Raw genomic sequence first — 57,344 nt, forward strand, 5'->3', positions numbered from 1 at the left:
GCCACCGGATCAAACGACGCGATCGCCACCGACGTCTTCGTGCCCGAGCACCGCCTGGTCAAGGTCACCGACATCTATGCCGGCACCGCTCCAGGCGCAAGACTCCACGACAGCGCCACCTACCGCTGGCCGATGGTGCCGGCTCTGGCGCTACTGGCGGCCATGCCCGCCCTGGGTAGCGCCGAGCGGGTCACCGAGATCTATGCGGGGCGGCTGGCCGAGCGGGTGCTGCCGTATGAGGGCGTCATGCAGAAGGACAAGCCCATTGCCCAGGCACACTTGGCCGGAGCGCAGGTGCGCTTGCGATCTCTACGCGGCCTGCTGGCCGACACGGTCGGTGAGATCGAGGAGATCGTCGTCGCCGGCGATTCCGTGGACAAGCCCGTCCGCGCGCAGGCTCGACTGGCGGCCGCACACATCGTCGCCGAATCGCGCGCGGTGATCGGCGATCTCATGGGCGCCGCCGGGGCCAGCATCCACTTCTTGTCCAGCCCGATGCAGCGGTTCAAGCGCGATGTCGACGTGCTGGCCGGACACGTCGTGTTCGACTACGACACCAGCCGCGAGCTGGCCGGAGCACTCGCACTCGGGATGAAGATTCCGCGGACGTCGATGGTCTGAGGGTCGGCCTGAATTCACCCTTGCCTGCCAACCTAACCAAAAGTAATGTCACTTTTAGTTTTGCTGCGTGAGCCACGAGGAGCCCAGCATGGAATCGTTCGTCCACCTGCGAAAAGGCCGGACCCCGAAGCGGGTGCACGCCGACCTGGACGGCCTCAAGGACGATGAACTCGGGCGCGGCGGATTCGTCGGTCGCACCGCCAACATGTACCGGCGCAACGACCCGACGGCATATCGCACCGTCGGGCCGCTGCGCCCCACCGACGTGCTGTCGTCCGAGCTGAAGCCGTCGGACGCGACGGACCCTCAGGGCACTCCCCTGTTGATGTTCTCCAACGCCGACTGCCAGGTCCTGCTGAGCCGCCGGAGTGCCGAGATGCCGTTCTTCGTCCGATACGTCGACGGCGATCTACTGCTTTTCGTCCACAAGGGTTCTGGGCTGCTGGAGACCGAGTTCGGCCCACTGCGCTATCGCGAGGGTGACTGGGTCTACCTCCCCAAAGCGTGCACGTTCCGGCAGGTGCCGGACAGTGAGAGCACGTGGCTCATGATCCAGGCCACCGACGACTTCCGGGTGCCGCCCGCGGGCATCCTGGGACGGCACTTCCCATTCGATCCCGCGCAGGTCACCATTCCCGAGCCGGTCCCCATCGACGATGACGGCAGGGACGAATACGAGGTCCGGCTGATCCACGAGGGCGGGCCCACTTCGCTTTTCTACCAACATAATCCGCTCGACGTGGAAGGTTGGCGGGGCGACAACTTCCCCTTCACCTTCAACATCGAGGACTACACCGTCATCACGTCCGAGAGCGTGCACCTACCGCCGACGGTGCACCTGTTCATGCAGGCGACGGGCGTCTACGTGATGAACTTCCTGCCCAAGCCCGCCGAGAGCGTGCCGGGCACCGAGCGCACCCCGTGGTACCACCGCAACGTCGATTACGACGAGATCGCGTTCTTCCACGCCGGGTCGCTGTACGGCATCCCGATGCCGCCGGGCCTGGTTTCCCATGCGCCGCAAGGTGTGCACCACGGCGCACCGGAAGCCGCGCGCGAGCGTGCCCGTCGCAAGTTCGACCAATACGACCGCGTCGACTGGTCGGTGATCGCCATCGACACCCGCCGGCGTCTCACACCATCCGCCGAAATCCTCGCCAACGATTTGGGGCAGCACTAGTGATGAGCGCTTGCGCGAAGAACAAAGGACAGCGATGACAACGATCGATTCACCCGTGAAGCACGACTATGACCGCATCCCGTATCTGGTTGCGTACCAGAACAACTCGGCGGTCCGCGATGTGTACGGCGGCGTCGCCGAACTCGTGGTGCTGGAGAGCTATCTGCTCAAGCCCAAGAACAAGACGTCGGACACCGTCCTGGTGTTCATGCATCCCATCGGCGGCGGCGCATACCTGCCGATGATCAACGCGCTGGCCCGCGCCGGCCACCACGTCATCTACTGCAACAGCCGGTTCCGCGGCACCGACTCCGCGTTGCTGATGGAGAAGGTCGTCGAGGACCTCGGCGAGTGCATCAAGGACGCCAAGAACCGGCTGGGTTACTCGAAGGTGGTGCTCGCCGGGTGGAGCGGCGGCGGCTCGCTGTCCGTCTTCTACCAGCAGCAGGCGCAGCACCCGACGGTGACGTCGAGCCCGTCTGGCGACGGGCCCGACCTGACGAAGCTGGGCCTGATCCCGGCGGACGGCCTCATGCTGCTGGCCGCTCACATCAGCCGGCACGGAACAATGACCGAGTGGATGGACGCCTCCATCCTCGACGAGAACGACCCGTCGAAGCGTGACCCGGAACTGGACCTCTACAACCCCGACAACCCGAACCAGCCGCCCTACACCCCCGAGTTCCTGCAGCGGTACCACGCCGCACAGGTCGCCCGGAATCGGCGAATCACCAAGTGGGTCAAGGACAAACTCGCCGAGATAAAAGCGAGCGGACGACCCGGCGCTGACGTCGAAGAGTTCGCGTTCGTCGTCCACGGCACCATGGCCGACCCACGCTGGCTCGACCCCACGGTCGATCCCAACGAACGCACCCCGGGGCAGTGCTATCTGGGGGACCCTCAAGTGGTGAACATGAGCCCGGTGGGCCTCGCCCGGTTCTGTACGTTGCGCAGCTGGCTGTCACAGTGGAGCTATGACGATGCCAACGGTGACGCCGTGAAGGCCGGCCCGGATATCGCGGTGCCGACCCTGGTGATCGGCAACCTCGCCGATGACGCCTGCACCCCGAGCCACACGCGGCGGTTGTACGAGGCCATCGGCCATCCCGATAAGGAAATGCACGAGATCCCGGGCGCCAACCACTACTACTCCGGCCCGGACCAGCGCGGCACGCTGCGCCAGGCCGTCGGGATCTGCACGGATTGGCTGCACCGGCAAGGGTTCTCCAGATGACCGCTACCGGCGCGCTCGACGGCATCAGGGTCATCGAACTCGGCACCCTGATCTCGGGCCCCTTCGCGGGCCGGCTGCTCGGCGACATGGGCGCAGAGGTGCTCAAGATCGAGTTGCCGACCTCCCCCGATCCGCTGCGGACCTGGGGCCAGGCCGAACTCGACGGGCACCGCTTCTTCTGGACGGTCCACGCGCGCAACAAGAAGGCAGTGACCCTGGACCTGCGCACCGAACGCGGCCGGGAGCTGTTCCTCGAGCTGGTCAAGCAGTCCGATGTCATCGTGGAGAACTTCCGGCCGGGCACCCTGGAGAAGTGGAACCTGGGCTACGACGTTCTGCGCGAACACAATCGCGGCATCATCCTGGTGCGGGTATCGGGCTACGGGCAGACCGGTCCCGATGCCGGCAAGGCCGGGTACGCGTCGGTCGCCGAGGCGGCCAGCGGGCTGCGGCACATGAACGGCTTTCCCGGCGGCCCTCCCCCGCGGTTGGCGCTGTCGCTGGGCGACAGCCTCGCCGGCATGTTCGCCGCACAGGGAGCGCTTGCCGCGCTCTATCGGCGCAGTGTCACCGGCGAGGGGCAGGTCGTAGATACGGCACTCACCGAAAGTTGTTTGGCCATTCAGGAATCCACGATCCCCGATTACGACATCGGTGGCGTGGTGCGCGGGCCCTCGGGCACTCGCCTCGAAGGCATCGCACCGTCCAACATCTACCAGAGCGCGAACGGCAGCTGGGTCGTGATCGCGGCCAATCAGGACACCGTGTTCCGGCGGCTGTGCCAGGCGATGGGGCGGCCGGAATTGGCCACCGACGAGCGGTTCGTCGACCATCTGGCACGCGGCCGCAACCAGGACGAACTCGACAAGCTCATCGGCGACTGGGCTGCCGAGCGTCAGCCGCAGGACATCATCGCCACGTTGTCGGCGGCCGGGGTGATCAGCGGGCCGATCAACACCGTCGCCGAGGTGGTGCAAGACCCACAGCTGCAGGCACGCAACATGATTGCCGACCACTGGGATGAACGTGTGCAGCGCAACGTGAAGGGACCTGGCGTCGTACCGGTGCTGTCGGGCACTCCCGGAACCATCCGCAACGGTGGATCGGCGCGACCGGGGCAGGACAACGACGAGGTGTACGGCCGGCTGCTCGGTCTCGACGCCGCGCAGTTGGCGGCGCTGCGTGAGGAGGGCGTGTTGTGACGGACCTGCCGTCCTACGTCACCATCCGCGAAGTCTGCCTGCGTGACGGGCTTCAACTCGAGGACCCGATTCCGTTGTCCGCCAAGCTCGAACTGCTCGAGGCCATCGTCGCCACCGGCGTGCAAGAGATCGAGGCCACCGCATTCGTGTCACCGTCCAAGGTGCCCGCGCTGGCCGATGCCCCCGAGGTGGCCGCGGCGCTGGCGGCATTTCCCGGCGTCGAGTTCTCCGCACTGGTGGCCGGCCCCGGCGGCGCGGGCCGCGCGCTCGCCGCGGGCATGCGGTCCCTGGAATACGTGGTGTCCGCCGCAGACAGCCACAGCCAGGCGAACGTCGGGCGGTCGACGACCGAATCCACGGCGCTGATCGCCGACATCGTGACCCTGGCCCATGACAGCGGTGCGAGTGCCGAGGTCATCATCGCCACGGCCTGGGACTGCCCCTTCGACGGCCCGACCGATCCGAGCCGAGTCGTCGAGATCGCCACAGCTGCATCGGAATTCGGCGCGGATCGAGTGGCCATCGCGGACACCATCGGGACCACCACCCCGCGACGGGTCACCGACCTGATCACCCGGGTCCGCCCGGTCATCGGCGCCCTGCCACTCGGCGCGCATTTCCACAACACCCGCGGTGCCGGTCTCGCCAGCGCCTACGCCGCCGTGCAGGCCGGCGTGACCCGGCTCGACGCGTCGGTGGGTGGATTGGGCGGCTGCCCGTTCGCCCCCGGCGCGACGGGGAACATCGCGACCGAGGATCTGGTCTATCTATTGCGGGACAGCGACATCGGCACCGGCATCAACGTGGACTTGGCGATCGATGCGGCCATGGTGGCACAGCGGATTGTCGGCCATGAGCTACCGAGCGCCCTGCTGCGCGCCGGCGACCGGCTGCTGGGCTGAGCATGCCGGCCGACACTCTCACCGCCAAGGGCCGCCAGACCCGCGAGGCCATCGAACTCGCGGCGCGGAAGCTGTTCGCCGAGCGGGGCTTTCACGGCACGACACTCGCCGACATCACATCGGCGGCAGGTAAGTCATCAGCAGTGTTCTACCGCTACTTCGATGACAAGGAAGACCTGCTTGCGGAGCTGGCCGAGTCATTTCTCCACGACATCGTCACACCCTCGGGGATGAGCGTGCCACTGCCGGAGTCCCCCGAAACCACCGACTACTTCACCACGGTGGTCACGGGGTACTGGAACCTCTTCAAGCAGAACATCGGCATCATGATCGCAGTCGCCCAGCTGGGTGCCACCCAACCACGATTTGCCAAGGTGCAGCATGAGTTCCGCCGCTTCGGCATGGACATGGTCGGCGACTCGGTGCGCCATGCCGCCGAGCAGGGTTATGCGCAGGGCCTCAACCCCGAACACATCGCCGCTGCCATTGCGCTGCTTTTCGAGAATTTCACCGTGGTGGTGGTCGGCAACCCGGGATCCGAACTGCAGATCAGCGACGAGGACGCCATCTCCACACTGTCGACCATCTGGAAGAAAACCCTGTACGGCTTCTGACCGAAAGAGGAATCACCGTGGATTTCGCTCTACCGGAACACCTTCCGCGCCTGTTGGCCGAGATGGACGCGTTCATCGAGGCCGAGATCAAGCCGCTCGAACGCGAGAACATGCAGTTCTTCGACCGGCGGCGCGAATTCGCCCGTACCGACCTGGAGAACGGTGGCGTACCGACCCGGGAATGGGAGGACCTGCTCGACGAGATGCGCCGCCGCGCCGACGCCGCCGGCTGGCTGCGATACGGGCTGCCCCGTGAGTTCGGCGGCCGCGGCGGCACCAACCTGGACATGGCCGTCATCCGGGAACACCTGGCGCACAAGGGACTCGGCCTACACAACGATCTGCAGGACGAATCGTCGATCGTCGGGAATTTCCCGCAGCTCATCATGATGAGCCGGTTCGGCACCCCGGCACAGCAAGCCGAATGGGTCGAGGCGATGATCACGGGCGAACGGTCCATGGCGTTCGGCCTCACCGAACCCGACCACGGCAGCGACGCCACCTGGCTGGAGACCACCGCGGTCCGCGACGGTGACGGCTGGATCATCAACGGCCGCAAGCGCTGGAACACCGGCGTACATCGGGCCACCCACGATCTCATCTTCGCCCGCACGTCAGGTGAACCCGGACAGGCGGTCGGCATCACCGCGTTCCTTGTCCCCACCGACACGCCCGGCTTCACCGTGCCGTACTACTGGTGGACGTTCAACATGCCCAGCGACCATGGCGAGGTCGAACTGAATGACGTTCGCGTGCCTGATGATGCGGTGCTCGGCGAGGTGGACCATGGCCTGGAGGTCGGCCAGACGTTCCTGCACGAGAACCGGATTCGGCAGGCCGCCAGCAGCCTGGGTGCGGCCCAGTACTGCATTGACCGCGCCGCACAGTATGCCGGCGAACGCGTCGTGTTCGGTAAGCCGCTGTCGGTCAACCAAGCCGTGCAGTGGCCACTGGCTGAGCTGCAGACCGAGGCCCAGATGGTCCGGCTCCTGGTCTATTACGCCGCCTGGCATCTGGACCGCGATCACCACATGGAGGTCTCCGACAAGGTGTCGATGGCGAACTACCGCGCCAACCGACTGGTGTGCGAGGCCGCCGACCGGGCCATGCAGATCCACGGCGGCATCGGCTACAGCCGGCACGAGCCGTTCGAGCACATCTACCGGCATCACCGCCGCTATCGGATCACCGAAGGCGCCGAGGAGATTCAGATTCGCCGGGTGGCGCAGCGGATGTTGAAGTTCGGACGCAAGTGATCGACCCGGCGGCACTGGCCGCGGTACTCAGACCCGCACTGGGCGAGGTCACCATCGAGAATCTGCGCGTACTCACCGGTGGTGCGAGCCGAGCCACGTGGGGGTTCTCCGCGGCCACAGTCAACGATGTCCGCCCATTGATCCTCCGCGTCGGCTCGCCCGACGAGGTCCACGCCGGCATGGAACTGGAAGCCGCGGCGCTGTCCCGGGCTGCGGCCACGGGCGCACCGGTGCCGCGGGTGCTGGCAGCGAGCAATTCGCCGGAGGCTCTGGGCGATCCATTTCTGGTGTGCGACTTCGTGTCCGGCGAGACCATCGTGCGCAAAATCCAGCGGGCCCTCGATGACGAAGGCCGGGCCGCTCTGCTCGCACAATGCGCCGAAGCCCTGGCATCCATCCACTGTGCCGACCCCGCCGGCATCGGGTTGTCGCGTGCAGACGAGCTGAGTTCATGGCGGCGCGAGCTCGATGAGATCGGCGACACGACAGCGACTTTCGAGTGGGCATTCCGATGGCTGGAGCGCAATCAGCCCGCGGACATCGGCGATCCGGTGCTGGTGCACGGCGACTTTCGGATGGGCAACCTGATAGTCGATGGCAGCCGCCTTGCGGCGGTGCTGGATTGGGAGCTCACGCACCAGGGCTCGCGCGCAGAGGACCTGGCCTGGTTCTGCATCAGGGCCTGGCGATTCGGCGCGCCGCGTGCGCTGGACGCCGGCGGCCTGGGCAGTATCGAGGACTTCCTCACCGCGTACGAACGATCCAGCGCAAACACTCTGGATCGCAAGACCTTTCACTGGTGGCTAGTGTCGGCCACCTTGCGTTGGGGCATCATCTGCCGGTACCAGGCGCAGCGTCACCTCTCGGGGCAAACCAGATCGGTGGAGTTGGCCGCCATCGGCCGCCGGGTGTGCGAGACCGAGTGGGACCTGCTGGGCCTCTTGGAGGCCCGATGAACCACTACCGGCCCACCGCCGCCGAGCTGGTCGCCGCGGTGGCCGAGTTCCTGGAGACAGAGGTGCGGGAGGCCACCGGACCCAATGGTCGGCTCGCCGACGTGGGCGCGGTGAACTTCCACGCCCGCGTCGCGGCGAACGCGCTGCGGATCGTCGAACGCGAGCTCGGCCAGGTCGGTCAGGAACCCGGGCTGCTCGGCTACCAAGACGAGCAAGCGCTGGCGGAAGCCATCCGCCACGGCGACTTCGATGATCGCCAGGACGAACTCCTCCCCACCCTGCGCGCACTGGTGCGTCATCGGCTCGACGTGGCCCACCCGGGCTACGAGGATGAGTAGGCCAAACCCGGCCTACCTGTTGACCGGACTGTCGTAGCCTGGGCAGGTGGCCGACCCTGCCCTCAAGATCCTGGTGTACAGCGACAATCCAAACACCCGTGATCAGGTGCGCACTGCCCTGGGGCGGCGCATTCATCCGGATCTGCCCGACCTGACGTATCTCGAGGTGGCAACGGCACCGGTCGTGGTGAGTTCTGTCGACGCCGGCGACATCGACCTGGTCATCCTCGACGGCGAGGCCACGCCCGCCGGCGGGATGGGGCTGGCCAAACAGCTCAAGGACGAGGTGGCGAACTGCCCGCCGATCGTGGTGCTCACCGGCCGCCCGGACGACGCCTGGCTGGCGTCCTGGTCTCGCGCAGAGGCTGCGGTACCCCACCCGATCGACCCGATCCGGCTCGGCGAGGCAGTGGCGGCGGTGTTGTCGCCGCAGCGGTGAAACACTGCGGTAACCAGCACGAAATGGCCTGTGGCCGTTCACTCTTCGCGCCAGCAGCGGCGGGGCGCGGGAACGTCAGGAACTGATCATGATCCTAGCCAAAATGCGGCGGCCGTTCCGTTAACCGAGCTAAGCTGTGGGCCAGCTCACATCGACAGCTCGACGAGGGAGCCTCACAGGGCATGACGAACGTATGAACGTCTACATCCCCATCTTGGTACTCGGCGCGATCGCGGCTGCGTTCGCGGTGGGTTCGGTCGGAATCGCACTGGTCATCGGCCCTCGCCGGTACAACCGGGCCAAGCTGGAGGCCTACGAATGCGGCATCGAACCGATGGCGCCGGGCTCTCCTGGACATGAGACCACCGGTCAGCGTTTCCCGGTCAAGTACTACCTGACCGCCATGTTGTTCATCGTCTTCGACATCGAGATCGTCTTCCTGTACCCCTGGGCTGTTTCCTTCGAATCGCTGGGGGTGTTCGCGGTGGTGGAGATGCTGCTGTTCATGCTGACGGTGTTCGTCGCCTATGCGTACATCTGGCGGCGCGGCGGACTGAGCTGGGACTGAGGACCGGACCGATGGGACTCGAAGAACGTCTGCCCGGCGGCATCCTGCTGTCCACTGTCGAGACCGTCGCAGGGTACGTGCGCAAAGGGTCGCTCTGGCCCGCCACCTTCGGCCTGGCCTGCTGCGCCATCGAGATGATGGCCACCGCCGGCCCGCGCTTCGACATCGCCCGCTTCGGCATGGAACGGTTCTCCGCGACGCCGCGTCAGGCAGATCTGATGATCGTCGCGGGCCGCGTCAGCCAGAAGATGGCCCCGGTGCTGCGCCAGGTGTACGACCAGATGGCCGAGCCCAAGTGGGTGCTGGCCATGGGCGTGTGTGCGTCCTCCGGTGGCATGTTCAACAACTACGCCGTCGTGCAGGGCGTCGACCACATCGTGCCCGTCGACATCTACCTGCCGGGCTGTCCGCCACGGCCCGAGATGCTGCTCAACGCAATCCTCAAGCTGCACGCCAAGATTCAGGAGATGCCCTTGGGCGTCAATCGAGCCGAAGCCATCGCCGCGGCCGAGGAAGCTGCCTTGCAGGCACGGCCCACCATCGAGCTGAAGGGACTGCTGCGGTCATGACCGACACACCCAACGGCGGGGAGGCGACGGGTTCGGAAATCATCGGGACACGTCGCGGCATGTTCGGTGTGCACGGCAGCGGTGACACGTCGGGTTACGGCCGGTTGGTGCGGGAGGTGGCGCTGCCCGGCAACTCGCCACGGCCGTACGGCGGCTACTTCGACGACGTCGTCGACACGTTGGCCGCCGCACTAGGCGACGACCAGTTCGCCGCCGCCGTCGAACGCGTCGTGGTGTTCCGCGACGAGCTGACCATCGAGGTACGCCGCGCGCACCTGGTGGCGGTGGCCCAGGCGCTGCGCGACGAGCTGAGATTCGAGCTGTGTCTGGGAGTTTCCGGGGTGCATTACCCGGACGAGCCCGACCGCGAGTTGCACGCCGTGTACCCGCTGATGTCCATCACGCACAACCGCCGTATTCGGGTCGAGGTGTGCGCCCCGGATGCCCATCCGCATGTCCCGTCGCTGTACTCGGTGTACCCGACCACCGACTGGCACGAGCGGGAGACCTACGACTTCTTCGGCATCATCTTCGACGGCCACCCGGCGCTGACGCGCATCGAAATGCCCGACGACTGGGTGGGACATCCGCAGCGCAAGGACTACCCGCTCGGCGGCATACCCGTCGAGTACCACGGCGCGAAGATTCCGCCCCCGGACGAACGGCGGGCCTACAGCTGATGACTGTGGACAACGAACCCGATGGCCGCGAACGTGTGGTCACCGTCGGCGGTCAAGACTGGGCCGACGTCGTCGCCGCGGCCCGCGAGAGCGCTGTCGCCGGCGAACGCATCGTGGTCAACATGGGGCCGCAGCATCCCTCCACCCACGGCGTGCTGCGGCTGATCCTGGAGATCGACGGCGAGACCATCACCGAGGCCAGGTGTGGAATCGGCTACCTGCACACCGGGATCGAGAAGAACCTCGAATACCGCACGTGGACGCAGGGCGTCACTTTCGTGACGCGGATGGATTACCTGTCCCCCTTCTTCAACGAAACCGCGTACTGCCTGGGCGTCGAGAAGCTGCTCGGCGTCACCGACGATATTCCGGAGCGCGCCAACGTCATCCGAGTCATGCTCATGGAGCTCAACCGGATCTCGTCGCACCTCGTCGCACTCGCGACCGGCGGCATGGAACTGGGCTCCATGTCGGCGATGTTCTTCGGGTTCCGGGAACGCGAACTGGTGTTGTCGATCTTCGAGACCATCACGGGACTCCGGATGAACCACGCGTACATCCGCCCGGGCGGGCTGGCCGCCGACCTACCCGACGACGCGCTGCCGCGGCTGCGGGAACTACTGCAGTTGCTGCCGAAACGGTTGCGCGACATGGAAAACCTGCTCAACGAGAACTACATCTGGAAGGCACGCACCCAGGGGGTCGGATACCTGGACCTGACAGGCTGCATGGCGCTGGGCATCACCGGACCGGTATTGCGGTCGACGGGGCTTCCGCATGACCTGCGCAAGTCGCAGCCGTACTGCGGCTACGAGTCGTACGACTTCGACGTCATCACCGATGACCAGTGTGACGCCTACGGTCGCTACCTGATTCGGGTCCGCGAGATGCACGAGTCCATCAAGATCATCGAGCAGTGTGTGGATCGATTGGGCAAGACGGGCCCCGGGCCCGTGATGATCACCGACAAGAAGCTGGCCTGGCCGGCGGACCTGAAAGTCGGCCCCGACGGCCTGGGTAACTCCAATGAGCACATCGCCAAGATCATGGGCTCATCCATGGAGGCCCTGATCCACCATTTCAAGCTGGTCACCGAGGGCATCCGCGTGCCCGCCGGGCAGGTGTACATCGCGGTCGAATCCCCCCGCGGCGAGCTGGGCGTACACATGGTCTCCGACGGCGGCACCCGTCCGTACCGAGTGCACTACCGCGATCCGTCGTTCACCAATCTGCAGGCGGTGTCGGTGATGTGCGAGGGGTCCATGGTCGCCGACGCCATCGCCGCGGTGGCGTCGATCGATCCGGTCATGGGAGGCGTCGACAGATGACCGCTATCGAACTCCGTCTCGGGCCACGTCCGGACGAGCCCGGCCCGCCCATCGGCCAAGGGCCGCAGTCCTACTCGACCGAGGTGAGCGCGACGCTGGCGGCCGATGCGGCCACGATCATCGCCCGGTATCCCAGTGCGCGCTCCGCATTGTTGCCGCTGCTGCACCTCGTCCAGTCGCAGGACGGTTATCTGACGCCAGCCGGAATCTCCTTCTGTGCCGGGCAATTGGACCTCAGCGCCGCAGAAGTCACCGCCGTCGCCACCTTCTACTCGATGTACCGGCGCACCCCCGCCGGCGAGTATCTCGTCGGAGTCTGCACCAACACGTTGTGCGCCATCATGGGCGGCGACGCCATTCTGGAGACACTCGAGGATCACCTCGGCCTCGGCGCCGGCGAGACCACCGCCGACGGCCGGGTCACGCTGGAACACATCGAATGCAACGCCGCCTGCGACTACGCCCCCGTCGTCATGGTCAACTGGGAGTTCTTCGACGACCAAACCCCCGGTTCCGCACGCGAACTCGTGGACGCGCTGCGGGCCGGGGAACCGGTGACCCCGACGCGCGGCGCGACTCTCTGCACCTTCAAGGAAACGGCGCGCATGCTGGCCGGCTTCCCCGACGAGCGCCCGGGAAGCAACGACTCCGAACCGGGCGCCGCGACCCTGGCCGGGTTGCGGATCGCCGAGGAGCGCGGGATGGAGGCGCCCCAATGACCTCGACAGGACTGACGCCGGTACTGAGCAGACATTGGGATCAGCCGCAGTCATGGACGCTGCAGAGCTACGTTCGGCACGGCGGCTACCAGGCCCTACGCGCGGTGTTGCGGAAGCAACCCGCCGAAGTCATTGCACTGGTCAAGGATTCGGGACTCCGTGGCCGCGGCGGCGCGGGCTTCCCGACAGGGACGAAGTGGTCGTTCATCTCCCCCGACGACGGCCGGCCCCATTATCTGGTGGTCAACGCCGACGAATCCGAACCGGGGACGTGCAAGGACATCCCGCTGATGCTGGCGACGCCGCACGCATTGGTGGAAGGCGCCATCATCGCGTCCTACGCCATCGGCGCCCGGCACGCCTTCATCTATCTGCGCGGTGAGGTGGTTCCGGTCCTGCGCCGGCTGCAGGGCGCCGTGGCCGAGGCCTACGCCAACGGATATCTCGGCACCAACATCGCCGGTACCGGTTTCGACCTGGACCTGGTGGTCCACGCCGGCGCGGGCGCCTACATCTGCGGCGAGGAGACCGCACTGCTCGACTCACTGGAGGGACGGCGCGGCCAACCCCGTTTGCGCCCACCGTTTCCCGCGGTCGCCGGGCTGTACGCCTGCCCGACCGTGGTCAACAACGTCGAGTCGATCGCCAGCGTCCCATCCGTGATCCGCCACGGCGTCGACTGGTTCCGGTCGATGGGGTCGGAGAAGTCCCCCGGCTTCACGCTGTACTCGCTGTCCGGCCATGTCACGAGACCAGGACAATACGAAGCGCCCCTGGGAATTTCGCTGCGTGAGCTCCTGGAGTGCGCGGGCGGGGTCCGTGCCGGACACCAATTGAAGTTCTGGACCCCGGGCGGATCGTCGACACCGATGTTGACACCCGAACATCTGGACACCCCGTTGGACTATGAAGGCATGGCAGGGGTCGGCTCGATGCTGGGCACCAAGGCACTGCAGATTTTCGACGAGACCACCTGCGTGGTGCGCGCGGTGCGGCGGTGGACCCAGTTCTACGCGCACGAATCCTGTGGCAAGTGCACACCCTGCCGGGAAGGCACGTACTGGCTGGCCCAGATCTACGCCCGGCTGGAGAGCGGGCAGGCCGAGGCCGCCGATCTGGACAAGCTGCTCGACATCTCCGATGCCATCCTGGGTAAGTCGTTCTGTGCACTGGGCGACGGAGCCGCCAGCCCGATCATGTCCTCGCTCAAGTACTTCCGCGACGAGTACGTCGCCCACCTGAACGGCGGCTGTCCCTTCGATCCGCACGCCGCCACGGTCTTCGCCACGGAAGGAGCGGGCGCGTGACGGTAACCGAGCCGGCCAAGGGCGCGACTGCGGTCGAGATGGTCTCACTGACCATCGACGACCAGCAGATCAGTGTGCCCAAGGGCACGTTGGTGATTCGCGCCGCCGAGCTCATCGGGATCCAGATTCCCCGATTCTGTGACCACCCCCTCCTCGACCCGGTGGGTGCCTGTCGGCAATGCCTGGTCGAGGTCGAAGGTCAGCGGAAACCGTTGGCGTCATGCACCACCACGGTCACCCCGGACATGATCGTGCGCACCCAGCTGACGTCGGAAGCCGCCGACAAGGCACAGCACGGCGTGATGGAACTGCTGCTGATCAACCATCCGCTGGACTGCCCGGTATGTGACAAGGGCGGTGAATGCCCGCTGCAGAACCAGGCGATGTCCAACGGCCGCGCCGATTCTCGCTTCGAGGATGTCAAGCGCACCTACCCGAAACCCATCAACCTGTCCGCGCAGGTCTTGCTCGACCGGGAACGCTGTGTGCTGTGCGCGCGCTGCACCCGGTTCTCGAATCAGATTGCCGGCGACCCGTTCATCGAACTGCTGGAACGCGGGGCGCTGCAACAAGTCGGCGTCGGCGCAGGACCCGACGGTGGCGACCCGTTCGACTCGTACTTCTCCGGTAACACCGTGCAGATCTGCCCCGTCGGCGCGCTGACGGGCACCGCGTACCGGTTCCGGGCCCGGCCTTTCGATCTGGTCTCCTCCCCCAGCGTGTGCGAACATTGCGCCTCGGGTTGCGCGCAACGCACCGACCACCGGCGCGGAACAGTGTTGCGCCGCCTGGCCGGTGACGACCCGGAGGTCAACGAGGAATGGAACTGCGACAAAGGTCGCTGGGCCTTCACCTACGCGACGCAGGGTGACCGCATCACCACGCCGCTGATCCGGGACGCCGACGGCAGCCAGCGCCCGGCCTCGTGGCCCGAAGCCGTCGCCGTCGCCGTGCGCGGGCTGTCGGCCGCCGGTGCCCGAACCGGCGTGCTCGTCGGCGGACGACTCACCGCCGAAGACGCCTACGCCTACGCCAAGTACGCGCGGATCGTGCTGGGCACCAATGACATCGACTTCCGCAACCGGGTGCACAGCGACGAGGAAGCCGAGTTCCTGGCTGCTCACGTCGCCGGTCAGCCGATGCAGGTGACGTACACCGATCTGGACAAGGCGCCCGTCGTGCTGCTCGTCGCGTTCGAGCCGGAAGAAGAATCGCCGATCGTCTACCTGCGGCTGCGCAAGTCATTCCGCAAGCACGGCCTGAAAGTGGTTGCGGTAGCGCCATTCAGCACGCGCGGCCTGGAGAAGATGGGCGGCACCCTGATCTCCGCCGCACCCGGCCGCGAACCCCGCGCTCTCGACGCCATCGAGGTGTTGCCGCCCGGCTCGGTCATCCTGACCGGCGAGCGGCTGGCCGGTGTCCCCGGAGGGTTTTCCGCCGTGGCCCGGCTGGCCGAACGCACGGGCGCGGGCGTCGGCTGGGTGCCGCGGCGGGCCGGCGAGCGCGGTGCGCTGGAAGCCGGTGCAGCGCCGAATCTGTTGCCCGGCGGACGCTTGGTCACCGATCTGCCGTCCCGGACCGAGGTGGCCGTCGCCTGGCATGTGGACGAACTCCCCGACGCACCGGGCCGCGACACCGCCGCGATCCTGGCCGCCGCCGCCGATGGCGACCTGGAGGCCGTCCTGGTCGCCGGCGTCGAACTGGCCGACCTGCCCGACCCGGAACAGGCTCAGCGGTCACTCACCGCTGCGAAGTTCGTGGTGAGCATGGAGGTACGGCGCAGCGCCGTCACCGACCTCGCGCACGTCGTGTTCCCGGTGGCGCCGGTGGTCGAGAAAGCCGGCAGCTTCGTGAACTGGGAAGGGCGCGGCCGGTCGTTCGGCGCGGCCCTGCCGCCGGCCACCCGTGCGGACATGGGGGTGCTGGCCGCGCTGGCCGACGAGCACTGCATCGATCTGGGGTTGCGCGATGTCGCCACGGTCCGCAACGAGATGAACCGACTCGGGTGCTGGACCGGACCACGCCCCGCCGCACCGGAATTCACCGCTCCGCCGAACCCGGTACCAGGACCCGGCCAGGCCGTCCTCGCGGGCTGGCGGATGCTGTTGGACGCCGGGAGGATGCAGGACGGCGAACCGAACCTGGCTGCCACCGCGCGTCCGGCGGTCGCCCGACTGTCGCCTGACACCGCCACGAGCGTCGGAGCCGAGGACACGCTCACAGTGAGTACGGCGCACGGCAGCGTCACCCTGCCGCTCGAGATCACCGATATGCCGACCGGTGTGGTGTGGCTGCCGGTGAACTCGCCCGGATCGACTGTGCACGCGACGCTACGCGTCGCCCCGGGCGCACTCGTCTCGATCAGTGCGGCCAGTGACGGGACCAGGCCATGAACTATCCCGACCTCTCCTCCTTCGGCCTCGACCCATGGTGGCTGGTCCTCGCCAAAGCGCTTGGCATTTTTGTGTTCCTGTTGCTCACGGTGCTCGTCGCCATCTTGCTCGAACGCCGGGTACTGAGCTGGATGCAGATGCGCATCGGACCCAACCGGGTGGGCCCGTTCGGGTTGCTCCAGAGCCTGGCCGACGGCATCAAGCTCGCCCTGAAGGAAGGGCTGGTCCCGGCCGGGGTGGACAAACCGATTTACCTGCTGGCGCCGATCATCTCGGTGATCCCGGCGATCATGGCATTCGCCGTCATCCCGATGGGGCCACTGGTCCGCGTCTTCGGACATGAGACCCCGTTGCAATTGACCGACCTGCCGGTCGCGGTGTTGTACGTCCTCGCGGTCACGTCGATCGGGGTCTACGGAATCGTGTTGGCGGGCTGGGCCTCTGGCTCCACCTATCCCCTGCTCGGCGGGCTGCGGTCCAGCGCGCAGGTGATCTCGTACGAGATCGCGATGGCGCTGTCGTTCGCCGCGGTGTTCCTGTACGCCGGCACCATGTCGACATCGCAGATCGTCGCCGCGCAGCAGGGCCGCTGGTACGTCTTCCTGCTGCTGCCGTCGTTCCTGATCTACGTGGTCGCCATGGTCGGCGAAACCAACCGGGCGCCTTTCGATCTGCCCGAAGCCGAGGGCGAGTTGGTCGGCGGTTTCCACACCGAGTACTCGTCGCTGAAGTTCGCGATGTTCATGCTCGCCGAGTACGTCAACATGACGACGGTGTCGGCACTGGCCACCACCCTGTTCCTCGGTGGTTGGCAGGCCCCGTGGCCGCTGAGCCTCATCCCCGGTGCCAACACCGGATGGTGGCCGCTGCTGTGGTTCATCGGGAAGGTGTGGGCCTTCCTGTTCCTGTTCATGTGGCTGCGGGCCACGCTCCCCCGATTGCGGTACGACCAGTTCATGGCGCTGGGCTGGAAGGTGCTCATCCCGATCTCACTGGCCTGGATCATGATCGTCAGCGTCGTGCGGACGCTGCGACTGCACGGCTACGACAGCTGGCCCGTCGTGCTGGCGTTCGCCGCCGCCATCGCCGTGGTGGCGATCGCCGGCGCACTGTGGAACACCGTACGGCGCAAGTCAGCTCACACCCCGGTCCCGGCCGCCGAACCCCAGCCCGGCGCGTTCCCGGTGCCGCCCATCCCGGCCAAGGAGGTAGACCATGCCCGGTAGGCCCAAGTTCATCAGGCCCAAATTTGTCGACGCCCTCGCCGGCTTCGGCGTCACCTTCGGAACCATGTTTAAAAAGTCGGTCACCGAACAGTATCCCGAGGAACCCGGCCCGGTAGCGCCTCGCTATCACGGCCGGCATCAGCTCAACCGCTACGACGACGGCTTGGAAAAGTGCATCGGCTGCGAACTGTGCGCGTGGGCCTGCCCGGCGGACGCCATCTTCGTCGAAGGCGCGGACAATACTGCGGAAGAACGGTTTTCACCCGGCGAACGGTATGGCCGGGTGTACCAGATCAACTATCTGCGGTGCATCGGCTGTGGGCTCTGCATCGAGGCCTGCCCGACCCGCGCGCTGACCATGACCAACGACTACGAAATGGCCGACGACAACAGGTCCGACCTGATCTACGGCAAGGACAAGCTGCTGGCTCCGCTGAAGCCCGACATGACCGCACCGCCACACGCGATGGCCGAAGGCAGTACCGACGAGGACTACTACCGCGGCAACATCACCGCGTCAGGTGTTTCGCGGCCCGCCGCGGACGGAGCGACTCGGCGTGAGGCGGCCAAGTGACCGGAGAGGCCGTGACGTTCTGGGTGCTCGGCACGGTGTCGGTGCTCGGCGCCATCGCCATGGTGGCTGCGCCCAAAGCGGTGTACTCGGCAATGTTCTTGGCCAGCACCATGATCAGCCTCGCCATCCTCTACATTGCCCAGGACGCGGTGTTTCTCGGCGTCGTGCAGGTGGTGGTCTACACGGGCGCGGTCATGATGCTCTTCCTGTTCGTCCTGATGCTGATCGGTGTCGATTCCGCGGACTCCCTGGTGGAAACGATTCGCGGACAACGCATTGCCACCGTCGTGGCCGGCGTCGGCTTCGGCATTGCGGTGATGGCCGGAATCGGTGGTCTCAGTGCGAATTTTGTCGGTCTGGAGCACGCGAACCGAGCCGGCAACGTCCAGGGTCTGGCGGTGCTGATCTTCACCCGCTACCTGTGGGCGTTCGAGACCACCAGCGCGCTACTGATCACTGCCGCACTGGGCGCCATGGTGCTGACCCACCGCGAACGGTTCGAGCACCGAAAGACCCAGCGCGAGCTGTCAATTGAGCGGTTCGCCGCGGGCGGGCATCCGACGCCCCGACCGAACCCCGGGGTGTACGCACGGCACAACGCCGTCGACATCCTGGCCAAGCTTCCCGACGGTTCGGACGCCGACATGTCCGTCAGCGCCGTCCTGCCCCGGCGCAGCGTCTCCACCGATGATGGGAATGCCGTCAGCGCACGCGAGGAGCAGGGAGGCTCATGAATCCCACCAATTACCTCTATCTCGCCGCGCTGCTGTTCACCATCGGCGCGGCCGGAGTGCTGGTGCGCCGCAACGCCATCGTCATGTTCATGTGCGTCGAATTGATGCTCAATGCCGCAAATCTGGCGTTCGTCACGTTCTCCCGGATACACGGTGAGCTCGACGGTCAGGTGGTGGCGTTCTTCACCATGGTGGTGGCCGCATGTGAGGTGGTGGTGGGGCTGGCGATCATCATGACCATCTTCCGTTCCCGACGATCGGCGTCGGTGGACGCCGCGAGCCTGCTGAAGCAATGACCATGACGACATCGGTGTGGTTGCTCATCGCGCTGCCGCTGGCGGGTGCGGCAATACTGCTGCTCGGCGGGAAGGCCACCGACGCGTGGGGCCACCTGCTCGGTTGCGCCACGGTGGTCAGCGCCTTTCTCGTCGGCGCCACCCAGTTCATGGCAATGACCGCTCGCGACAACGACTTCCGGATGGTGCACGAGACGTTGTTCTCGTGGGTTCCGGTCGCCCAGCTCCAGGTCGACTTCGGGCTGCGGCTGGACCAGCTGTCCGTCTGCTTCGTCCTGCTGATCACCGGCGTCGGCGCTCTCATCCACATCTATTCGATCGGCTACACGGCGCATGACCCGGCCCGGCGCCGCTTTTTCGCCTATCTCAACCTGTTCGTCGCGGCGATGCTGCTGCTCGTCCTGGCCGACAACTACCTGGGCCTGTACGTCGGATGGGAAGGCGTCGGCCTGGCGTCGTACCTGCTGATCGGGTTCTGGTCGCACAAGCCGTCGGCGGCGACGGCCGCGAAGAAGGCGTTCGTCGTCAACCGGGTCGGTGACATCGGGCTGGCGCTGGCCCTGGCAGCCATGTTCGCCCACACCGGAACGCTCTCGTACTCGGGTGTTTTCGCCAAGGCCCCGCATCTTGCCGCGGCTACCGCCACACTCATCGGCCTGCTGCTGCTGCTGGCGGCGTGCGGCAAGTCGGCTCAGGTGCCGCTGCAGTCCTGGCTCGGGGATGCCATGGAGGGCCCGACGCCGGTTTCGGCGCTGATCCACGCGGCCACCATGGTGACCGCAGGCGTCTACCTCGTCGTGCGGTCGGCACCGATCTTCAACCAGTCCGCCGATGCCCGGCTGGCGGTCGCCAGCGTCGGGGCGGTGACGCTGTTGTTCGGCGCGGTGATCGGCTGTGCCAAGGACGACATCAAGAAGGCCCTTGCGGCGTCGACCATGAGCCAGATCGGCTACATGATGCTGGCGGCGGGGCTCGGCCCGGCCGGCTACGCGCTCGCGATCATGCATCTGCTGGCGCACGGCTTCTTCAAGGCCGGTCTGTTCCTGGGCGCCGGTTCGGTGATGCACGCCATGGATGACGAGACCGATATGCGCCGCTACGGCGGACTGCGCAGCGCCATGCCCGTCACGTTCGCCACGTTCGGCATGGGGTATCTCGCGATCATCGGGGTGCCGCCGCTGTCCGGGTTCTTCTCGAAAGACCCGATCATCGAGGCCGCGTTCGCCGCCGGCGGCACCAGAGGGCTGCTGTTCGGCGGTGCCGCGCTGCTGGGCGCGGGCATCACCGCGTTCTACATGACCCGCGTCATGCTGATGACGTTCTTCGGGGAAAAGCGTTGGCGGGCCGAGGCGCATCCCCATGAATCTCCGTCGGTCATGGGCTGGCCCATGGTGCTGCTCGCCGCCGGGTCCATCGGCGCGGGCGCGCTGCTCGCCGCCGGCGGAGCGTTGGAACATTGGCTCGAACCGATCGTCGGTTACCAGGAACTCGAGCACACCGTTCCCGCCTGGCTGCTCACCGTCGTCACGCTCGCGGTGGTCGGTGTCGGCGTCGCGATCGCGTATCGGATGTATGCGCGGCAACCCATCCCGCTGAGTGCGCCGGTCAACGTCTCCGGGCTGACGGTCGCTGCCCGCAATGATCTGTACGGCGACGCGTTCAACGAGCGGGCGCTGATGGTGCCGGGGCGGCGGCTGACCGATGACCTGGTTGACTTCGACGACGTCGCGGTCGACGGTGTCACCCGCGAGCTGGCGGCGCTGGTGCGCAGCGGATCGCAGGATCTTCGGCGCTCGCAGAACGGGTTCGCCCGGTCCTATGCGTTGTCCATGTTGGCCGGAGCGGCATTGATTGCGGCCGCCATTCTCACGGTGAGGGTGTGGTGACCGGAATGTGGTGGCTGACGGCGTTGTGGGCCGTCCCGATGGCCGGCGGTGCGACAGTGATCCTGTTGCCTGCCACGGCACGGGCTTTCGCGCGCTGGACGGCACTCGCGGTGTCGCTGGTGGTGTTGGCCGTCGCGCTGATGCTGGCGCTGCGGTTCGATCCGGCCGGGGAGCGCTACCAGTTCGTCGAGAACCACCCGTGGATACCATCGTTCGGCACCGGATACATCCTCGGGGTCGACGGTGTGGCCCTCGTGCTGGTCGCACTGACGGCGGTCCTGGTGCCGCTGCTGATCATCGCCGGATGGAATGACGGTGACGCGAACGACGCAGGCGCGCAAGCCAAGTCGACGCATGCCTATTTCGCATTGATCCTCGCCGTCGAGTCGATGGTGCTGATTTCCCTGGTGTCGCTGGACATCCTGCTGTTCTACGTCTTCTTCGAGGCCATGCTGATCCCGATGTACTTCCTCATCGGCGGTTTCGGCGCGGACCGTCCCTCGGCGTCGAAAGCCGCGGTGAAGTTCCTGCTGTACAACCTGTTCGGTGGCTTGATCATGCTGGCCGCGGTCATCGGGCTGTACGTGGCCACCGCCAACAGCCCGCTGTTCGCCCACGGCACGTTCGATTTCCGTGCCGTCGCGGACGCTGTGCGCGACGGCACGCTGAACGTCAGCCCGGGTTTGGCCAATGCGCTGTTCGGCGGATTCATGTTTGCGTTCGCGGTCAAGGCACCGCTGTGGCCGCTGCACCGGTGGTTGCCCGACGCGGCAGTGCACGCCACGCCGGCCACCGCGGTCCTGATGATGGCTGTCGTCGACAAGGTGGGCACCTTCGGCATGCTCCGGTACTGCCTCCAGCTCTTCCCCCAGTCCGCGGCGACGTTCCGGCCGTTGATCATTGCGCTGGCGGTCATCGGCATCGTCTACGGGGCCATCGTGGCCATCGGTCAGACCGACGTGATGCGGCTGATCTCGTACACCTCGATCTCACACTTCGGCTTCATCATCCTGGGTATCTTCGCCATGACCGAGCAGGCGCAGTCCGGCGCCGCGCTCTACATGGTCAACCACGGCCTCTCGACTGCCGCACTGTTCCTGATCGCCGGCTTCCTGGTGTCCCGCCGGGGATCTCGAGCCATCGCCGACTACGGTGGCGTGCAGACCGTCGCGCCCGTTCTGGCCGGCACGTTCCTGGTCGCCGGGTTGGCCACGCTGTCGCTACCTGGCCTGGCACCGTTCATCAGCGAATTCCTGGTCCTGGTCGGCACATTCATCCACTACCCGGCGGTCACGGCCGTCGCGGCCACGGCCCTGGTGCTCTCCGCGCTCTACATCCTGTGGATGTACCAGCGCATGATGACCGGCCCTGTCGCCGTCGGCAACGACAAGCTGCGCGACCTGGTACCTCGCGAACTGGCCGTGGTGGTACCGCTGGTCGTCCTTCTGCTCGTGCTGGGCATCTACCCCAAGCCGGCCCTCGACATCATCAATCCCGCTGTCGGACACACCTCGTCGAGCACCGCCCAGGGGGTGGTCCGATGACACCCATCCCCGCGCCGTCCGTCGAGTACGGCCTGCTGTCCCCGATGCTGATCGTGTTCGGCATCGCGCTGGCAGGCGTGCTCGTGGAGGCTTTCGCGCCGCGCTCGGCGCGGTACCGCGCCCAGGTCACCTTGAGCATCGGCGGCCAGGCGGTCGCATTGATCGCCGTGGTTTCCCAAGCGCTGCACCTGGGTCCGGCGATCGGCCGGCCCGCAGTCCTCGGGGCGATCGCCATCGACCGTCCGGCACTCTTCCTGCAGGGGACTCTGCTGGGCGTCAGTCTGTTGGCGACCTTGCTGATGGCTCAACGGGTTTCGGAGGGCAGCGGGCTGGCCGCGTTCACCCCGCAGGCCGCGACGGTGCCGGGCAGCGCCGCCGAGCAGGTCGCGCTCAAAGCGGGCGTGGTCCAGACCGAGGTGTTCCCGCTGGCGATGTTCGCACTCGGCGGCATGATGCTGTTCGGCGCATCGGATGATCTGCTGACGATGTTCGTCGCCCTCGAGGTGCTATCGCTGCCGCTGTACCTGATGTGCGGCCTCGCGCGCCGGAATCGGCTGCTTTCCCAGGAAGCGTCGCTCAAGTACTTTCTGCTGGGCGCCTTTTCCTCCGCGTTCTTCCTCTTCGGTGTCGCGATGCTGTACGGCTATTCGGGCAGCCTGAGCTTGTCGGGCGTCGCGGCAGGCCGCGGACCGGCCTCCTTGGGGCTCATCGGGATAGCGCTCCTGTGCGTCGGCCTGTTGTTCAAAGTCGGTGCGGCGCCGTTCCATTCCTGGGTGCCCGACGTCTATCAGGGGGCGCCCACGCCGGTGACGGCCTTCATGGCATCGGCCACCAAGATCGCCGCCTTCGGCGCGCTGCTGCGGGTCTGCTACGTGGCGCTGCCGGCGCTCGCCAACGACTGGCGGCCGGTGCTGTCGATCATCGCGGTGTTGTCCATGGCGGTGGGCACGATGATCGCCATCGCGCAGGACGACGTCAAGCGCATGCTGGCGTATTCGTCGGTCGCCCACACCGGTTTCATCCTCACCGGCGTGATCGCACTCAACGACAACGGCCTGTCGGCATCGTTGTTCTACTTGTTCGCGTACGGGTTCAGCACACTCGGTGCGTTCGCGGTGGTGAGCGTGGTGCGGCGGGCCGACGGTGACGAGGAAGGCGACCTGCGCCGGTGGGCCGGGCTGGGCCGTCGGCATCCTTTCTTCGGTGTGGTGTTCGCGCTGTTTCTGCTGGCGTTCGCCGGCATTCCGCTGACCAGTGGATTCGTCAGCAAGTTCGCGGTCTTCAAAGCCGCGGCCGAAGGTGGTGCCGCGTCCTTGGTGGTTATCGGTGTGATCGCCAGTGCCGTCGCCGCGTACTTCTATGTCCGGGTGATCGTCCTGATGTTCTTCACCGATCCGGTCGAGGACGGCCCAGAAGTGCAGTCGGGCAGCCTGAGTACGGCGATGATCGGGCTGACGGCGTTCGTGACCCTCGCACTGGGAGCCGTCCCGCAGCCCGTGCTCGACCTGGCCAACCACGCCGGCCAGTTCCTGCGGTGAGCCGCTGAGGAGGTGAGCGTCCGGTGCTCGGAGATCGTTGGGGCGTCACCGACGCTGAAACTCGCGCTGAGTACGACTGTGACCGCTACGTGGCCAACCCATCGCTCGAAGCGTGGCGCGGTGTCACGGTGAATGCGACGCGAGAACGCTTGTGGCCTTGGCTCCTTCAGGTTCGCCTCGCGCCGTACTCGTACGACTGGATCGACAACCTGGGGCATCGATCACCGCGCGAGCTGCGCAACCTCACCGACCCTGAGCCCGGCGATCCGTTCAGCGCCAGCGCCGGGCGGCCGCTGGGCAGAATCGTCGCTGTCGACCATCAGGTGCAGTTGACCGCGCAGATCATAGGTGCCCACATGTCTTATCAGCTCACCCCGATCGATGACCGCAGAACGCGGCTGGTGCTGAAAGTCGCAGCGCCGCAGTCATTGCGACTCGTCGCCCCGCTGCTGTCACTGGGTGACCTGGTGATGGCGCGGCGGCAACTGCTGAACTTCAAACATCTGGCGGAAATGTAGCGACCAACCAACTACGTGGGCGTCACGGTGAACGGCAGCCAGTAGGTCCCCGCTCCATCACCAGGGCAGCCCGGTGCCGCCACGGTGAACGTCCGCTCGCCGGTGAAACTTCCGTCGCCATTGGGCTTCAGGAAGTCGGACCGAAACGCCGTTACTGCAGTGCCATTCGGGCCGCAATGGAACGGATAGTCCCCCGAGGACTCCCAGCGGTCACCCGTCCAGCGGTAGTCGAACAGTGCCGGTGCGTTCGGATTCTCTTTCAGCTCGGTCACTCTCAACCAATGCGCGACACAGCCGCCGGCGTCGCACACCGTCCGGAACATGGCCGCCTGGGTCGACGGGTCCGACGCGTCCGGACGCCCGTTGAACGTCTGACGCGAATGGTCGAGAAAGGCGTCATAGTTCCCGTAGAGCGGTACCGGTTCGGCACGGTCGGCATGTGCCTGCGGAGCCGTCACCATCAGTGCCAACGCCGACAGCGCACAAATTTTCGGCAGCATGACTTTGCATAGCACACTGCCCGAAGATCCGGGGTTGATCTGGCTCAGGCCCGTAGTCTGCCTAGCCGCGCGAGTGGCCCGTAGGGCGCATCTCCGCGATCTCGGGCTTTGCGTGCCGCAGAACTGCTAACACCGGAGCCGCCACCGGGCGACCGTATTGCGCAATGTGTAGGTGTGCCAGGCATCTCCATGCAGCAGCAGGGTGACCTCGCTGGGACCTGATGTTGGATAGCTGACGCCGGAGTCGTCGAAACAGATGGCGTCGACGTCGTTGCCCACAAACACGCTGACGCCGATCACACCCGATGGGCCAACCAGCAATTGACGGCCGGGGTTGCGGCGAGCACCGATAGCCAGCAGTCCGCTGGCGATGTTGAGGTGGCCATCGAATGCTCGGACACCGAGTCCGCCGGTGTCCGAACCAGAGAGCACGCGAACCCGAACCTGCCGGCCGACGACGTCGCACTCGTCGGCACTCATGGTCCGTACCCACAGTGCTCGCTGCTCTGCCGCGGGCTCGGGTTCGATATCGGCGTGCACGTAGGTGCCTGTAATTCCTTTCGCCCCAGCATCTTCAATGACCACGACGCCGCCATCGGGTGCGATCATGATGTCGCACAGCAGCTTGTTCGTCGCCGTTCGCACGGCCATGTCTCCTCTTTCGCAGCCAAATATGGCAGTCACATCCACGTGCAGACTGCGATCCGCAGTAGGATTCGACGTCACCGTCCGATGAAACATCTTCAGACGCAAACGATGTCCACAGCAGGGCACACGGTATCGACCGGGGCGGTCGCCTCATGCCGGGCGATGGTCAATGCCGCTCAATCCACCCACGGATCGTCGGCGTGGTACTGCCCAGGGTTCTGGGGAATTCTGCGGTCGGCTGCTTTTCCTCCCGGCTGACGAGTGGCAGCCGTGATCGTTGCCCAGAACATCGTTGGTATTGATGTGAGACACCGCAGAATCCGCGGCACGTCACGAAACATTTTGTCCCCCTTGGTTCTCTGGTGATTTGAGCGGCCTCACACAGCCCTTGGCGGCAAGGGCTTTCGCCGGTCGCGGATTTGCAAGCAGACGCGTTCGCGTCGTGATCCGGACCATCGCGCTGTGAGGTCACTGTTTCTGGCTGCGGCTACGATCTGTTTACCGAGTAGAACTTCGGTGCGCTCAAAGGCATCCCTCATGGCGGTTTCCTCACCGCGCGAGGCTGCATCGACGAATTCTCTTGGCAATTGCGAGTGGTAGGTCCACGCACTGTAAGCGATGTACAAGACGGGGTCTGGGGCGCCGAGGTGGTCCGCGTCCTGCGCATGGAAGTAGACGTATGCCCACTCGCGGTAGGGATAGGGATGATCCCCATCATCGGCAGCGGTTCCTTTCCGGTCTGAAGGCCAGTCACACGTTGGTCGAAATCGATAGCGCGGCCGCGAATTCGAGAAGTCGTTCCATTTCGTCCTGACCATCGTCGGCGTTCTTGTCGAAGAGGTAGCACTCGACGTAGTGCTGACTGTCCTCGGGAGTGGTCCGGATTGTGCTGTTGACTGTCGTCGTGTACAGCCGGAGGCGCACCGACACCAGCTCGCGAGAACCGTCGGGCAGGACGTCGTAGTCGGTGTGCAATGCCTGGTCACTGAGTCGCGAGAGGAGAACGGTCCGCACCGTGGACTGGAACATTGGGTGCGGCAATCGCTCATCGTGGCCGGCACATTCTGCGTCAGAGCCGTGCCACAAGATCAAACGCGAACCGTCGGTGACCGCGACCTCCTGCCAGGTCGGACGCTGCGTAAGCACGAATGAGTAGGCAGCGTCGAAGTTGATGAAAGCGCGCAAATTGTTCAGTGCCGCTTCGGGATTGCGGATGCCGAGCAATACCGCCTGCTGGAGATGCCTGTGCGATGCCCAATCAGCCATGTGCGGCGAGCGCCCTTCCGAATTGAATCAGCCGTTCCATCTGTGCTCGTCCGCCGTCGGTGACAGACTTCGTGAATAGCAGCTCTTCACTGAAGGCCTCGGTCCTCGATGGGGTCTTTGCGAGGGTGTAGTCGGCCGTCGTGGTCACCAGCCGCAGTTCAACACTGTGCAGGGACCGTCCGCCACTGTGATCGATGCGATATCCAACTTTGAGATTGCGATCGGTCAACGCGGACAACGGAATCGAGCGCAGCGTGGATGTCAGCAAGGGTGCGCCGGGCTCGGGATCGTCGTCGTCGGTGAGTTCATCGGCACCCATCCACAGCAGCAATGTCCGGCCGTCGGTCACAGCGACCTCCTGGTACAACGAATCGCGCGAATCCTCGTGTTCGAGCGTCCGTTCCATGACGAATGCCTTGATCACCGTCGGATCCATCACGCGGTTCAACGCCTCCACCGCGATCGCGGGGTCACGCAGGTACGCCTCCGCTGCTTGTACCAAGTCCGAGTAGGGTGCCCAATCCTGGTGACCGTCCGGCCCGGCGGGTCGGTCCGGTGATACTTCGGCCATCGACGTCAGGTCCCGGCAGGTCCCGACGCGCGCGGTGCGGGCGCCACCTTCGTCGGCGAGAAATCACCCATGACCACATCCCCCTGTCCAACAGACCGACCGTACTCATCACCGATGACGAGCCTGTGCAAGGTGTAGTCGGGAATCAGTGGCAGAACCGAACGGTGATCTAGCCCACAACCGGCGACAGTTCTGAACACGGCACCTGCGAGGAGGCGTCGATGACGGTGCCGAGTGTCAGTTTGGTGATTATTCGCAGGAGATCATCTGGCGCGCTTGGCCAGTGCTGCTGGATCAACAATGCTGACCACCTTGCCGTGTATGCGGATCCAGCCTCGATCGACGAACGAAGCAAGAGCCTTGTTGGCTGATTCGCGGGTCGAGCCGGCGAGCTGAGCAAGTTCGTTCTGGTTGAGCTGGTGGTCGACGCGCAGTGTGCCGTTGTCCGACTCGCCGAATCGGTTCGCCAGGTCCAGTAGCAGTGTGGCCAGGCGCCCGGGGACGTCGTTGAACGTCTGATCACACAGCTTGTTGTTGGTCCGGCGCAGCCGCCGCGCCAGCACGCGAAGCATCTGTTCGGCTGCTTGGGGTTCCTGGCGTATCCAGGACAGCAGTGCTGGCCGAGTCATCGTCGCAGCCCGCACGGCCGAGATTGTGGTGACGGTGGATGTGCGCGGACCCGGGTCGAGGAGGGCAAGTTCACCGAAAACCTCGGAGGGCCCCAGCACGGCGATCAGGCTGTCAGAGTGTCGCGTTGCGCAGGCCACTTTCACCCGGCCGGCGGTGATGACGTAGAGCCGGTCGCCGGCATCCCCTTCGCGAAACACGTTGTGCCTCTGCGGAAACGACACCCAGTCAAGCTGCGCGACCGCTGCGGCCAAAGCGTCTGGCCCTACGTCTTGGAAAATGCTGGCGCGCGCCAAGATGTCATTCATCCCAAACCCGCCAACCCGAAATCGATCCGCCTACCATCGACACCCCCAGCGCCCCCGTCACCATTTGCCAGCTAGCAATAGCACACTCCACCGTTCCTTAGCTGACGTAGGTGGTTTGCTCGCCATCCCCACACACGCTACCGGTTGACGTATCAGTCCGCATATGCCAAAGTTCGCGACATCGGTGAAAGACCATGCAAGCCGGGGGGCTTAGGACTGGTCTTCACAAGGGGGGATTTGTGCATGCTCGGCCGTCAAGAGCCGTCGCGGCGTGGCGCCGCGACGCTCATAGTGTTCGCTGTATCGGCAGCCTTGTGCGTGTGGACGGCCGGCACCGCGGCCGCCGATCCGCAGCCGATGCCGGACCGGTGGACGCAGTTCGTCACCGATGACGGCTGGGTGGTGGACGTGAACACCACCAACGAGGTGATCAACCACATCGACAACCTCGCCGGGGCATCCAACTCCTGGCAGGCGCGGGTGACGCTGCGCTCCGAAGCCCGCATTACCGGCACCGGCGGCGCGGTGATTCAGGACGCCCAACTCGAATCCGGGTATTTCGTGGGGTGCCGCACCGACTCCTCGCCCGGTGTCGAGGTCGGCGCCGATATCGGGATCAACCCGTATCAGCAGATCAACGGCCAGGTCTACGGCGGCGGCTACGGGCAGGGTCAAGGCGGCGCCGGTGGCGGTGGTGGTGGCGGAGGCGGTTTCGCCGGCGCCTCGGCCGGGGCCACCCTCGGGGTACAAGAACACCTCGGCGGCTACATCCGAGTGTTGTTGAAACCCGGTGGGCTGGCCCAGGTTCCGATGGACCGGATCAGCTTGCGCAGCATGCACGCGGTGTCCAACCTGCGCGATCAAAACATCGAAGCCGACGGCTGTGGTGGCCAGGTGAAGATCCAGTCCTACACCACCATTCGGGTGCGCACCGACAACGGCAACGACACCCAAACCCTCTACGGCGAACCCAAGGACTTGTGATCGTGGCAACCGCATTGCGTTCAGGACACCAGCGGCAGTCCGTTAGTCGGCGGGCGGCGGTCACCGCAGCGGTGTGCCTCACCATGACCAGCGTCGGCGGTGCCGTCAGCGTCGCCGGCACCGCCGGCGCGGATCCCGCGACACCGGCACCGCCCCCCGTACCGGTGCCGGTGTCGCGGCCCATGCCTGAAGATCCCGGCCGGGTCAATCCGATTGGCGGCGCGCGTGTTTCGTCCACCACCCCGCAAGGTGAGACCGCTGGCATGGAGCGGCCCCTGGCCGCCCAAGCCGAACGCGGCGCGGCGACGGTACCGATGTGGGCCAAAGACGGCATATTCGCCCCCACCGCGCACCCCAACCGGCAGATCGCCATCCACCTACCCGGCGAAGTCACACTGGGCCCGGCCGCCTGGCTACCCGGCGGCGGCGCCATCTACGGCTCCAACGATGTTGACTATCAAGTCATCCCTTACGCCGGAGGCGGGGTCGATATCACCGTGACCCGCAAGACCGTGTTCTCCGCTTCCACGATCCCCTTTGGCGTGAAAATGCCTGCAGCCACGCATCTTCGACAAGGCAACAACGTGGTGCTGGTGGAAACCGATGCCGCACCGGGCAATCCGGCCCGCGTCATCGGCACCTTCAGCATCCCGGCCGCCACCGACGCCAACCAAGCCCTCGTCGGCGTCACCCCCACGCTCGGGCCGGGCTTCCCGCCAGGACAATCCAACCTCACCATCGATCTCGGCCCGACAAGCATTTTCGCGTTCCCTGTCACCATCACCGTGTCCTACCGGGCCTCCGACGCGGCCACCACCGGCGCGCCAACCACCAACTGGGGCGGCCTGCCGCCCGGAACACCCGCTGCCGCGGTGACTCCCCCGGTTCCTACCGGGTACGTGACCGACCCGTCGGGCGCACACCGACCCGACGGTGTTGACCCCACCGTCTATGCGCAGCGCCACTCCGGGCACTGCCAAGGCGGCCCCGACACCTACGCCAGCAGCGACGGGCGTGCCGCGAACTTCGTAGCCGCGTGCCAAACCCAACAACTCTGCCTCGCAGGCACTCCCGCACGCACATCGGTCGACTCCTGCAACGACCGGCTACTCGCGCACATGTCCATCTCTTGCGTGACGGTGTTCGGCCAAACCGGCGACGACTACGACGCCTGCATCCGCACCGCCTCCGACGAAGTCACTTGGGCCAAGGCCAACATGGCCGGCGGACCCGAATAGGCCGACGCGCGTTTCGCACTGGTTCGCCCGCAGAGTTATTGGTTCAAAGGGGAATTCGGCGATGACACCGATGAAGCGACCGAGGGTGCGTGCGTGCGGCTACCGACACGTACTCGCCATCGTCTCGATCGTGGCGTTGCTGCTGGCCGCGCTCATCACGACGACTCGCGATGAGCACGGATCAACTATTGCGGCATTACCAGGAGCCACCGCCCAACCCAGCGTCCCCGGCGGCGGATCAGGCGGCTCAGGCGGCAACGGAGGCGGACCACCTTTCCCGCTGCAGCCACCGGCAATGCCCGACGCTCCAGCGCCATTCAACGGCGGCTCCTACCCGGCCCCGTACCAGGGCAACGGCATCGACATCAACAACCCCGCTGAACAGCCCGCGCAAGCGGCGCAACAACAACCCAACTCCCAGCAGAGCAATCCCCAACAACTACAGCCCGCCAACGGCCAACAACCACCGGACTACGACGCCCCACTGCAACAACAACCACAGCCCAACCATCAAGCGCTGCAGTCGGTGTCCCCGCAGACACCACAAGCGCAACCCACCCAGCACCAGCCTCGAGAACAACCGCAGCAGAACCAGCGGAGTGAGCGCATTCAGAAGGCCAGCTGTTTTGAATCTGGTGATCTGAACCCCTTCGATTCGTGCGACGATGCGAACAAGAAAACCGATCTGTACCAGAAAATGACTTCGTGTTTGGGTGACCGCCCTGACGACGTGGTGTCGGCGGCCAACGCAGTTGGCTACGGTGGTGAGATAGAGCGTTGGACGTTGACGGATACGCGGACGCTCGAAAAGACGCAGATCGCATACAAAGTGCTGTGCACCCAAGCGAGTTTTATCCACCTTGCCGAGGATCACGATCCTCGGAATGACCCAACAAACTGGTTTGTGTGTGTATCAGCCGTGTTGAATGCGAATATCGAGGAGGCAGCTAGTAACGTTGCATTGGGTTCATTCCAGTATGATTATGGTCGAGGTACCGCCGTTGTTGTCTTCGACCCGGTCACGAAGGTCATTGTTACCACCTACACCAAAGGTCCTCGAAATGACTGGGGTGGATGCGCACGAGGAGCTCTGACAACATGATCGGCGTGTTTCTCCACAGGGTCATGGGACGTGTGGCCACCCTCGCTGTCGCGGTTGTGTGCATAGGTTGCGCCTGTGGTGCTCCACAGCAGGCGTCCGAACAATCCGCGACGCCGACAACTACTACACAATCGGTGACAGGTGTGAACCAGCAAGACATAGAATCCGTCATAAAAAATTACTTTTCCGCGTATAACAATGCGGACGTTGACGCCATGTCGAAGGTGTCTTTTGGCTATGTGTTGGCGGGAATTCAAGACAAAGGAGAAGCCTACCAAACGAACATTGTCGAGAATCTGGCCAAGAATGGCAAGGTCACAATTCTAGGGTACGGCGAATTTTCTGCTCAAAGAGATATGCGTGCCAGCATTGTGGTCTCCACGCGCCGCGATAAAGTTCCCACCAATGTTGAATTTCGATTCAACATGGTCAAGCTGAAAAATGATTGGCGTATCAATCAGATTGAACAGCTTTAATCCGGCCTCCCTCAAATGCGTGTGCTCTCGAGTCAACCTACGAGTCGCGACGCGGCGCAGTGCGATTGGTGACGGCCGTGAAAGGCCGGATTCAACTGTGACCACGACCCCGCACGCCCTGGAATGAGCGTTATTGGCGGGCGAGTTCTGCCGCGTATCCGTTGCGAGCGAACCCGGCGGTGGACGCCCAGCTGCGGGCTGCGGTAATGGATATCCCGAGAAGGTCGCACCAAATTCCCTCGCGACCCGTTGCTCCCAGCCACTCCTAAATGCGGCGAAGTTCTACTGGCCATCGGACGACCAGCCCCACTACGGAGCCGTAAACGCGTTCTCGGGTCAGAATTGGTTTCACGGCGCAAGCCGGGGTTCGAAGCGGGAGCTCGCCGGCAGTGTCAAACTCCGCTGACCACACCGTGCGTGACGATGGCCGCCGTCTCGTCGACCCAAAGCTCGTCGAGTTCGCTCTCCGGATGTAGCAACATCCGCAACATCGTTGCCCCACCGATGATTTCGATCAGCCGTTCGGGCTTGACATCAGCCTGGACCTCGCCGCGTTCGATGCCGTGCTCAAGCCGGACTCGCACCACGTCGAACAGGCCGTGGAAGCGTGCGACGACCCGCGTATTGAGTTCCTCGTCGGCGCTCATGTCCGCCATCAGGCCGGGCAGTGCCGCCCGCACGGCGGGGCTGGTGAACACGTCACGCGCCGCGGCGATCATGGCGCGGATGTCGCCGACGATGTCCCCTTCCGGGGTGGCGAGCGCCGTGGGCGACGTCGGGAAGGCCGCTTCATGCACCAACTCCGCCTTGCTCGACCAGCGGCGGTACAGGGCCGTCTTCGTGGTTCCCGCACGTTCGGCGATCGCCGCCATCGTCAGGTTGGCGTACCCGACTTCGGGCAGTAGCGCGGCGGCAGCGGCCAGTACGGCGGCATCGATCCGTGGATCGCGAGGACGCCCCGCACCGGAGGGCTTGTCAAGCGGTTGCAGGTCTGATTTCATAACGCTACGCATCGTATCGTAATTACCTCGGGAAGGAAGGTTCAGTGCCGAACCAACCGGCGGAAGGCTCCGTCACGGTCGAAACGAACGTCGACCATATTCAGCGCTCCAGCCGCGACGTGACAACAGTTCCGGACATCCTGTCACAGTGGTTGTCCACCGTGATGGAAGGTGGCATCAAGCCCGACATCACCGTCGAGAGCGGTGTGGACTCCAACGGAATGTCTTCGGAAACAATCATTCTCACCGGCCGCTGGACCGAGGACGGCACGCCGGTGGAGCAGAAATGGGTCGCTCGGGTCGCGCCGACCACCGAGGACGTTCCCGTATTCTCCTCCTACCGCCTGGACCACCAGTTCGATGTCATGCGGCTGGCCGGCGAGCTCACTGACGTGCCGGTCCCCCGCGTCCGCTGGCTGGAGAACACGGGAGAGGTGCTCGGTTCACCGTTCTTTCTGATGGACTGTGTCGACGGTGTGGTCCCGCCGGACGTCATGCCGTACACCTTCGGCGGCAACTGGTTCGCCGACGCCACCCCCGAACAGCAGCGCACCCTGCAGGACAGCACCGTCGAGGCCATCGCCAAGCTGCACTCGATCCCCGATGCCGACAAGACCTTCGGTTTCCTCCAAGAGATCGACCCGCCCGGCGACACCGCCTTGCGGCGACACTTCGGTTGGCTCAAGGACTGGTACCAGTTCGCGGCGTCGGGCCTGGGCCGCTCACCGCTGGTCGAGCGGGCCCTCGTCTGGCTGGAGGAGAACTTCCCCGAGGACGTCGCGGCGTCCGAATCGGTTCTGGTGTGGGGTGATTCGCGCATCGGCAATGTGATGTACCAGGACTTCCGGCCGTCCGCGGTGCTGGACTGGGAAATGGCTACCGTCGGCCCCCGCGAGTTCGACGTCTCGTGGATCATCTTCGCGCACAAGGTGTTCCAGGAACTTTGCGGTCTGGCTGGGCTGCCCGGCCTGCCAGATGTGCTGCGCGAAGAAGATGTGCGCGCGACCTACGAGAAATTCACCGGCGTCGAGGTCGGTGATCTGCACTGGTTCTACATCTACTCCGCCGTGGTGTGGTGTTGCGTGTTCATGCGCACCGGTGCGCGGCGGGTGCACTTCGGCGAGATGGAACAGCCAGACGACCTCGAGTCGCTCTTCTACCACAAGTCACTGCTGGAGAAGCTCCTGGAAGGAACTGCCTGATGCTCGGCCCCATGGATGAATATCCGGTCCACCAGGTCCCGCAGCCCATCGCGTGGCCCGGGTCCAGCGACCGAAACTTCTACGACCGCTGCTACTTCAACGCCCACGACCGCACCGGCGACATCTTTGTCATCACCGGAATGGGCTACTACCCCAACCTCGGCGTGAAAGACGCCTACTTCCTGGTCCGCCGCGGTGATACCCAGACCGCCGTGCACCTGTCCGACGCGATCGATCAGGACCGGCTGAACCAGCACGTCGTGGGCTACCGCATCGAGGTCACCGAGCCGCTGCACCAGGTGCGCATCGTGCTCGACGAAACCGAGGGCATCGCCGCCGACCTGACGTGGAACGGCCTGTTCGACGTCGTGCAGGAGCAGCCGCACCTCATGCGCCAGGGCAACCGGGTGACGTTAGATGCCCAGCGCTTCGCCCAATTGGGTTCCTGGAGCGGCTCTCTCGCCATCGATGGCGAAGAGATCAAGGTCAGCCCCGACACGTGGATCGGTTCCAGGGACCGCTCGTGGGGCATCCGCCCCGTCGGTGAAGCCGAGCCCGCCGGCCGCCCGGCCGATCCGCCGTTCGAGGGCATGTGGTGGCTGTACGTACCGCTCGCGTTCGATGAGTTCTCGCTCGTGATGATCATCCAAGAGGCCCCCGACGGCTTCCGCTCGCTCAACGACTGCAGCCGCGTGTGGAAGGACGGCCGGGTTGAGCAGCTGGGCTGGCCGCGGGTGAAGATTCACTACGTCTCCGGTACCCGCATCCCCACCGGGGCCACCATCGAAGCGACGGCACTGGACGGCACACCCGTCCGCTTCGATGTGGAATCCAAGCTGCCCGTGCCGATTCACGTGGGCGGCGGCTACGGCGGCGACGCAGACTGGCTACACGGCACGTGGAAAGGTGAGAACTTCACCGAACGACTCACCTACGACATGACCGACCCCGGGATCATCGCCCGCTCCGGCTTCGGCGTCATCGACCATGTCGGTCGTGCGGTGTGCCATGAGGGCAACAAACCACCGGCCGAAGGCTGGGGTCTGTTCGAGCACGGCGCGCTGGGCCGGCACGATCCGTCGGGCTTCCCGGACTGGCTGACCATGGCCCCCTAGTTTTGCTCGTCACGGGCAAACAGAAATGTCCTCGGTACAACGGTGTGCCGGGGACATTTGTGTTCTCCCGCAAGCGGGAGGTGGCTCACGCTAGCCGGCCCACCACAGGGACGCCGCCAAGATCACTTCGACCAATCCGTAGAACCAGTTGGGGTAGAACGACGTTCGGTCGCCGGCGACCGCCGAACACACCCGCCCGAACGCCATGCCGATTAATGCCGCGCTCACGGCCAGCAGGATGCCGGTGCGCACCTGCTCCGGCGCGCTGATCGCGTACCCCAGGATGACGGCGATGGCCAGCCCGAAACCGCCGTAGACCGCACGCACCTCGGCACGAGATGCCGCGTCACCCAACGTGATTCCGAAAGGGCGCAGCATCTGCGCCGGCGCGGTGAGGGCCCGCACACCCATGCCCGCGAAAAACACCGCGTTGATGCCCACCACGACGTTCGCAGCGACTGACACCGTTACCTCCTGACGACGATGGCGAGGCAACCAGCATGACGCACGCGAGTCATGCCGTCACGCGAAACGGTTCAGAGCCGCCACATTTCGCGCTCGGTGGCGGCCTGTTCGAACGCCCGGTGACGAAAAGTCTCCGGCTGACGCACTTTCGTGGCCAGATGCATCCGGGTCGCCATCGCTGCGGTCATGTCCGACCACCAGTGCATCGCGGCCGCGGCGGGGTTAAAGCCAACAGAAGCAGAGTCGGTGGCCATCGCGGTTTCCCTTCACGAACTCCGACGATGCTTGTGAGACCGCACTTCCTGGGCGACGAGCAACGTCAGCTCTAGTGCTCACGTTCAGCGACGGAGGTCGTCAATCTATTCCCGCAGCGGTGTCGGAGTTCGCCCCCTGCTTACTCCAGTCCCGCGGTGCCGTCCGGCTTGACCGTCACGGCGGCCCCGGCGAGATCCTCGCGAGTGCTGGCCTCGGCCTGCGACGCATCGGTGATCACCGCCAACGCTCGGCCGCCGTTCGGAGTGCGGACGGCGACAAAAACCTTCTCGGGCGCACCCTCCCGCGTCACCGGCGTCGTCCACGTCTCGATGGTCCCGGTACCCGACCAGTCGTTCTCGGCCACCACCGTCGGCTCCGCATCGACCGCCGATTGCACGTCCTCCCAACGGAATTCCTGCGCGGGCGGCTCGGTGCTGTAAACGCCGAAGCTGTGCTTGGTCAGGTACCCACCGTTGGCGGTGATGAGCCCGACCTGGCCCGGATCGGCGACGAGCCGTTCGGCCATGGTGGCGATGGAATGCGAGACGTAGTTGTTCCACGGGCCGCCGGCGAAGGTCAGGCCGCCGGTGACGGTCAGCGGACGCGCCGGATCGTCGAGCGCCAGGCCCAACTCGCGCGCCGCGACCTGCACCGCCGACGGGAAGCAGGAGTACACGTCGACTGCGTCGATATCGTCGATACCGAGCCCCGTCAGCTCCAGCACCCGGCGGCCCGCGATCCGAATCGCCGGTGACCCCGAGAAGCTCGCGCGCTCCCCGATCAGATAGGTGTCGTGGGCGTCGGTCCCCGCATACGGGAAAACCCACCGTTCCCTTGGTATCTGCAGTTCCTCCGCCTTGCCCACGGAGGTGAGGATGAGAGCCGCGCCCTGGTCGACCATGTTGTTGGAGTTCATCAGCTTGGTGTACGGCCAGCTGATCATCCGGTTGTCCGGGCCGGGCTGCCAGATCTCTTCGGCGGAAACGGCTTCCCGACTCCAGGCATGCGGATTACCTTGTGCCACTTGACTGAACCGCGACCACAGCTCGCCGATCCGGCGGCGGTGCTCGTCCGACGTCTCTCCCGCGGCGATCCGCAACGCCTGCTCGAACATCGGGTACACATGCGACGGGGCCACCAGACCGATCCGCAGTTCGGCGGGACCGGCCATGGTGAACTCGGGATCGCTGGGCGCGAGCGGCACAGACTCGTCCTGCTCGGTGCCGGCCAGTCGCTCGCCGCGGGCCTTCAAACGGCTGCGGGTACGCCAGGTTTCGCCACCGGCGATCAGCACCACCTCGGTGCGGCCCTGCTGGATGTCCAGGCAGGCCTGGTTCACCAGGGACTGCGGCACGTTGCCGCCGACCGGGGTGTACCGAGTCGCGGCGTCAGGTGCGCCGATGCGCTGAGCCAACAGCAGACCGGGGTCCCGGTAGCGCACCGACAGCAGGTTGACGATCCGGACGGCGTCGACCGCCTCGAGGACGCGCGGATCGGCGGCAGCCCGGGCCGCCGCTTCCATCAGGTCGACCGGCTCGCAACCCGGGTTCTCGTCGTGCTGGTTGACCTGGCCATAGCCGACGAGCACCGGGGTTCTGGGATCAAGTGACACTGATATTTCCTCTTCTGGCGCCGGACCCTTCTCCGGGATACCTCCACATTGGCGGCATCCGGGCGGCACTGTAAACGACCAGCACGGAAACCCACACATGAGCGTTCGGGACATCCAGTCGCCGTCCGGTACCGCAAATGTCCCCAACGGAAACGTACAGGTGTCGCACAATGCGATTTACAGGGCGGCGGCGACGCCATTGCATGGAACTGACACGGTGCATAGACCTGACATGCCGAAGGGTGAACACATGACAATGAGCGTGGTTGAACGCGCCGAACTCGCCGCAGCCGTGAGAGACCTGCTCCGTGAGCATTGCACCGAAGCCGACGTGCGCCGCGTCATGCGCACTGACGAGGGCTTCGATCGCGATCTATGGAACAAGCTGGCTGCCCAGGGCGTGGCGGGGTTGATCATCGACCCCGATTACGGCGGCGTCGGGTTGGGCGCGCAGGAGTTGGAGGCCGTCGCCGAGGCGACGGGCGCGGCCTTGCTGCCCGCCCCGTTCCTCTCGAGTGCGGTCTTCGCCACGGCACTGATTCAGGCCGCCGGCAGCGACGACGACAAGGCGCGGCTCTTGCCCGGGTTGGCCGACGGTTCGTCGATCGGAACCGTGGCGGCCACCGGGCCCCGTGGCACGTGGGCGCCCGACGGTGTCGCGGTACAGGCAGTCCAGCAGGATGCGGAGTACCGCCTCACCGGCAGCGCACACTACGTACTGGACGGGCAGATCGCCGACGTCGTCATCGTCGTTGCGAAACCCGAAGAGGGCATCGCACTCTTCGAGGTTCCCGTCGATGCACCCGGCTTCGACCGGACCGCCGCAACAGTTTTCGATCCCACGGTCCGGCTGTCGACCTATGCCTTCCGTCAAACCCCGGCGCGTCGCATCGGCAGCGGCGGCTGGGCCGCCGTCGAACATGCCCTGTCCCTCACGGTCATTGCCCTGGCAGGGGAACAGGTCGGCGGCACTCGCCGGCTGTTCGACATCACCGTCGAATACCTCAAGACCCGCATCCAATTCGGCCGGCCCATCGGCAGCTTCCAATCAATCAAGCATATGGCGGCCGACCTGCTGCTGGAGGTCGAATCCGCCACCTCGGCCGCGCAGTACGCCGCCGCGCAATTCGATGCCGATCCGGCGGGCGCCGACGGTCCCGTAGCGTTGGCCGGATTCGCTTGTGCGGACGCCTATCACACCACCGCCATGCAATCGATCCAGATGCACGGCGGCATCGGCTTCACCTGGGAGCACCCCGCCCACTTGTTCCTGCGCCGGGCGCGCTCCGGCCGCCAACTGTTCGGCAGCTCACGTGATCACCGTGAGCGCTACCTCGCCTCGAAAGGGGCTTGACATGACCATCGCCGCACCGACGGACGACGACCTGCGCACCGAGGTGCGTGACTGGCTCGCGCAGAACTGGACCGCACTGCCGCCAACGGACGATCCCTGGGTCAGCTCGCCCGAGGAAATCGCCTGGCGGGGAAAGGTTCTCGACGCCGGATATGCCGTGCCGACTTATCCGGCCGAATGGTTCGGGCGCGGCTACCCGAGCAAGCTCGCGGCCGTCATCCAGCAGGAGTTCCGCGCCGTCAAGGCCCCCGGCGCCTGCCAGGACAAGCACAACATCCCCGCGAACACGCTGTTCGCATTCGGGTCCGACGAGCTGAAACACGAACTGCTGCATAATTTTCTGACCGGAGCGGCCCGCACCTGCCTGCTCTACAGCGAGCCCGGCGCCGGTTCCGACCTGGCGGCAGTGAGCACCACCGCGGTGCGCGACGGCGACCGCTGGGTGGTCAACGGGCAGAAAGTGTGGACCTCGGGCGCGGCGACGTCCGAGTACGGTCTGCTGATCGCGCGCACCGACTGGGATGTGCCCAAGCACAAGGGCATGAGCTACTTCATCATCCCGATGCGTCAGCCCGGCATCGAGGTACGGCCACTGGTCCAGATCACCGGCGAGGCACACTTCAACGAGGTGTTCATCTCCGACGCGAGCGTGCCGCACGCGAATCTCATTGGTGGAGAGGGCAATGGGTGGCGGGTGCTGCAGACCGCTCTCGCGTACGAACGCTCCATCATGGGCGACGGCGGCCGCGGGTCACGCAACAAGTCCAAGGCCGACAGCCTCATCGAACTGGCGCGGGACCACGGACGCCTCGACGACGCCGTCGTGCGGGAGAAGCTGGCGAACGTCCTGGCCCTGCGGGAACTCAACCGGCTCAACAACCTTCGCGCCAAAGCGGCCACCAGCCAGGGCACGTCGAGTTCGATCATGTCGCTCGGCAAACTCGCGATGTCACGAATCCTGCACTCGGAAGCGGCGTTGAAGACCGAGATCATCGGTACCGAGTCACTGTTGGCGGGTTCCGACAACCCGGAGGCCGACGACGTCAACTTCCTGTCCCTCAACGCGTTCTTCACCTCGATCGGCGGCGGCACCGACCAGATCCAGCGCACCATCATCGGCGAACGCGTACTGGGGCTCGCGAAGGAACCCGAGACCGACCGAGACATCCCGTTCCGGCAAGCGCGGCGCAGTTGACGAACGTGGCCTACGACCCACCGCTCTCGGGGATCGAGATTCTCGACCTGACCGCCGGACCCATCACGGCCATCGGCCGGCTTCTGGCCGATCTCGGTGCCCACGTGACGTCCGTGCACCTGGCCGGCGTGACCGCGGCAGACACCACCGGACCACGCGTCGACGGGGTGCCCATCGGCACGGCCATCAACCGCCATGGCAGCCCCACGGTGGAGATCGATCCGTCGACACCGGCCGGACAGCAGTCATGGGCGGACATGCTGGCGACAGCGGACATCCTCATCGAGAACACGCGCCCCGGGTCGGTGGCCGAAGAGTCGTTGGCGGTCAAGCAAATTCATGCTGACCATCCGTCACTGGTCATCCTGTCCGTCAGCGACTTCGGGCGCGACACGCGTTATCGCAACTGGCAGGCCACCACGCCCGTACTGCACGCGTTGACCAGCGAGCTGTCCCGCTCGGGAATCCCGGGCCAGGCACCGCTGGTGCCGCCGAGCGCGGACCTGCCCTATCACGTCGCCGCAGCCCAGGCCGCCTTCTTCACACTGTGCGTGTTTCTGGACCGGTTACGCACGGGCACCGGCGATCTCATCGATTTCTCCGTACTCGAAGGGGCGATGCAGACCCTCGACCCGCCGTTCGGCACGGCGGGCAGCGCCGCCGCGGGTGTACCGATCAGCGAACAGAAACGGGACTGGATCGCCGAGCAGCAGCGCTACCCGATCATCAAATGCAAGGACGGCCACATCCGCATCTGTGTCCTGGCAAAGCGCCAGTGGCAGGGCATGTTCAACTGGATGGGGCGCCCCGAGGAGTTCGCCGATCCGAAATTCAACAGTCTCCGCGAGCGTTTCGCATCCGCGACCTTGTTCGGGGCCATCGAGCAGTTCTGTTCCGACAAGACCCGCGCGGAACTGGAACTCGCGGGGCAACGGCACGGGGTGCCGACGGCGGCGGTGCTGAGCCTGGCCGAGTCGCTGTCCACGGAACAGGTTGCGGCGCGCGGCTTCTTCCGCGAGACAGAGCTCTCCCCTGGCCTGAGCGCACCGGTGCCGGTCGGCGTGGTGGAGATCGACGGGCACCGGGCCAGCGGGCTGAACATCAAGACACCGAGCCGTCGCCGACTCCGCGACGCGCCCACGCTCACCACGCGCGACCGCGGCGGTCTGGGGCTGCCGCTGGAGGGGCTGCGCATACTGGACCTCGGCGTCATCGTCGTCGGCAGTGACACCGGCCGGCTGTTCGCCGATCTCGGCGCGGACGTGGTCAAAATCGAGAATTCGGCCTTCCCGGACGGGTTGCGGATCAGCCTCACCCGCATGACGCAGGCCTACGCCGCAGGCCACCGGAACAAACGGTCGATCGGCATCGACCTCCGGTCCGACGAAGGCCGGGTGTTGGCACACCGACTGGTCGCGCAGTCCGACGTCGTCTTGAGCAACTTCAAACCCGGTGTGGCGGCCGCACTGGGCATGGACTTCGCCACGCTGCAGCAGATCAATCCGGGCATCGTCGTCGTCGACAGCTCGGCCTACGGACCCACCGGGCCGTGGGCGAAGCGACTCGGCTACGGCCCGTTGGTCCGTGCCGCGGCGGGCTTCACCGACTTGTGGACGTACCCCGACGATCCGGATGCCTTCTGCGACACCGTCACCGTGTACCCCGATCACGTGGCTGCGCGGATCGGCGCGCTGAGTGCGCTTGCGCTGCTGCTGCGCCGCGAACGCAGCGGCGGCGGTGGCGCGGCGAGCATTGCCCAGGCCGAAGTGATGCTCAGTCACCTGGCCGACGACATCGCCGGCGCGGTGCTGACAAGTCGTGGTCATGTTCCCGACGACCAGCCGGCACACGACGCGCCATGGGGCCTGTTTCCGGGCGCGAGTGAGGACACCTGGATCGCCGTGACGGTCCGCGATGACACCGACTGGTCCGCCCTGTGCACGGTGATCGACCGGCCCGACCTCGGCGCCGATGCCGAGCTGGGTTCGCGCGGCGGGCGGGACCGTCAGCGCGCACGGATCGATGAGGCACTCAGCGCATGGACCTCTCAGCGCACCCCGGTGGACGCGATGGCTCAGTTGCAGGCCGCGCGTGTGCCTGCCGGGGCCGTGCTGCATGCCGCCGAGGTCCCCACCTGGGATTACTACGTGGAGCGCCGGGCATTCCGCGAGGAACTGCATCCGCACGGCGCGGCACCGTTCATGATGGAGAACGTGCAAATCCATGCTGACCTCATCCCGGATCCCCCGCTGGGGCAGGCGCCGCTGCTCGGGGAGCAGACTCGCGAGGTCGCGGCCGAACTGCTCGGGCTGGACGACGACATGATCGACGAACTCATTACCCGCGGCGTGCTCGAAGTACCTGCGGCAGCGGCACATTCGGGACGGTAGCCGACACCCGCAATGGAAATCGACTTCACCCGGCTTCGCTACTTCGTCGCTGTCGCGGAAGAGCTGCACTTCAAACGCGCCGCCGACCGGTTGATGATCACCCCACCGCCGCTGAGCAAGCAGATCAAGCTACTGGAGCGCGAACTCGGTGGGGAGCTGTTCGAGCGGACGTACCACGAGGTCCGCCTGACACCGCTGGGCGCGCAGCTGCTGGAACCGGCACGCGACATCCTGCGCCGGGTCGAGGACCTGAAGGCCACCGCGTCACGAATCACGCAGGCGACCAATCCCATTCGTATCGGGGCGACCGCCTACGCACCATCGGATTTCCTGTCCAGGTTCGAGCAGGCAGTGGCCGGCCTGGCGATGCCCACCGAGTACAGCATGCCCGGGTCGGCGGCGGAGGTCATCGCCAAACTCGTCTCTGGGCACGTCGACCTCGGCCTGATCCACTTGCCGTCCGCGGACAAACGCATACGTCATCGCGTCGTGGCCAGCTATCCGGGCGCGGCGGCGGTGCGGTTCGACGATCCATTGGCCACCAATGACATCATCGCCATCGAGGACCTCCGCGACCGCGACGTCGTGATCGATTTCGCCAGGCCCAATCCGATCGTGCTGGCCCAGATGACCCGGGGCCTCAACGAGCGCGGCGTCACGCGCATCGTGCGGACGCTCGGTCAGCTGGGCGGCGAGCTGGAGATGGCCAGCCACGTGTTCAATCGCTATCTCGTCGCGCTGGTCAGCTATGCACCGGCATCGGCACTCGGCCGCATCTTCTCGCCGCCCGAATTCAAGCTGATCCCGATCGATGAAAGCACCTGGGCGCCGGCCAAAATCGCGCTGGCCTGGGCGCCGGACCGGCTGGCCGACCCCGCCGAAGTCGAAGCGGTCGTCGAGCAGCTCGTCACCAGCCTCGCCGAGCTCTGATGGTCCCACTCTCGCCGTTACGTGTCAGCGCCCAGCGGTAGGCTGCCTCGGCAGACAAGCTCCGCCTCGATAGCCCCGGAAGGTTCGGTACCGTGCCCGACGCCGATGACGTGCGCCGCATCGCGCTGTCCCTCCCCGAAACCACCGAGAAGGAGCGTTGGGGCCATCCGACGTTCGACGTCGCGCGCAAGATGTTCGTCACCGTGCCCGACGATGAGACCTCTTTTGCGGTGCGCTGCCCCAGGTTTGACCGCGAAGAGCTGATCGCTGCCGAACCGCACAAATTCTGGGTGCCGCGGCACGAGGCCGCGTCGGCCTGGGTTCGCGTTCGGCTGGCCGCCCTCGAGGACGTGCAGGAACTGAGCGACATTCTCACCGATTCCTGGCGCCAGGCAGCCCCGGCCAGACTCATCGAGCAAGAGGAATCCTGAAAGTCAGACCCGCTGCGCCACCCGGCCGAAGACCATGGACTCTTCGATGCGGTCGAAGCGGTGGTCGATGACGTCGAGCACGTAGTTGTGCCGCACATGCCACGGCCGGTGGGTACCGGACTTGGGCAGCGCGTGGGGGTTGCGGTTGATGTAGCCGGCATCGAGGTCGAACGTCTTCTTCTCGTCCATCGGGGCGGCACCCAGATGCGGGTACGCATGGGTGTACCCGTGCGTGTCCATGTACGTCACCAGCTTTGCGAAGGCGCGCGCCGTCATGTCGGCGCGCAGCGTCCACGACGCGTTCGTGTAACCCAGGCACCACGCCATGTTCGGCACGTCCTCGAGCAGGAACTCCTTGTAGACATACCGGTCGGACGGCGTGATCGGGACACCGTCGACAGCCAACGAGATGCCGCCGAGGGCCTGCAACTCCAGCCCCGTCGCGGTCACGATGATGTCGGCATCAACGCGCGCACCGGATTTCAGCACGATGCCGGTGGCATCGACATGAGAGATGTGGTCGGTGACAACCTCGGCGCGGCCGTCACCGATGGCGGTGAAGATGTCCCGGTCGAGCACCGCACAGAGGCGTTGATCCCACGGGTCGTACTTCGGGTTGAAGTGCACGTCCACGGGGTAGCCCGGCGGCAACGCGGCCATGGCCCGGTTGCGGATGAGGCGGCGGCCGCCCTTGGGGAATTTACGCAGCAGGTTGTAGCTCAGCACCCCGATGAGTACGTTGCGGAACCACACGATCCGGTGGGCGACCTTGCGGGGCAACAGCTTCCGGATCAGGTTGACCATCGGGTCGACCTGCCACTGGGACATCAGGTAGGTGGGCGACCGCTGCAACATGGTCACCTTCGCGGCAGTCTTGGCCATGGCGGGCACCAGGCTGATGGCCGTCGCACCACTGCCGATCACCACCACCTTCTTACCGGCGTATTCGAGCGACTCGGGCCAGAACTGAGGATGGACGACGTCACCGGTGAAGGTATCGATGCCGGGGAAATCCGGGGTGTACCCCTGGTCGTAGTTGTAGTAGCCGGTGCCGCAGAACAGGAATCGGGCGCGGTAGGCCTTGGCCTCGCCGTTCTGCCTGGTCTGCACCGTCCACGTGTCGGTCGCCGAATCCCAATTGGCCGAGAGCACATGGGTGTCGAAGGTGATGTGACGGTCGATGCCGTAGGTGTGCGCCGCGGTGGTCAGGTACTCCCGGATGTGATCGCCATCGGCGATGTTCTCCGGCCTGGTCCACGGCTGATACGGGAAGCTCAGCGTGAAGATGTCGCTGTCCGAACGGATTCCTGGATAGCGGAACAAGTCCCAGGTGCCGCCGATGCGTGCGCGCCGCTCCAGGACCGCATAGGTGGTCTGGGGGCTGCGTTGGTGCAGCCGGTATGCGGCCCCGATGCCGGAGATGCCGGCGCCGATGATCAGCACGTCGAAAAATTCGCCGCCGTCGCTACCCGTCATGAATCTCCCTTGATCTGATCCGGTACCGCCGGTTCCACCTTAGGACATCGCGGCCCTAGGCAGTCGAGCTGTGAGCCGACCCGGCGAGCAGCGCCCGCAAATGCTGATTGACCTGCTCGGGGCGCTCGAGGTTCGCACAGTGCCCACCGCCCAGCTCGACGAACGACCAGAGATTGGGGACGTTCCTGGCAATCCGCCGTGACGCCGCGATGGGCAGGAGCCGGTCCTTCGTGCTGCCGATGACCAGCGTCGGAACCGTCAGGTTGTCGAGGCCGATGTGGTGAGCATCGAGGTTGTCCACCAGAGCGTTGACCCACCCGCTGCGGCCGGCGGCGGAGGTGCCCATGAACAGTTCATAGACGTAGTCGGCAACCGCCGGGTCGGCGTCACGACCGACCGCGATCATCGCCACGAACTGGCGGGCCGCCTTGCGCGAACCCGGCACCAGCGGCGCCCCGCCGAAGGTCTTGAGGATGCGGCCGGCGGCGTAGGCCCGGGACTTCGCGAGCGAGTTCGGGACCTGCGCCAGCTGAACCAGCTTGAGCAGGTCCCCGGTGGTGGTGTTGAGCAGAGCGACGGCATGTGCGCATTCGGTGACGCGCCGCGGGTAGCGCTGCGCCCAGGACGTGATCGCGATACCGCCCATCGAGTGGCCGGCGATGACGGCCCGCTCCCCCGGCCTGAGCGTCGCCGTCAACACCGAGTCGAGGTCGGCCGCGAGAAAGTCCAGGTTGTACTTGTGGCGGCCCTTGGGCGCCCCGCTCTGCCCGTGCCCGCGGTGGTCGTAGGCAATGACCCGGTAGTCGGTCGCCAGGTCCGCGATCTGGTTGCCCCACACACCGATGGCGCAGGTGATGCCGTGAGCGAAGACGATCGGCCGGCCATGTTCGGGGCCGAAGACCTCGGCGTGCAGCCGGGTGCCGTCAACGGCCTCGATCTCCATGGAACGGCCTGGTGGCAGCGCTGCGGGACGCCCGGGTCTGACCAGCTGGGATTGACTGAAGGCGGTCATACTGCTCCGTTCGGGTTCGGCGACGTTGCCGGCGGGACATCCCGTACCAGCGAGCCTACCTAAATAACCAGCACAGGCTTCACAGCGCGACCGGCCGTGGCGTCCGACCAGGCGTCGGCGAAGCGGTCGAACCGGTATGTCCGAACCAGTTTGTCGACGGGCAACTCGCCCCGCAGGACGTGCCCGGCCAGCTGCGGGATGAAGGTGTGCGGCGCACTGTCGCCTTCGATGACCCCTTGTACCCGGAGCCCGTTGGCCAGGATCAGTCCGACAGGTAGCTCGGCGGTCAGCGCGCCCAACCCGACGAGCGCGAGGGTGCCGCATTTGCGCAGCAGGGTCAGCGCCGTGCTGATGACATCCGCCCGCGCGGTGGTGTCGACGGCGAGCGCCGCCCCACCTCCGGTGAGTTCCATGAGCTCGGCCACAAGGCTCTCCGAAGCCGGGTCGACGGCCCCGGTGGCACCCAATTCGATTGCCAGCGCCCGCCGTTCGGCGATCGGGTCGACAGCGATGATCGTGCGGCACCCGGCGATGCGCGCACCCATCACCGCCGAGAGGCCCACCGCGCCCGCACCCCACACCACCAGGACGTCGTCGGGCCGTGCCGTCAAGGTGTTCAGCACGGCTCCGACACCGGTCTGCACACTGCAGGCCAGTGGCGCCGCCAGCTGCGCGTCGATACCGTCCGGCAGCACCACCACGTTGGACGTGTTGGCCAGCGCATGGGTGGCGAAGCTCGACTGACCGAAGAATCCGCCGCGAACCGGCTGACCGTCCAGCCGCAAGGCGCTCGTGTCGTCACCACGATCGCCGGCCATGTTCAAGCGGGTCGCGTTGTCGCAGTAGGCGGGCGTGTCGGACGAGCAGGCGGCGCATTGCGAGCAGCTCGCGAAGGTCAGGACGACCTGCCGGCCGACGTCGATGCGGGCGTCCGGGCCGGCGGCCAGGACGGTGCCGGCGCCCTCGTGGCCGAAAACCATGGGCAGTCGCTTCTCCGGCCAGCGTGCCGCAGTGCTGATGTCGGTATGGCAGATGCCGACCGCATTGATGCCGACCAGCACCTCGTTGCCCCGCGGCTCGCGAATCTGGACGTCGGTGAGTTCAGGGGTCGAACCCGGGCGAAGCAACACCGCGGCACGTGCGTCGATCATGCCGGGATGTTAGATGGTGACATCCCGCGACGGAATTGAGGACACTATGCGCGCCATTCAGATCGCCCGGTTGGACGGCCCGTCAGCAGCCGAACTCAACGAGATTCCCGAACCCGACGGCAGCGGCGCCGTGGTGATCGAGGTGCACGCCGCCGGTGTCGCCTTCCCCGACGCGCTGCAGTCCCGCGGTCTCTATCAGCACAAGCCCGAGTTGCCGTACACCCCGGGCGCCGAGCTCGCAGGTGTCGTGCGCAGCGCACCCGCCGGAGCGCACGTGGTGGCCGGAGACCGGGTGGCCGCTCTGACCATGCTGTCCGGTGCGATGGCCGAAGTCGTTGCGCTACCGGCCGATCGGGTCTTCAAGCTGCCCGACACCGTGTCCTTCGAGGCCGGCGCCGGGCTGCTGTTCAACGACCTGACGGTGCATTGCGCGCTGCGCACCCGCGGTCGGCTGGCACCGGGCGAGACGGTGCTGGTGCACGGTGCCGCCGGCGGCATCGGCACGTCGACGCTGCGGTTGGCCCCGGCGTTCGGGGCGGCCCGCACCATCGCGGTGGTGAGCTCGGAGGACAAGGCCGAAATCGCCCGTGCTGCAGGCGCTTCCGATGTGGTGCTGGCCGATGGATTCAAGGATGCGGTGAGTGAGCTGACGGGTGGCCGGGGCGTCGATGTGGTTCTCGATCCGGTGGGTGGCGATCGGTTCACGGACTCCCTCCGGTCGCTGGCACCGGGTGGTCGACTCTTGGTGGTGGGATTCACCGGTGGCGATATCCCGACGGTGAAGGTGAACCGGCTGCTGCTCAACAACGTCGACGCGGTGGGTGTCGGCTGGGGTGCGTGGGCCATGACCCACCCGGGCTACCTCGCCGAGCAATGGGAGGAACTGGAGCCGCTGCTGGCGTCCGGTGCCATCATCCCGCCGGCACCCGAGGCGTATCCGCTGGAGCGCGCCGCGGATGCCATCGCGTCGCTGGAAAACCGTTCGGCCAAGGGCAAAGTAGTCGTCACGGTGCGCTGACCGGCAGCACCAGCCGAGACTGCCCGCCGTCGCCGTGCGCGACGGTGTGTACGGACGGCACCATCCGGGTGGCGGTGGCCAGCGGATCGCCGGTCCCGAGATTTCTGGCGAACCGTGGGAAACAGCCACCGGCGATCAGCAGCCGGATCCGGTGGCCGGCGGCGAATCGGTACGCAGTCGCGTCGAGCTCGAGGCGCAGCCGCGCCTCCGGGGTGTCAGCCGCGGTGAGCCGCAGGTATCCATCGGTGACATTTGTCGAATGTCCGTCGGGCGCAACGTCGCTGATCCGAACGAACACGTCGGCGTGCGGGTTGTCGGTGCGGTGGTCCAGTTCGACGTAGGGCGTACCGATGACGTCGAGATCCGCGGGCAGCACGGGGCTGGTGAAGGACAGGACATCCGAGCGCTCGGCCAGCTCGGTGTCGTCGATGTAGCCCGACTTTCCGGAAACCAGCAGGCGTCCACCGACGCTCGGCGTGGGATCGGCCGGGTCGTAGACAAATGTCGAGGGTGCGCCGCTGTCGGGCGGCGTCTCGGCCAGCGCCGCTCCAGGGTGCAGATGCCACACCATTTCCGCGACCGGTGGCGGCCACTCCTGCATGTCGAGCCAGTCACCGCCGGCGACGCAGATGCGCACCGGAGCCGCGGCGCGGCGCGACCCGTCCAACCACAGCACGGATTCTTTGATCGCTTCGGTGCCGCCCGACCCGTGAGTCCATGGCCCTACCGTGAGCGCCACATCGACGCCGCGGGCCCGCAGCCGCCGGTACTGCTCGAGCGTCTGGTCCACGAACACGTCCTGCCACCCGGTGATCAGCAGTACCGGGCCGCGCAGGTTGTCGAGTGCGGCAGCCACACCGTTCTCTGCCCAGTAGGGCGACGACGGATCCGGCTGTTCGAGCCACGCGTTGAACCACGGGGTGCGGCCGCCCAGCAATTCGGCCGCCGCCGGATCGAGCGGCAGCGTCTCCAATACCGGCTTCAGGGTTCGCGGCGTCGCCATGCCGCGAAGGATCTGACGGATCCAACCGCCACGGTGCTGCCAGGCGACCTGATAGCTCCAGCCCAGGAAGTCGCCGAGCGCGAATGATCCTGTGCTCCACACCGAATGACCGAAATCGTGCGGCGCCATGGTGATCACCGAAGTGGTCAGGTCGGCAGGCTGGTCGACCAGGAGCGCCAGCTGGGTGAAACCCAGGTAGGAGGCGCCAACAGTGGCGAATTCCCCTGTGTACCAAGGCTGTTTACGCAGCCACTCGACGGTGTCGGCGCCGTCGTCGACCTCATGGCGACCCGGCTCGAAGGCTCCTTCGGAACCGAAGGTACCGCGGGTGCTCTGCAGTATGACGTGAAAACCCTGCCCCGCGTACAGCCCGGCGAACACCCGGTTGGGCAGCCCGTCACGGCCGTACGGCCCCCGCATCAACAACGTGCCGGCCGGTTTCCGGGTCCGCGGCGCGTAGTGATCGGCCAGCAACACCGCACCGTCGCGCATCGGCACCGGCAGCGACCGTTCCACCCGGAAACTCTTGGCTCGCGGCAGACCCAAGCGGCGGGTCAGTGCGCGGGCACCGAGCCACGCCAGGGTGTCGCGTCGCACGTCGCAGTCTCCTCGTGGGTCGGGGGTCTGGACCCATTTTCCACGGCAGCAGCACATCCACAGCAATTCAGGGCCGGAACTGTGATCTGATCGACGGGGCAGGAAGCCCACGGAGGGACGAACATGGGCGGACCGATGTTGACGCGGCGACGCTTCCTCGGCAGCTCCGCGCTGGCCGCGGCGTTCGGCGCCATGCCGGGCAACGTGCAGCAGGCCCTCTCCGAACCAGTGGCGCCGAAACCGATCGAGCACGTCGTGCTGCTGATGCAGGAGAACCGCTCGTTCGACCACTATTTCGGCACCATGCCGGGCGTCCGCGGATTCGGGGATCCCAACGCAGCCACTCTTCCGAACGGCGCCAGCGTGTTTCAACAACCCGACCCGGAGAACCCCGACGGCTACACCCTGCCGTTCCACCTGGACAGCGCGACCAACAGCGTGCAGAAGATCCCGTCCACCTCACACGCCTGGTCGGTGCAGCACGAAGCACTGGCCGGCGGCCGCATGGACGGCTGGCTGCCCGCGCACCGCAAGGCCGACGGTGCGAACGGCCCGTACGTCATGGGGTACTACCAGCGCGAGGACATCCCGTTCCACTTCGCCCTGGCCGATGCCTTCACGGTGTGCGACGCCTATCACAGCTCGGTACTGGGGCCCACCTGGCCGAACCGGATGATGTGGATGACCGGCACGATCGACCCTGCCGGCCTCGGCGGCGGACCGATCATCAAGAACGTCGTGCCGCCCGGCGGTTATTCGTGGACCACCTACCCGGAACGCCTCGAGGCTGCCGGCGTCAGCTGGAAGGTCTACAGCGAGACCGACGACTACGGCTTGAACGTGTTGTCGCGGTTCCGCCAGTTCCAGCAAGCCCCACACGATTCAGCGTTGTACCGCAAAGGAATTGCGGTCTCTCCTGCCGGCTCGTTCGACGAAGATGCCCGCGCCGGCCGACTGCCGGCGGTGTCCTGGATCATTCCGAGCGCGGCGGCGTGCGAGCATCCCGACTTTCGTCCCGCCGACGGCGCCGAATTCATCGCTGACCGGATCAACGCCATCGCAGCCAATCCCGAGGCATGGGCCAAGACGGTCTTCATCCTCAGCTACGACGAGAACGACGGCCTGTTCGACCATGTGATCCCGCCGCTGCCTCCAGCCGGCACTCCGGACGAATTCGTACGCGGCCAACCGATCGGCGGTGGCTACCGGGTGCCGTGCATCATCGTCTCGCCATGGACCTCGGGCGGCTGGGTGGCCGGAGAGACGTTCGACCACACCTCGACCCTGCGGTTCCTGGAGTGGTTCACCGGTGTGCGTGAACCCAACATCTCGGCCTGGCGGCGCCGGACGTTCGGCGATCTGCGGTCCGCCCTGCGGCTCGACCAGCCGTCCGGGCAGCCTGTCGTCTTCCCCGGTGTCGACCAGGAAGTGTTGCGCGCCAACGCCTCCGACCAGCTTCCACTGCCGGCGGTGCCGCCGGTACCGCAGAGCCGGCCCGCGCAAATGCCCGGCACAAAACCGCGTGTGGGGTAGGGATTTGTGCACGATTTTTCGCGGTTGGCGCGGAAAATCGTGCACAAATCCCTAAAAAGCCGCGATCTCCAGCTCCATGACGTCGGTGTCCAGCGTCTCGATCACCTCTCGCACCGACGACAACAACGGCAGCATGTTCTTCGCGAAGAACTTCGCCACCGCGACTTTGCCGCTGTAGAACGCCTGGTCACGCTCGGCGGCACCCTCCAGTGCAGCCTGCGCAACCCCCGCGGCGAGGATCAACCGCCAGCCGATCAGCAGATCGCCCACCGCCAGCAGGAAACGCACCGAACCCAGGCCCACCTTGTACAACTGTTCGGAGTTTCCCTGGGCGGCCATGAGATAGCCCGTCAATGCCGCGGCCATCGCCTGGACATCCGCCAGCGCCGTTGCCAGCCGGTCTGTTTCGGGTTTCAGGTCCGGGCCGGCATTATCGATGGTGGCCGAGATCTGGCTCGACACGTGGGCCAGGGCCGCCCCTTGATCTCGGATGATCTTGCGGAAGAAGAAGTCCAGGGACTGGATGGCCGTGGTGCCCTCGTAGAGTGCGTCGATCCGCGCATCACGGACGTACTGCTCGATCGGGTAGTCCTGTAAGAACCCGGAACCACCCAGGGTCTGCAACGACTCGGAGAGCATCTCGTAGGCGCGCTCGGACCCGACGCCTTTGACGACGGGCAACAGCAGGTCGTTCACGCGTTGCGCCAGATCGGCGTCAGCACCCGAAACGAGTTGCGCGACATCGGGGTTCTGATATGCCGCGGTATACAGATAGACCGACCGCAGCCCCTCGGCATACGCCTTCTGCGTCATCAGGCTGCGACGAACATCGGGATGTTCGATGATCGCCACCCGCGGCGCGGTCTTGTCGGCCATGTGGGTGAGGTCCGCGCCCTGAATGCGTTCCTTGGCGTAGGCCAGCGCGTTGAGGTAGCCGGTGGACAGCGTTCCGGCGGCCTTGACACCCACCGTCATCCGCGCGTTCTCAATCACCTTGAACATCTGCGCGATGCCGTTGTGCACGCCGCCGACGAGATAACCGATGGCAGGCTTTCCGTGGGCGCCGAACGTCAGCTCGCAGGTGGGTGAGGACTTGATGCCCATCTTGTGCTCGAGGCCGGTGACGAACACGCCGTTGCGCTCGCCCAGTTCGAGGGTGTCCGGGTCGAACAGGAAGTTGGGTACGAAGAACAGGCTGAGCCCCTTGGTACCGGGGCCTGCTCCCTCGGGGCGGGCCAGCACCAGGTGGAAGACGTTTTCGGCGGTGTCACCGACATCGCCGCCGGAGATGAAGCGCTTGACACCTTCGATGTGCCAGGTGCCGTCCGGCTGCGCGATCGCCTTGGCCCGTCCCGCCCCGACGTCGGAGCCGGCGTCGGGCTCGGTCAGCACCATGGTGCCCGCCCAGCCTTTGTCCATCGCGACGCGAGCCCAATGCTGCTGCTCTTCCGTGCCGACCTCAGCGAGCGTATGAGCCATCGCCGGGCCGAGGCCGTAAAGGAACATGGCCGCGGGGTTGGCGCAGATGATCATTTCTTGCATCGCCCACACCAACGCCGCCGGCGCCGGTGTGCCGCCGGCACGCTCGTCCAGGCCGACGCGCCACCACTCTGCTTCCTTGACCGCCCGCACGGTCTTGGCCAACTGATCGGCAATGGTGATGCGGTGCTCATCGGGAAGGAACACCGGCGGGTTGCGATCGCCTTCGACGAACGGCTCCGCGATCACGCCTTCGGCGAACCGCGCGACCTCTTCGAGCATTGCGCGAGCCGTATCGGCGTCGAGATCGCCGTAACTGCCCGCATCGAGCGCCGCGCGCAGTGGCAGCACCTCGAACAGATTGAATTCGATATCGCGCACGTTGGCGATGTAGTGGCTCACGCGGCTCAGGATCCGCGCCGCCCCGCAAGGTACGCAACCGTAGGTTGCGACAACTTACGGTTACGGACCCGAAGGGTGCGAGGTCACGCGCCGACGTGACCTCCGTCACATCTGCGGGCAATGGCTCACAGCTGGACGATGACGCTCTTGTTCTTGAGGTAGGCCTCGAGCCCTTCGCGACCGAATTCCTGACCCCAACCGGACTGCTTGTAACCACCGAAGGGCAGATCATGGTCAAAGACCAACTGGCAGTTGACCTGAACGCTGCCGGCCTGCAGGCGCTTGACGATGCGGTGCGCCCGGCTGACGTTGGTGGTCCACGCGGTGGCCGCCAGGCCGTAGCTGGTGTCGTTGGCCATGGCGACGGCCTCGTCTTCGGTGTCGAACGGCAGGATGCTCACCACGGGCCCGAAGATCTCCTGCTGATAGAGGCGCATTCCGGGATCGACGTTGGTCAGCACCGTCGGGTGCACGAAGTAGCCCTTGCGGTCCAGCCGGTAGCCACCCGCGACGATCTCGACGCCGTCGCTGCGGCCTTCGTCGATGAAGCCCAGGACGCGGTTCAGCTGCTTGGCACTGATCAGCGGGCCGCTCATCACGCCCTCTTCATCCGGCCCGCCGTACTTCATGAAGTTGGCGACGCCCGCGATACCCTCGACCACTTGGTCATAGACGCCGCGCTGCACGAAAATCCTTGAGCCGCAGACACATCCCTGGCCGGAGTGAATGAAGATACCCATGGCCGCACCGAAGATGGCCTTGTCCAGATCGGCGTCGTCGAAGATCAGCACCGGCGACTTGCCACCGAGTTCCAGCATGACCTTCTTGAGGTTGCCCGCCGAGGCCTTGACGATCTCCTTGCCGACTTCTGTCGAACCTGTGAAGGCAACCTTCTCGACATCGGTATGCGCGGTGATGGCGGCGCCCGCGGTGTGGCCGTACCCGGTGATCAGGTTGACAACGCCTTCGGGCACGCCGGCCTCGTGAATCAGGCGGTCCAGCAGCAGCGCCGAAAGGGGCGTCTCCTCAGCCGGTTTCACCAGGCTGCTGCAGCCAGCGGCCAGCGCAGGGGCAATTTTGGCGCAGGCGTTGAAGATCGGCCCGTTCCACGGGAAGATCAGGCCGACGACGCCGTAGGGCTCACGCAGCGTGTAGCCGTGCTGGTCGACATAGGCATCCGAGGCGATGCCGCTGGTGCGGATGTCGTAGGCGGTGCCGTTGATCTTCGAACACCAGCCGGCGTAGTAGCGAAAGAACTCGGCACAGGTCGGGACCACCAACTCCGACTGCATCTTCATCATGCCGGTGTTGGCCGAGTCGATGGCCGCGAACTCAGCCGCGTGCTCGTCGATCAGGTCGGCGATGCGCCACAGGATCTTTGCGCGCTCACGGCCGGGCAGACCGGACCAGATACCCGACTCGAAGGACGACTTGGCGCGGGCGACGGCCTCGTCGACGAACTCAGGCCCGCAATCGGTGAACTCGCCAATCTGCTCCTCGCTCACCGGATCGATGATCGGGATGACATCACCCGTCCCCGGGCGCTTCTGGATGTCCTCCAAGACCGACTGCAGCGTCATCGCGTGCCTCTCATCGTCAGCAGCGCGCGCCCCGGGGTGGGCACGCAACAAATGCTGTGCAGTTGCTTAGCATTGCGGTCATCAGGTCGTCAAGAGTGGCTCGCGTCGGCGGGTTGTCTGGAAAGATCGGGAACGTGTCTGCCGGCCACGACTACACCTCCCCTGACCTGGCACGCAGCGCCCTGGTGCTGATCGACGTGCAGAACGACTTCGTCTCGGGGCCGTCGCAAGTCGACGGCACCGCCGAACTGCTGCCCGCCATGGCGCGACTGCTCGCGGCGTTCCGCGCAGCGCACCGACCGATCGTGCATATCGTGCGGCTGTACGTCCCCGGCGGCAGCGACGCCGATCCGCCGCGCCGGGCCGCCATCGAGGCTGGCCGGCAGATCGCCGCACCGCACACCGACGGCGCCGCGGTACCCGCCGACCTGCTGGCACATCCTCTCGACTACGACTCACTCCTGGCCGGCGGTATCCAGCACGTGGCGGCGGGTGAGGTCGTCATGTTCAAGCCGCGGTGGTCGGCGTTCTACCGCACGTCGCTCGACGAGCATCTCCGCGACCTGGCGGTCAACACCGTCGTGGTGGCCGGCTGCAACCTGCCGAACTGTCCGCGCGCAACCCTGTTCGACGCCTCCGAGCGCGACTACCGCGCCGCGCTGGTCACCGATGCCACCTCGCAGGTGACGCCGGAGCGACTCGCCGACCTGGCACTCATCGGCGTCGCGTCGCTGACCACCACCGATGTCGAGCAGTTCTTCCAGGCCGCTGCGACGGCCGCGCCGGCCCGGTGAAGAATTCAGGACGTGAGACCGCACAGTAAGACGCGCCCCTGACCGCCCTCGCGATCACCGCGGTGCTGCTGGCCGGCGTCGCCGCGGGGTTGATCAACGCGGTGGTCGGCTCGGGCAGCCTCATCACCTTCCCCGTCCTGATGGCGGTCGGTTACCCGCCACTGGTGGCCAACATGTCCAACTCCGTCGGGTTGGTCCCGGGCAACTTCACCGGCGCCTACGGCTACCGGCACGAGCTCGGCGGCCAGGGCGCCCGCATCCTCCGGCTCGGCGTGGTTTCGCTGGCCGGGGCCATCGTCGGGGCGGTGCTGCTGCTCAAACTTCCACCCGGTGCGTTCACCGCGGTGGTGCCGTGGCTGATCCTGCTCGCCGGCGTCCTGGTACTGGCACAGCCCTGGTTGCGCCGGGCGCTGGACGCGCGGCACGGCGCGGTACGGACCACTGACCATGCCGCGCCGCTATACGCCGGCGTCTTCGGCTGCGCGGTGTACGGCGGGTACTTCGGTGCGGCGCAAGGCATCATCATGATGGCCCTATTCGGGTTGTTCGTGTCCGAAGATCTGCAACGGCTCAACGGCGTCAAGAACATCTCAGTGGGGCTGGTCAATTCGGTCGCCGCCATCATCTTCATCGCCGTCGGCCAGGTGGCCTGGCTACCGGCGTTGCTGTTGGCCGTCGGCTCCACGGTCGGCGGTTACCTCGGGGCGCGCATCGGACGCCGGCTGCCGCCCAACGCCTTGCGTGCCTGCATCGTGGTGGTCAGCATCGTCGCGTTCACGGTGATGATGCTGCGGTAGCCGGTCACACGACGAACACACCGACCGACAGTCCCAGCATCCCAAGACAATTGAGCCAAAACTCCGGCTTGCGGAAATCCGCGCGGTGCTCGCTGCTGTGTGGCCACTCCACCAGCCTGGCCACGGTTGACGGCCTGCCAGCTCGAGTTGCCGCAGCTGACGGAACATATTGCTGGACAACACGTTCAGCCCCATAAGCCACTTTTAAAC

At 65.9% G+C, this 57,344-nt stretch carries 56 protein-coding genes (1 of these 56 only partly in view); 40 read left to right on the plus strand and 16 right to left on the minus strand.

All coding sequences use genetic code 11. The features are described from left to right. The 25 genes from G6N59_RS07375 to G6N59_RS07495 all read left to right on the plus strand — a co-directional run. Positions 1-621 carry the 3' portion of an acyl-CoA dehydrogenase family protein gene (locus G6N59_RS07375; RefSeq protein WP_138231524.1) on the plus strand. 537 nt of this gene lie to the left of the window's left edge, so only the last 621 of its 1,158 coding nucleotides appear in the window; its start codon lies off the left edge, out of view; it ends in the stop codon at positions 619-621. An 88-nt stretch (positions 622-709) separates the two neighbouring features. Beyond that, positions 710-1,801, plus strand: coding sequence for a homogentisate 1,2-dioxygenase (locus tag G6N59_RS07380; protein WP_138231525.1), 1,092 nt, complete (start codon positions 710-712; stop codon positions 1,799-1,801). Positions 1,802-1,835: 34 nt separating this feature from the next. Next, positions 1,836-3,035 carry an alpha/beta hydrolase family protein gene (locus G6N59_RS07385; protein WP_138231526.1) on the plus strand — a complete coding sequence of 400 codons (1,200 nt, stop codon included), beginning with the start codon at positions 1,836-1,838 and terminating at the stop codon, positions 3,033-3,035. Then, positions 3,032-4,237, plus strand: a complete 1,206-nt coding sequence (locus tag G6N59_RS07390; RefSeq protein ID WP_138231527.1) for a CaiB/BaiF CoA transferase family protein — start codon at positions 3,032-3,034, stop codon at positions 4,235-4,237. The genes G6N59_RS07385 and G6N59_RS07390 overlap by 4 nt, the downstream gene beginning before the upstream one ends. Beyond that, complete coding sequence (locus G6N59_RS07395; protein WP_138231528.1) at positions 4,234-5,139, plus strand: hydroxymethylglutaryl-CoA lyase; 906 nt, start codon at positions 4,234-4,236, stop codon at positions 5,137-5,139. Before G6N59_RS07390 ends, G6N59_RS07395 begins: the two co-directional genes overlap by 4 nt. Before the next feature lie 2 nt (positions 5,140-5,141). Next, positions 5,142-5,753, plus strand: coding sequence for a TetR/AcrR family transcriptional regulator (locus G6N59_RS07400; RefSeq protein ID WP_138231529.1), 612 nt, complete (start codon positions 5,142-5,144; stop codon positions 5,751-5,753). 17 nt (positions 5,754-5,770) lie between these two features. Then, positions 5,771-7,009: an acyl-CoA dehydrogenase family protein gene (locus G6N59_RS07405; RefSeq protein ID WP_138231530.1), complete on the plus strand. Its 1,239-nt coding sequence runs from the start codon at positions 5,771-5,773 to the stop codon at positions 7,007-7,009. Beyond that, the gene (locus tag G6N59_RS07410; protein ID WP_179970282.1) at positions 7,006-7,965 is read left to right on the plus strand and encodes a phosphotransferase family protein; all 960 of its coding nucleotides are present in this window, start codon (positions 7,006-7,008) and stop codon (positions 7,963-7,965) included. The genes G6N59_RS07405 and G6N59_RS07410 overlap by 4 nt, the downstream gene beginning before the upstream one ends. Further along, positions 7,962-8,303, plus strand: a complete 342-nt coding sequence (locus G6N59_RS07415; RefSeq protein WP_138231531.1) for a DUF6285 domain-containing protein — start codon at positions 7,962-7,964, stop codon at positions 8,301-8,303. Before G6N59_RS07410 ends, G6N59_RS07415 begins: the two co-directional genes overlap by 4 nt. A 46-nt stretch (positions 8,304-8,349) precedes the next feature. Further along, positions 8,350-8,742, plus strand: coding sequence for an Rv3143 family two-component system response regulator (locus tag G6N59_RS07420; RefSeq protein WP_138231532.1), 393 nt, complete (start codon positions 8,350-8,352; stop codon positions 8,740-8,742). Between the two features lie 193 nt (positions 8,743-8,935). Further along, a complete protein-coding gene (locus G6N59_RS07425; protein WP_043400785.1) occupies positions 8,936-9,310 on the plus strand; it encodes an NADH-quinone oxidoreductase subunit A in 375 nt (124 codons plus the stop codon). Between the two features lie 11 nt (positions 9,311-9,321). Further along, on the plus strand, positions 9,322-9,879 hold the full coding sequence (locus G6N59_RS07430; protein WP_138231533.1) for a NuoB/complex I 20 kDa subunit family protein: 558 nt from the start codon (positions 9,322-9,324) through the stop codon (positions 9,877-9,879). Then, on the plus strand, positions 9,876-10,559 hold the full coding sequence (locus G6N59_RS07435) for an NADH-quinone oxidoreductase subunit C (RefSeq protein WP_138231534.1): 684 nt from the start codon (positions 9,876-9,878) through the stop codon (positions 10,557-10,559). Before G6N59_RS07430 ends, G6N59_RS07435 begins: the two co-directional genes overlap by 4 nt. After that, positions 10,559-11,887 (plus strand): NADH dehydrogenase (quinone) subunit D, encoded by a 1,329-nt coding sequence (gene nuoD, locus G6N59_RS07440; protein ID WP_138231535.1) that lies wholly within the window; start codon positions 10,559-10,561, stop codon positions 11,885-11,887. The genes G6N59_RS07435 and nuoD overlap by 1 nt, the downstream gene beginning before the upstream one ends. After that, the gene (nuoE, locus tag G6N59_RS07445; RefSeq protein WP_138231536.1) at positions 11,884-12,606 is read left to right on the plus strand and encodes an NADH-quinone oxidoreductase subunit NuoE; all 723 of its coding nucleotides are present in this window, start codon (positions 11,884-11,886) and stop codon (positions 12,604-12,606) included. The genes nuoD and nuoE overlap by 4 nt, the downstream gene beginning before the upstream one ends. Next, positions 12,603-13,913 (plus strand): NADH-quinone oxidoreductase subunit NuoF, encoded by a 1,311-nt coding sequence (nuoF, locus tag G6N59_RS07450; RefSeq protein ID WP_138231537.1) that lies wholly within the window; start codon positions 12,603-12,605, stop codon positions 13,911-13,913. The genes nuoE and nuoF overlap by 4 nt, the downstream gene beginning before the upstream one ends. Then, positions 13,910-16,306, plus strand: a complete 2,397-nt coding sequence (locus tag G6N59_RS07455; protein ID WP_138231538.1) for an NADH-quinone oxidoreductase subunit G — start codon at positions 13,910-13,912, stop codon at positions 16,304-16,306. The genes nuoF and G6N59_RS07455 overlap by 4 nt, the downstream gene beginning before the upstream one ends. Further along, complete coding sequence (gene nuoH, locus G6N59_RS07460; RefSeq protein WP_138231539.1) at positions 16,303-17,532, plus strand: NADH-quinone oxidoreductase subunit NuoH; 1,230 nt, start codon at positions 16,303-16,305, stop codon at positions 17,530-17,532. The genes G6N59_RS07455 and nuoH overlap by 4 nt, the downstream gene beginning before the upstream one ends. Next, complete coding sequence (gene nuoI / locus G6N59_RS07465) at positions 17,522-18,106, plus strand: NADH-quinone oxidoreductase subunit NuoI (protein ID WP_138231540.1); 585 nt, start codon at positions 17,522-17,524, stop codon at positions 18,104-18,106. The genes nuoH and nuoI overlap by 11 nt, the downstream gene beginning before the upstream one ends. Next, positions 18,103-18,840, plus strand: coding sequence for an NADH-quinone oxidoreductase subunit J (locus G6N59_RS07470; RefSeq protein WP_138231541.1), 738 nt, complete (start codon positions 18,103-18,105; stop codon positions 18,838-18,840). Before nuoI ends, G6N59_RS07470 begins: the two co-directional genes overlap by 4 nt. Next, on the plus strand, positions 18,837-19,136 hold the full coding sequence (gene nuoK / locus G6N59_RS07475) for an NADH-quinone oxidoreductase subunit NuoK (protein ID WP_138231542.1): 300 nt from the start codon (positions 18,837-18,839) through the stop codon (positions 19,134-19,136). The genes G6N59_RS07470 and nuoK overlap by 4 nt, the downstream gene beginning before the upstream one ends. 2 nt (positions 19,137-19,138) lie before the next feature. Further along, positions 19,139-21,022: an NADH-quinone oxidoreductase subunit L gene (gene nuoL, locus G6N59_RS07480; RefSeq protein WP_138231543.1), complete on the plus strand. Its 1,884-nt coding sequence runs from the start codon at positions 19,139-19,141 to the stop codon at positions 21,020-21,022. Next, a complete protein-coding gene (locus G6N59_RS07485; RefSeq protein ID WP_138231544.1) occupies positions 21,016-22,566 on the plus strand; it encodes an NADH-quinone oxidoreductase subunit M in 1,551 nt (516 codons plus the stop codon). Before nuoL ends, G6N59_RS07485 begins: the two co-directional genes overlap by 7 nt. Further along, positions 22,563-24,104 carry an NADH-quinone oxidoreductase subunit NuoN gene (gene nuoN / locus G6N59_RS07490; protein ID WP_138231545.1) on the plus strand — a complete coding sequence of 514 codons (1,542 nt, stop codon included), beginning with the start codon at positions 22,563-22,565 and terminating at the stop codon, positions 24,102-24,104. The genes G6N59_RS07485 and nuoN overlap by 4 nt, the downstream gene beginning before the upstream one ends. A 23-nt stretch (positions 24,105-24,127) precedes the next feature. Beyond that, positions 24,128-24,622, plus strand: coding sequence for a polyketide cyclase (locus tag G6N59_RS07495; RefSeq protein ID WP_138231546.1), 495 nt, complete (start codon positions 24,128-24,130; stop codon positions 24,620-24,622). 11 nt (positions 24,623-24,633) lie between these two features. On the opposite strand, the gene G6N59_RS07500 is transcribed toward G6N59_RS07495, so the two are convergent. From G6N59_RS07500 to G6N59_RS07520, 6 genes are all read right to left on the minus strand, one after another. Beyond that, complete coding sequence (locus G6N59_RS07500; RefSeq protein ID WP_138231547.1) at positions 24,634-25,122, minus strand: MBOE_33420 family protein; 489 nt, start codon at positions 25,120-25,122, stop codon at positions 24,634-24,636. 126 nt (positions 25,123-25,248) lie between these two features. Further along, positions 25,249-25,773, minus strand: coding sequence for a hypothetical protein (locus tag G6N59_RS07505; RefSeq protein ID WP_138231548.1), 525 nt, complete (start codon positions 25,771-25,773; stop codon positions 25,249-25,251). Positions 25,774-26,147: 374 nt separating this feature from the next. Further along, on the minus strand, positions 26,148-26,588 hold the full coding sequence (locus G6N59_RS31805; RefSeq protein WP_407665829.1) for a DUF6891 domain-containing protein: 441 nt from the start codon (positions 26,586-26,588) through the stop codon (positions 26,148-26,150). Beyond that, complete coding sequence (locus G6N59_RS07510; protein ID WP_138231549.1) at positions 26,521-27,036, minus strand: hypothetical protein; 516 nt, start codon at positions 27,034-27,036, stop codon at positions 26,521-26,523. The genes G6N59_RS31805 and G6N59_RS07510 overlap by 68 nt, the downstream gene beginning before the upstream one ends. Then, positions 27,029-27,607: a hypothetical protein gene (locus tag G6N59_RS07515; protein ID WP_163911046.1), complete on the minus strand. Its 579-nt coding sequence runs from the start codon at positions 27,605-27,607 to the stop codon at positions 27,029-27,031. Before G6N59_RS07515 ends, G6N59_RS07510 begins: the two co-directional genes overlap by 8 nt. Before the next feature lie 263 nt (positions 27,608-27,870). Beyond that, positions 27,871-28,542, minus strand: coding sequence for a Crp/Fnr family transcriptional regulator (locus G6N59_RS07520; protein ID WP_138231551.1), 672 nt, complete (start codon positions 28,540-28,542; stop codon positions 27,871-27,873). A gap of 357 nt (positions 28,543-28,899) precedes the next feature. Between G6N59_RS07520 and G6N59_RS07525 the strand changes: the two genes are divergently transcribed. The 4 genes from G6N59_RS07525 (at position 28,900) to G6N59_RS07540 (ending at position 32,342) form a co-directional block, all read left to right on the plus strand. After that, positions 28,900-29,526, plus strand: coding sequence for an MspA family porin (locus G6N59_RS07525; RefSeq protein WP_138231645.1), 627 nt, complete (start codon positions 28,900-28,902; stop codon positions 29,524-29,526). 2 nt (positions 29,527-29,528) lie between these two features. Beyond that, the gene (locus G6N59_RS07530; RefSeq protein ID WP_234884317.1) at positions 29,529-30,764 is read left to right on the plus strand and encodes a hypothetical protein; all 1,236 of its coding nucleotides are present in this window, start codon (positions 29,529-29,531) and stop codon (positions 30,762-30,764) included. A gap of 130 nt (positions 30,765-30,894) precedes the next feature. Next, the gene (locus G6N59_RS07535) at positions 30,895-31,866 is read left to right on the plus strand and encodes a hypothetical protein (protein ID WP_138231552.1); all 972 of its coding nucleotides are present in this window, start codon (positions 30,895-30,897) and stop codon (positions 31,864-31,866) included. Further along, the gene (locus tag G6N59_RS07540; protein ID WP_138231553.1) at positions 31,863-32,342 is read left to right on the plus strand and encodes a hypothetical protein; all 480 of its coding nucleotides are present in this window, start codon (positions 31,863-31,865) and stop codon (positions 32,340-32,342) included. Before G6N59_RS07535 ends, G6N59_RS07540 begins: the two co-directional genes overlap by 4 nt. A 392-nt stretch (positions 32,343-32,734) precedes the next feature. On the opposite strand, the gene G6N59_RS07545 is transcribed toward G6N59_RS07540, so the two are convergent. Further along, positions 32,735-33,343, minus strand: coding sequence for a TetR/AcrR family transcriptional regulator (locus G6N59_RS07545; protein WP_138231554.1), 609 nt, complete (start codon positions 33,341-33,343; stop codon positions 32,735-32,737). Between the two features lie 44 nt (positions 33,344-33,387). Between G6N59_RS07545 and G6N59_RS07550 the strand changes: the two genes are divergently transcribed. Both G6N59_RS07550 and G6N59_RS07555 read left to right on the plus strand, forming a co-directional pair. Then, on the plus strand, positions 33,388-34,545 hold the full coding sequence (locus G6N59_RS07550) for a phosphotransferase family protein (protein ID WP_138231555.1): 1,158 nt from the start codon (positions 33,388-33,390) through the stop codon (positions 34,543-34,545). Then, the gene (locus tag G6N59_RS07555; protein WP_138231556.1) at positions 34,545-35,660 is read left to right on the plus strand and encodes an Rv3169 family protein; all 1,116 of its coding nucleotides are present in this window, start codon (positions 34,545-34,547) and stop codon (positions 35,658-35,660) included. The genes G6N59_RS07550 and G6N59_RS07555 overlap by 1 nt, the downstream gene beginning before the upstream one ends. A 90-nt stretch (positions 35,661-35,750) precedes the next feature. Here G6N59_RS07555 and G6N59_RS07560 read toward each other — a convergent pair whose 3' ends face one another. The 3 genes from G6N59_RS07560 to G6N59_RS07570 all read right to left on the minus strand — a co-directional run bounded on the left by G6N59_RS07560 (position 35,751) and on the right by G6N59_RS07570 (position 37,992). Beyond that, positions 35,751-36,125, minus strand: a complete 375-nt coding sequence (locus G6N59_RS07560; RefSeq protein WP_268815812.1) for a DUF4345 domain-containing protein — start codon at positions 36,123-36,125, stop codon at positions 35,751-35,753. 71 nt (positions 36,126-36,196) lie between these two features. Next, positions 36,197-36,379, minus strand: a complete 183-nt coding sequence (locus G6N59_RS07565; RefSeq protein ID WP_138231557.1) for a hypothetical protein — start codon at positions 36,377-36,379, stop codon at positions 36,197-36,199. A 140-nt stretch (positions 36,380-36,519) separates the two neighbouring features. Further along, positions 36,520-37,992, minus strand: coding sequence for an acetyl-CoA acetyltransferase (locus G6N59_RS07570; protein WP_138231558.1), 1,473 nt, complete (start codon positions 37,990-37,992; stop codon positions 36,520-36,522). A 250-nt stretch (positions 37,993-38,242) separates the two neighbouring features. Here G6N59_RS07570 and G6N59_RS07575 point away from each other — a divergent pair, with 250 nt between their 5' ends. The 5 genes from G6N59_RS07575 (at position 38,243) to G6N59_RS07595 (ending at position 44,292) form a co-directional block, all read left to right on the plus strand. After that, the gene (locus tag G6N59_RS07575; protein WP_138231559.1) at positions 38,243-39,346 is read left to right on the plus strand and encodes an acyl-CoA dehydrogenase family protein; all 1,104 of its coding nucleotides are present in this window, start codon (positions 38,243-38,245) and stop codon (positions 39,344-39,346) included. Between the two features lies 1 nt (position 39,347). Beyond that, positions 39,348-40,541: an acyl-CoA dehydrogenase family protein gene (locus tag G6N59_RS07580; RefSeq protein WP_138231560.1), complete on the plus strand. Its 1,194-nt coding sequence runs from the start codon at positions 39,348-39,350 to the stop codon at positions 40,539-40,541. Positions 40,542-40,546: 5 nt separating this feature from the next. Then, entirely contained in the window at positions 40,547-42,931 is a 2,385-nt protein-coding gene (locus G6N59_RS07585) for a CaiB/BaiF CoA-transferase family protein (protein WP_138231561.1), read from the plus strand. Positions 42,932-42,943: 12 nt separating this feature from the next. Next, positions 42,944-43,861: a LysR family transcriptional regulator gene (locus G6N59_RS07590; RefSeq protein WP_138231562.1), complete on the plus strand. Its 918-nt coding sequence runs from the start codon at positions 42,944-42,946 to the stop codon at positions 43,859-43,861. 92 nt (positions 43,862-43,953) lie between these two features. Further along, positions 43,954-44,292 (plus strand): MmcQ/YjbR family DNA-binding protein, encoded by a 339-nt coding sequence (locus G6N59_RS07595; protein ID WP_138231563.1) that lies wholly within the window; start codon positions 43,954-43,956, stop codon positions 44,290-44,292. 3 nt (positions 44,293-44,295) lie between these two features. Here the strand turns inward: G6N59_RS07595 and G6N59_RS07600 are convergent, their stop codons facing one another. From G6N59_RS07600 to G6N59_RS07610, 3 genes are read right to left on the minus strand one after another with little or no spacing between them, the layout of a single operon-like run. Then, positions 44,296-45,768 carry a flavin-containing monooxygenase gene (locus G6N59_RS07600; RefSeq protein ID WP_138231564.1) on the minus strand — a complete coding sequence of 491 codons (1,473 nt, stop codon included), beginning with the start codon at positions 45,766-45,768 and terminating at the stop codon, positions 44,296-44,298. A 55-nt stretch (positions 45,769-45,823) separates the two neighbouring features. Continuing rightward, entirely contained in the window at positions 45,824-46,780 is a 957-nt protein-coding gene (locus tag G6N59_RS07605) for an alpha/beta fold hydrolase (RefSeq protein ID WP_163911053.1), read from the minus strand. A gap of 59 nt (positions 46,781-46,839) precedes the next feature. After that, the gene (locus tag G6N59_RS07610) at positions 46,840-47,931 is read right to left on the minus strand and encodes an NAD(P)-dependent alcohol dehydrogenase (RefSeq protein WP_138231565.1); all 1,092 of its coding nucleotides are present in this window, start codon (positions 47,929-47,931) and stop codon (positions 46,840-46,842) included. Positions 47,932-47,977: 46 nt separating this feature from the next. Between G6N59_RS07610 and G6N59_RS07615 the strand changes: the two genes are divergently transcribed. Then, positions 47,978-48,949 (plus strand): NADPH:quinone oxidoreductase family protein, encoded by a 972-nt coding sequence (locus tag G6N59_RS07615; protein WP_138231566.1) that lies wholly within the window; start codon positions 47,978-47,980, stop codon positions 48,947-48,949. Here the strand turns inward: G6N59_RS07615 and G6N59_RS07620 are convergent. Next, the gene (locus G6N59_RS07620; protein WP_138231567.1) at positions 48,936-50,549 is read right to left on the minus strand and encodes a CocE/NonD family hydrolase; all 1,614 of its coding nucleotides are present in this window, start codon (positions 50,547-50,549) and stop codon (positions 48,936-48,938) included. The two genes, G6N59_RS07615 and G6N59_RS07620, sit on opposite strands and share 14 nt — an antisense overlap. Before the next feature lie 123 nt (positions 50,550-50,672). Between G6N59_RS07620 and G6N59_RS07625 the strand changes: the two genes are divergently transcribed. After that, on the plus strand, positions 50,673-52,082 hold the full coding sequence (locus tag G6N59_RS07625; RefSeq protein ID WP_138231568.1) for an alkaline phosphatase family protein: 1,410 nt from the start codon (positions 50,673-50,675) through the stop codon (positions 52,080-52,082). Between the two features lie 51 nt (positions 52,083-52,133). Here the strand turns inward: G6N59_RS07625 and G6N59_RS07630 are convergent, their stop codons facing one another. After that, complete coding sequence (locus G6N59_RS07630; protein ID WP_138231569.1) at positions 52,134-53,963, minus strand: acyl-CoA dehydrogenase; 1,830 nt, start codon at positions 53,961-53,963, stop codon at positions 52,134-52,136. A 125-nt stretch (positions 53,964-54,088) separates the two neighbouring features. Continuing rightward, positions 54,089-55,543 carry an aldehyde dehydrogenase family protein gene (locus G6N59_RS07635; protein ID WP_138231570.1) on the minus strand — a complete coding sequence of 485 codons (1,455 nt, stop codon included), beginning with the start codon at positions 55,541-55,543 and terminating at the stop codon, positions 54,089-54,091. A 134-nt stretch (positions 55,544-55,677) separates the two neighbouring features. Here G6N59_RS07635 and G6N59_RS07640 point away from each other — a divergent pair, with 134 nt between their 5' ends. Then, complete coding sequence (locus G6N59_RS07640) at positions 55,678-56,337, plus strand: cysteine hydrolase family protein (protein ID WP_163911057.1); 660 nt, start codon at positions 55,678-55,680, stop codon at positions 56,335-56,337. 62 nt (positions 56,338-56,399) lie between these two features. Then, positions 56,400-57,134: a sulfite exporter TauE/SafE family protein gene (locus G6N59_RS07645; protein WP_138231572.1), complete on the plus strand. Its 735-nt coding sequence runs from the start codon at positions 56,400-56,402 to the stop codon at positions 57,132-57,134. Positions 57,135-57,344: the final 210 nt, after the last annotated feature.

Source organism: Mycolicibacterium aubagnense, assembly GCF_010730955.1.
GTDB lineage: Bacteria > Actinomycetota > Actinomycetes > Mycobacteriales > Mycobacteriaceae > Mycobacterium > Mycobacterium aubagnense.

What these genes read in the sequence shown, in the direction of transcription:
- G6N59_RS07390 (WP_138231527.1), top strand. Translation starts at nt 3,032, where the DNA reads ATGACCGCTACCGGCGCGCTCGACGGCATCAGGGTCATCGAACTCGGC.
- G6N59_RS07600 (WP_138231564.1), bottom strand. Translation starts at nt 45,768, where the DNA reads ATGACGGGTAGCGACGGCGGCGAATTTTTCGACGTGCTGATCATCGGC.
- G6N59_RS07610 (WP_138231565.1), bottom strand. Translation starts at nt 47,931, where the DNA reads ATGATCGACGCACGTGCCGCGGTGTTGCTTCGCCCGGGTTCGACCCCT.
- G6N59_RS07435 (WP_138231534.1), top strand. Translation starts at nt 9,876, where the DNA reads ATGACCGACACACCCAACGGCGGGGAGGCGACGGGTTCGGAAATCATC.
- G6N59_RS07520 (WP_138231551.1), bottom strand. Translation starts at nt 28,542, where the DNA reads ATGAATGACATCTTGGCGCGCGCCAGCATTTTCCAAGACGTAGGGCCA.
- G6N59_RS07425 (WP_043400785.1), top strand. Translation starts at nt 8,936, where the DNA reads ATGAACGTCTACATCCCCATCTTGGTACTCGGCGCGATCGCGGCTGCG.
- nuoH (WP_138231539.1), top strand. Translation starts at nt 16,303, where the DNA reads ATGAACTATCCCGACCTCTCCTCCTTCGGCCTCGACCCATGGTGGCTG.
- G6N59_RS07430 (WP_138231533.1), top strand. Translation starts at nt 9,322, where the DNA reads ATGGGACTCGAAGAACGTCTGCCCGGCGGCATCCTGCTGTCCACTGTC.
- G6N59_RS31805 (WP_407665829.1), bottom strand. Translation starts at nt 26,588, where the DNA reads ATGGTCAGGACGAAATGGAACGACTTCTCGAATTCGCGGCCGCGCTAT.
- nuoK (WP_138231542.1), top strand. Translation starts at nt 18,837, where the DNA reads ATGAATCCCACCAATTACCTCTATCTCGCCGCGCTGCTGTTCACCATC.
- G6N59_RS07415 (WP_138231531.1), top strand. Translation starts at nt 7,962, where the DNA reads ATGAACCACTACCGGCCCACCGCCGCCGAGCTGGTCGCCGCGGTGGCC.
- G6N59_RS07385 (WP_138231526.1), top strand. Translation starts at nt 1,836, where the DNA reads ATGACAACGATCGATTCACCCGTGAAGCACGACTATGACCGCATCCCG.
- G6N59_RS07615 (WP_138231566.1), top strand. Translation starts at nt 47,978, where the DNA reads ATGCGCGCCATTCAGATCGCCCGGTTGGACGGCCCGTCAGCAGCCGAA.
- G6N59_RS07625 (WP_138231568.1), top strand. Translation starts at nt 50,673, where the DNA reads ATGGGCGGACCGATGTTGACGCGGCGACGCTTCCTCGGCAGCTCCGCG.
- nuoL (WP_138231543.1), top strand. Translation starts at nt 19,139, where the DNA reads ATGACGACATCGGTGTGGTTGCTCATCGCGCTGCCGCTGGCGGGTGCG.
- G6N59_RS07545 (WP_138231554.1), bottom strand. Translation starts at nt 33,343, where the DNA reads ATGAAATCAGACCTGCAACCGCTTGACAAGCCCTCCGGTGCGGGGCGT.
- G6N59_RS07515 (WP_163911046.1), bottom strand. Translation starts at nt 27,607, where the DNA reads ATGGCCGAAGTATCACCGGACCGACCCGCCGGGCCGGACGGTCACCAG.
- nuoN (WP_138231545.1), top strand. Translation starts at nt 22,563, where the DNA reads ATGACACCCATCCCCGCGCCGTCCGTCGAGTACGGCCTGCTGTCCCCG.
- G6N59_RS07525 (WP_138231645.1), top strand. Translation starts at nt 28,900, where the DNA reads ATGCCGGACCGGTGGACGCAGTTCGTCACCGATGACGGCTGGGTGGTG.
- nuoE (WP_138231536.1), top strand. Translation starts at nt 11,884, where the DNA reads ATGACCGCTATCGAACTCCGTCTCGGGCCACGTCCGGACGAGCCCGGC.
- G6N59_RS07510 (WP_138231549.1), bottom strand. Translation starts at nt 27,036, where the DNA reads ATGGCTGATTGGGCATCGCACAGGCATCTCCAGCAGGCGGTATTGCTC.
- G6N59_RS07590 (WP_138231562.1), top strand. Translation starts at nt 42,944, where the DNA reads ATGGAAATCGACTTCACCCGGCTTCGCTACTTCGTCGCTGTCGCGGAA.
- G6N59_RS07565 (WP_138231557.1), bottom strand. Translation starts at nt 36,379, where the DNA reads ATGGCCACCGACTCTGCTTCTGTTGGCTTTAACCCCGCCGCGGCCGCG.
- G6N59_RS07580 (WP_138231560.1), top strand. Translation starts at nt 39,348, where the DNA reads ATGACCATCGCCGCACCGACGGACGACGACCTGCGCACCGAGGTGCGT.
- nuoI (WP_138231540.1), top strand. Translation starts at nt 17,522, where the DNA reads ATGCCCGGTAGGCCCAAGTTCATCAGGCCCAAATTTGTCGACGCCCTC.
- G6N59_RS07575 (WP_138231559.1), top strand. Translation starts at nt 38,243, where the DNA reads ATGACAATGAGCGTGGTTGAACGCGCCGAACTCGCCGCAGCCGTGAGA.
- nuoD (WP_138231535.1), top strand. Translation starts at nt 10,559, where the DNA reads ATGACTGTGGACAACGAACCCGATGGCCGCGAACGTGTGGTCACCGTC.
- G6N59_RS07505 (WP_138231548.1), bottom strand. Translation starts at nt 25,773, where the DNA reads ATGGCCGTGCGAACGGCGACGAACAAGCTGCTGTGCGACATCATGATC.
- G6N59_RS07555 (WP_138231556.1), top strand. Translation starts at nt 34,545, where the DNA reads ATGCTCGGCCCCATGGATGAATATCCGGTCCACCAGGTCCCGCAGCCC.
- G6N59_RS07635 (WP_138231570.1), bottom strand. Translation starts at nt 55,543, where the DNA reads ATGACGCTGCAGTCGGTCTTGGAGGACATCCAGAAGCGCCCGGGGACG.
- G6N59_RS07380 (WP_138231525.1), top strand. Translation starts at nt 710, where the DNA reads ATGGAATCGTTCGTCCACCTGCGAAAAGGCCGGACCCCGAAGCGGGTG.
- G6N59_RS07605 (WP_163911053.1), bottom strand. Translation starts at nt 46,780, where the DNA reads ATGACCGCCTTCAGTCAATCCCAGCTGGTCAGACCCGGGCGTCCCGCA.
- G6N59_RS07500 (WP_138231547.1), bottom strand. Translation starts at nt 25,122, where the DNA reads ATGCTGCCGAAAATTTGTGCGCTGTCGGCGTTGGCACTGATGGTGACG.
- G6N59_RS07400 (WP_138231529.1), top strand. Translation starts at nt 5,142, where the DNA reads ATGCCGGCCGACACTCTCACCGCCAAGGGCCGCCAGACCCGCGAGGCC.
- G6N59_RS07540 (WP_138231553.1), top strand. Translation starts at nt 31,863, where the DNA reads ATGATCGGCGTGTTTCTCCACAGGGTCATGGGACGTGTGGCCACCCTC.
- nuoF (WP_138231537.1), top strand. Translation starts at nt 12,603, where the DNA reads ATGACCTCGACAGGACTGACGCCGGTACTGAGCAGACATTGGGATCAG.